Annotated in this window: 47 protein-coding genes, 5 tRNA genes and 1 pseudogene (2 of these 53 only partly in view); 37 read left to right on the top strand and 16 right to left on the bottom strand. The window is 66.8% G+C overall.

Translation table 11 applies throughout. The features are described from left to right. On the top strand, positions 1-612 hold the 3' end of the coding sequence (gene pdxR / locus ACTOWK_RS14190) for a MocR-like pyridoxine biosynthesis transcription factor PdxR (protein WP_441330772.1). The gene continues 846 nt to the left of window position 1, outside the view; the window shows 612 of its 1,458 coding nt (coding positions 847-1,458); the start codon falls outside the window, past its left edge; its stop codon occupies positions 610-612. 753 nt (positions 613-1,365) lie between these two features. Here pdxR and ACTOWK_RS14185 read toward each other — a convergent pair. Further along, a complete protein-coding gene (locus tag ACTOWK_RS14185; protein WP_441330771.1) occupies positions 1,366-1,818 on the bottom strand; it encodes a hypothetical protein in 453 nt (150 codons plus the stop codon). 101 nt (positions 1,819-1,919) lie between these two features. Between ACTOWK_RS14185 and sufT the strand changes: the two genes are divergently transcribed. The 11 genes and pseudogenes from sufT (at position 1,920) to ACTOWK_RS14130 (ending at position 24,419) form a co-directional block, all read left to right on the top strand. After that, a complete protein-coding gene (gene sufT / locus ACTOWK_RS14180) occupies positions 1,920-2,471 on the top strand; it encodes a putative Fe-S cluster assembly protein SufT (protein ID WP_441330770.1) in 552 nt (183 codons plus the stop codon). Between the two features lie 436 nt (positions 2,472-2,907). Continuing rightward, complete coding sequence (locus tag ACTOWK_RS14175; protein ID WP_441330769.1) at positions 2,908-4,686, top strand: S8 family serine peptidase; 1,779 nt, start codon at positions 2,908-2,910, stop codon at positions 4,684-4,686. 611 nt (positions 4,687-5,297) lie between these two features. Next, on the top strand, positions 5,298-7,073 hold the full coding sequence (locus tag ACTOWK_RS14170) for a S8 family peptidase (protein WP_441330768.1): 1,776 nt from the start codon (positions 5,298-5,300) through the stop codon (positions 7,071-7,073). Between the two features lie 285 nt (positions 7,074-7,358). Next, positions 7,359-7,880, top strand: coding sequence for a hypothetical protein (locus ACTOWK_RS14165; RefSeq protein ID WP_441330767.1), 522 nt, complete (start codon positions 7,359-7,361; stop codon positions 7,878-7,880). Positions 7,881-8,321: 441 nt separating this feature from the next. Next, positions 8,322-9,656 (top strand): annotated as a pseudogene (locus ACTOWK_RS14160) (M12 family metallo-peptidase); the annotation flags it as partial. Continuing rightward, on the top strand, positions 9,642-10,271 hold the full coding sequence (locus tag ACTOWK_RS14155) for a PKD domain-containing protein (protein ID WP_441330795.1): 630 nt from the start codon (positions 9,642-9,644) through the stop codon (positions 10,269-10,271). The pseudogene ACTOWK_RS14160 and the gene ACTOWK_RS14155, both read left to right, overlap by 15 nt. Positions 10,272-10,573: 302 nt before the next feature. Next, a complete protein-coding gene (locus ACTOWK_RS14150; protein ID WP_441330766.1) occupies positions 10,574-12,577 on the top strand; it encodes a proprotein convertase P-domain-containing protein in 2,004 nt (667 codons plus the stop codon). A 629-nt stretch (positions 12,578-13,206) separates the two neighbouring features. After that, positions 13,207-15,219 carry a proprotein convertase P-domain-containing protein gene (locus tag ACTOWK_RS14145; RefSeq protein WP_441330765.1) on the top strand — a complete coding sequence of 671 codons (2,013 nt, stop codon included), beginning with the start codon at positions 13,207-13,209 and terminating at the stop codon, positions 15,217-15,219. 317 nt (positions 15,220-15,536) lie between these two features. Next, complete coding sequence (locus tag ACTOWK_RS14140; RefSeq protein ID WP_441330764.1) at positions 15,537-17,819, top strand: M14 family zinc carboxypeptidase; 2,283 nt, start codon at positions 15,537-15,539, stop codon at positions 17,817-17,819. Between the two features lie 486 nt (positions 17,820-18,305). Continuing rightward, complete coding sequence (locus ACTOWK_RS14135) at positions 18,306-19,949, top strand: M20/M25/M40 family metallo-hydrolase (RefSeq protein ID WP_441330763.1); 1,644 nt, start codon at positions 18,306-18,308, stop codon at positions 19,947-19,949. A gap of 381 nt (positions 19,950-20,330) precedes the next feature. Then, complete coding sequence (locus ACTOWK_RS14130) at positions 20,331-24,419, top strand: beta strand repeat-containing protein (RefSeq protein ID WP_441330762.1); 4,089 nt, start codon at positions 20,331-20,333, stop codon at positions 24,417-24,419. A 36-nt stretch (positions 24,420-24,455) separates the two neighbouring features. Here ACTOWK_RS14130 and ACTOWK_RS14125 read toward each other — a convergent pair whose 3' ends face one another. The 6 genes from ACTOWK_RS14125 to wrbA form a co-directional block, all read right to left on the bottom strand. Then, on the bottom strand, positions 24,456-27,329 hold the full coding sequence (locus ACTOWK_RS14125; RefSeq protein WP_441330761.1) for a protein kinase domain-containing protein: 2,874 nt from the start codon (positions 27,327-27,329) through the stop codon (positions 24,456-24,458). A gap of 15 nt (positions 27,330-27,344) precedes the next feature. Then, complete coding sequence (locus ACTOWK_RS14120; RefSeq protein WP_441330760.1) at positions 27,345-27,995, bottom strand: ECF-type sigma factor; 651 nt, start codon at positions 27,993-27,995, stop codon at positions 27,345-27,347. A 202-nt stretch (positions 27,996-28,197) separates the two neighbouring features. Continuing rightward, positions 28,198-28,869 (bottom strand): hypothetical protein, encoded by a 672-nt coding sequence (locus ACTOWK_RS14115; protein WP_441330759.1) that lies wholly within the window; start codon positions 28,867-28,869, stop codon positions 28,198-28,200. Positions 28,870-28,978: 109 nt separating this feature from the next. After that, positions 28,979-29,464, bottom strand: a complete 486-nt coding sequence (locus ACTOWK_RS14110) for an asparaginase domain-containing protein (RefSeq protein WP_031373731.1) — start codon at positions 29,462-29,464, stop codon at positions 28,979-28,981. A 101-nt stretch (positions 29,465-29,565) separates the two neighbouring features. Next, a complete protein-coding gene (locus ACTOWK_RS14105; protein WP_441330758.1) occupies positions 29,566-29,916 on the bottom strand; it encodes a DUF2069 domain-containing protein in 351 nt (116 codons plus the stop codon). Continuing rightward, the gene (gene wrbA / locus ACTOWK_RS14100; RefSeq protein ID WP_441330757.1) at positions 29,913-30,506 is read right to left on the bottom strand and encodes an NAD(P)H:quinone oxidoreductase; all 594 of its coding nucleotides are present in this window, start codon (positions 30,504-30,506) and stop codon (positions 29,913-29,915) included. Before wrbA ends, ACTOWK_RS14105 begins: the two co-directional genes overlap by 4 nt. A 261-nt stretch (positions 30,507-30,767) precedes the next feature. Between wrbA and ACTOWK_RS14095 the strand changes: the two genes are divergently transcribed. Genes ACTOWK_RS14095 through yccX form a run of 3 tightly spaced genes read left to right on the top strand, consistent with a single transcriptional unit; the run spans position 30,768 to position 32,928 of the window. Continuing rightward, positions 30,768-32,039, top strand: coding sequence for a YihY family inner membrane protein (locus tag ACTOWK_RS14095; RefSeq protein WP_441330756.1), 1,272 nt, complete (start codon positions 30,768-30,770; stop codon positions 32,037-32,039). Then, positions 32,036-32,662: a TlpA family protein disulfide reductase gene (locus ACTOWK_RS14090; protein WP_441330755.1), complete on the top strand. Its 627-nt coding sequence runs from the start codon at positions 32,036-32,038 to the stop codon at positions 32,660-32,662. Before ACTOWK_RS14095 ends, ACTOWK_RS14090 begins: the two co-directional genes overlap by 4 nt. Beyond that, positions 32,659-32,928: an acylphosphatase gene (gene yccX, locus ACTOWK_RS14085; RefSeq protein ID WP_441330754.1), complete on the top strand. Its 270-nt coding sequence runs from the start codon at positions 32,659-32,661 to the stop codon at positions 32,926-32,928. The genes ACTOWK_RS14090 and yccX overlap by 4 nt, the downstream gene beginning before the upstream one ends. 31 nt (positions 32,929-32,959) lie before the next feature. Here the strand turns inward: yccX and ACTOWK_RS14080 are convergent, their stop codons facing one another. Further along, positions 32,960-33,769 carry a DUF2145 domain-containing protein gene (locus ACTOWK_RS14080; RefSeq protein WP_441330753.1) on the bottom strand — a complete coding sequence of 270 codons (810 nt, stop codon included), beginning with the start codon at positions 33,767-33,769 and terminating at the stop codon, positions 32,960-32,962. Positions 33,770-33,822: 53 nt separating this feature from the next. Beyond that, positions 33,823-34,245 (bottom strand): hypothetical protein, encoded by a 423-nt coding sequence (locus tag ACTOWK_RS14075; RefSeq protein WP_441330752.1) that lies wholly within the window; start codon positions 34,243-34,245, stop codon positions 33,823-33,825. Between the two features lie 134 nt (positions 34,246-34,379). Between ACTOWK_RS14075 and ACTOWK_RS14070 the strand changes: the two genes are divergently transcribed. Both ACTOWK_RS14070 and ACTOWK_RS14065 read left to right on the top strand, forming a co-directional pair. Further along, positions 34,380-34,676 carry a helix-turn-helix domain-containing protein gene (locus tag ACTOWK_RS14070; RefSeq protein ID WP_441330751.1) on the top strand — a complete coding sequence of 99 codons (297 nt, stop codon included), beginning with the start codon at positions 34,380-34,382 and terminating at the stop codon, positions 34,674-34,676. Further along, complete coding sequence (locus tag ACTOWK_RS14065) at positions 34,667-35,080, top strand: hypothetical protein (protein ID WP_441330750.1); 414 nt, start codon at positions 34,667-34,669, stop codon at positions 35,078-35,080. Before ACTOWK_RS14070 ends, ACTOWK_RS14065 begins: the two co-directional genes overlap by 10 nt. Before the next feature lie 2,073 nt (positions 35,081-37,153). Here the strand turns inward: ACTOWK_RS14065 and ppk2 are convergent. From ppk2 to hemA, 7 genes are all read right to left on the bottom strand, one after another. After that, complete coding sequence (ppk2, locus tag ACTOWK_RS14060) at positions 37,154-37,933, bottom strand: polyphosphate kinase 2 (RefSeq protein WP_441330749.1); 780 nt, start codon at positions 37,931-37,933, stop codon at positions 37,154-37,156. Continuing rightward, a complete protein-coding gene (locus ACTOWK_RS14055) occupies positions 37,930-38,298 on the bottom strand; it encodes a helix-turn-helix domain-containing protein (RefSeq protein ID WP_441330748.1) in 369 nt (122 codons plus the stop codon). The genes ppk2 and ACTOWK_RS14055 overlap by 4 nt, the downstream gene beginning before the upstream one ends. A gap of 5 nt (positions 38,299-38,303) precedes the next feature. Continuing rightward, positions 38,304-38,822 carry a molybdenum cofactor biosynthesis protein B gene (moaB, locus tag ACTOWK_RS14050; protein ID WP_441330747.1) on the bottom strand — a complete coding sequence of 173 codons (519 nt, stop codon included), beginning with the start codon at positions 38,820-38,822 and terminating at the stop codon, positions 38,304-38,306. Positions 38,823-38,919: 97 nt separating this feature from the next. Then, positions 38,920-40,674, bottom strand: coding sequence for an O-linked N-acetylglucosamine transferase, SPINDLY family protein (locus tag ACTOWK_RS14045; RefSeq protein WP_441330746.1), 1,755 nt, complete (start codon positions 40,672-40,674; stop codon positions 38,920-38,922). Positions 40,675-40,740: 66 nt separating this feature from the next. Continuing rightward, complete coding sequence (locus ACTOWK_RS14040) at positions 40,741-41,199, bottom strand: GNAT family N-acetyltransferase (RefSeq protein ID WP_441330745.1); 459 nt, start codon at positions 41,197-41,199, stop codon at positions 40,741-40,743. A gap of 251 nt (positions 41,200-41,450) precedes the next feature. Next, on the bottom strand, positions 41,451-42,533 hold the full coding sequence (gene prfA / locus ACTOWK_RS14035; protein WP_441330744.1) for a peptide chain release factor 1: 1,083 nt from the start codon (positions 42,531-42,533) through the stop codon (positions 41,451-41,453). Positions 42,534-42,606: 73 nt separating this feature from the next. Further along, entirely contained in the window at positions 42,607-43,920 is a 1,314-nt protein-coding gene (hemA, locus tag ACTOWK_RS14030; protein WP_441330743.1) for a glutamyl-tRNA reductase, read from the bottom strand. A gap of 320 nt (positions 43,921-44,240) precedes the next feature. Between hemA and ACTOWK_RS14025 the strand changes: the two genes are divergently transcribed. From ACTOWK_RS14025 to rpoB, 20 genes are all read left to right on the top strand, one after another. Then, on the top strand, positions 44,241-45,935 hold the full coding sequence (locus tag ACTOWK_RS14025; protein ID WP_441330794.1) for a tetratricopeptide repeat protein: 1,695 nt from the start codon (positions 44,241-44,243) through the stop codon (positions 45,933-45,935). A gap of 38 nt (positions 45,936-45,973) precedes the next feature. After that, positions 45,974-46,624 carry a lipoprotein insertase outer membrane protein LolB gene (gene lolB / locus ACTOWK_RS14020; protein ID WP_441330793.1) on the top strand — a complete coding sequence of 217 codons (651 nt, stop codon included), beginning with the start codon at positions 45,974-45,976 and terminating at the stop codon, positions 46,622-46,624. Positions 46,625-46,692: 68 nt separating this feature from the next. Continuing rightward, a complete protein-coding gene (ispE, locus tag ACTOWK_RS14015; RefSeq protein WP_441330742.1) occupies positions 46,693-47,622 on the top strand; it encodes a 4-(cytidine 5'-diphospho)-2-C-methyl-D-erythritol kinase in 930 nt (309 codons plus the stop codon). Further along, positions 47,585-47,661 (top strand) — tRNA-Gln (locus ACTOWK_RS14010). The genes ispE and ACTOWK_RS14010 overlap by 38 nt, the downstream gene beginning before the upstream one ends. Positions 47,662-47,745: 84 nt before the next feature. Then, positions 47,746-48,705: a ribose-phosphate diphosphokinase gene (locus ACTOWK_RS14005; RefSeq protein ID WP_057918906.1), complete on the top strand. Its 960-nt coding sequence runs from the start codon at positions 47,746-47,748 to the stop codon at positions 48,703-48,705. A 171-nt stretch (positions 48,706-48,876) separates the two neighbouring features. Continuing rightward, on the top strand, positions 48,877-49,536 hold the full coding sequence (locus ACTOWK_RS14000; RefSeq protein ID WP_441330741.1) for a 50S ribosomal protein L25/general stress protein Ctc: 660 nt from the start codon (positions 48,877-48,879) through the stop codon (positions 49,534-49,536). A gap of 59 nt (positions 49,537-49,595) precedes the next feature. Further along, positions 49,596-50,177 carry an aminoacyl-tRNA hydrolase gene (gene pth / locus ACTOWK_RS13995; protein WP_441330740.1) on the top strand — a complete coding sequence of 194 codons (582 nt, stop codon included), beginning with the start codon at positions 49,596-49,598 and terminating at the stop codon, positions 50,175-50,177. An 85-nt stretch (positions 50,178-50,262) separates the two neighbouring features. Then, positions 50,263-51,354 (top strand): redox-regulated ATPase YchF, encoded by a 1,092-nt coding sequence (gene ychF / locus ACTOWK_RS13990; RefSeq protein ID WP_441330739.1) that lies wholly within the window; start codon positions 50,263-50,265, stop codon positions 51,352-51,354. A 127-nt stretch (positions 51,355-51,481) separates the two neighbouring features. After that, positions 51,482-51,567, top strand: a tRNA-Tyr gene (locus ACTOWK_RS13985). 170 nt (positions 51,568-51,737) lie between these two features. Continuing rightward, positions 51,738-51,812 (top strand) — tRNA-Gly (locus ACTOWK_RS13980). 95 nt (positions 51,813-51,907) lie between these two features. Beyond that, positions 51,908-51,983, top strand: a tRNA-Thr gene (locus tag ACTOWK_RS13975). Between the two features lie 72 nt (positions 51,984-52,055). After that, positions 52,056-53,246, top strand: coding sequence for an elongation factor Tu (gene tuf / locus ACTOWK_RS13970; protein ID WP_441330732.1), 1,191 nt, complete (start codon positions 52,056-52,058; stop codon positions 53,244-53,246). 151 nt (positions 53,247-53,397) lie between these two features. Further along, positions 53,398-53,473: transfer RNA gene (locus ACTOWK_RS13965), tRNA-Trp, on the top strand. A 96-nt stretch (positions 53,474-53,569) separates the two neighbouring features. Beyond that, positions 53,570-53,947, top strand: coding sequence for a preprotein translocase subunit SecE (secE, locus tag ACTOWK_RS13960; RefSeq protein ID WP_057918904.1), 378 nt, complete (start codon positions 53,570-53,572; stop codon positions 53,945-53,947). A 13-nt stretch (positions 53,948-53,960) separates the two neighbouring features. After that, a complete protein-coding gene (gene nusG / locus ACTOWK_RS13955) occupies positions 53,961-54,536 on the top strand; it encodes a transcription termination/antitermination protein NusG (protein WP_441330738.1) in 576 nt (191 codons plus the stop codon). Between the two features lie 249 nt (positions 54,537-54,785). Continuing rightward, complete coding sequence (gene rplK, locus ACTOWK_RS13950) at positions 54,786-55,214, top strand: 50S ribosomal protein L11 (protein ID WP_031373756.1); 429 nt, start codon at positions 54,786-54,788, stop codon at positions 55,212-55,214. 2 nt (positions 55,215-55,216) lie between these two features. Continuing rightward, entirely contained in the window at positions 55,217-55,915 is a 699-nt protein-coding gene (rplA, locus tag ACTOWK_RS13945) for a 50S ribosomal protein L1 (protein WP_441330737.1), read from the top strand. A 488-nt stretch (positions 55,916-56,403) separates the two neighbouring features. Next, complete coding sequence (rplJ, locus tag ACTOWK_RS13940) at positions 56,404-56,937, top strand: 50S ribosomal protein L10 (protein ID WP_441330736.1); 534 nt, start codon at positions 56,404-56,406, stop codon at positions 56,935-56,937. A 71-nt stretch (positions 56,938-57,008) separates the two neighbouring features. Continuing rightward, complete coding sequence (rplL, locus tag ACTOWK_RS13935; RefSeq protein WP_057918903.1) at positions 57,009-57,380, top strand: 50S ribosomal protein L7/L12; 372 nt, start codon at positions 57,009-57,011, stop codon at positions 57,378-57,380. A gap of 275 nt (positions 57,381-57,655) precedes the next feature. Next, positions 57,656-57,671, top strand: the start of a protein-coding gene (gene rpoB / locus ACTOWK_RS13930; RefSeq protein WP_441330735.1) for a DNA-directed RNA polymerase subunit beta. It continues 4,148 nt past the right edge of the window; the window shows 16 of its 4,164 coding nt (coding positions 1-16); its start codon is at positions 57,656-57,658; its stop codon lies beyond the right edge, outside the window.

Genomic DNA, 57,671 nt, shown 5'->3' with positions numbered 1-57,671 from the left:
ATCTTCGAAGACGACTACGACGGCGAATTCCGCTACGACGCCCAGCCGCATGCGGCCTTGTGCGGCCTCGACGACAGCCGTCGGGTGATCTACACCGGCACCTTCTCGAAAGTGCTGTTTCCTTCGCTGCGGCTGGGCTACATCGTCGCCCCGCCGGGCTTGCGCGACGACCTGATCAGCGCCAAATGGGTCGACGACTTCGGCTCGCCGGCGATCGAACAGGCCGCACTCGCGCATTTCCTCGCCGACGGCGGCTTCGAACGCCACCTGCGCCGCACCGCGAAGACATTGAAACAACGCCGCGACGCCTTGCTGGGCTCTCTGCGCCGCCTGGCCGGCGACGCCATCGACATCGACGACTCCCACGCCGGCATGCACCTGGTGGTCTGGCTGCGCGACCGCAGCGTCGCCCAGGGCGAAGCCTTCATCGCCCATGCCCAGAGCCGGGGATTGGGTTTGTATTCCATCCTGCCGTATTACTTCCAGCCACCGGCCCGCGCCGGCCTGCTGCTGGGTTTCGGCGCGATGTCGGTAGCGGAGATCGAGGAAGCGGCGCGGGTATTCGCGCTGTGTCTGGGAGAGATGGATTGGGGGATGGGAGCTGCGGGCTGAAGCGTCGATGCTCTCGCTTCTTGCTTCTCGTTGTTGATTTTGCTGTGCGTAGCGGAGCACTAGCGAAGGCAATCGAAGACCCGGAGGGCGGCGCGCAGGGATGCGCGCCGTTTTTCATCGGGACAGGGATGTCCCGTATGAAAAATCCCCGCGTATGCACCGCTCGCGCGGGCCGGTGATTCAAAACAAAGCATTTTTCTTTGGTTACCTTTCTTTTGTTGCTTTAGACAAAAGAAAGTAACCCGCCGCTTTAGTGGCGGAAGCTTTTGGCGTTTGATCTTGATCTTGATCTTGATCTTGCCTGAGCGAGACGCCGCGAGACCGTCGCAGCGCGGTCGCGACTTGCGTCGCTCCTACCCTCATGGCTGCGGCCGGCATCGACGCGAGATTGAAGCGTCGTGGTCGCCGCTTCTAGAGTAGGAGCGGCGCAAGCCGCGACCACGCCCTGTCGGCCTCCGGCGTTTCGATCAAGTAAGTGCAAAGCTTCCGCCCGCTGACGCGGCCGGGTTACTTTCTTTTGCTGGCCCAAAAGAAAGCTAACCAAAGAAAAGGCCTTCCTTGCAAGGGCACAAGCCCGCACGATCGATGCCAACGCAGGGATGCTCCAGACAGGCCATCCATGGCCTGCTTGCGCACGGCCCGCATCCTTGCGGGCCGCCCTACGGGTCTGCTCTTGACCGGCAAGGCTAAATGCACAGGCACAGGCAAAACCGAAGCCACAGCCACAGCCGAAACCGAAACCACAGCCGAAACTCAGCGCGAAGCCAGCACCGCCACCACGGCCGCCGCGGCCAGCCAGGCCAGGTCGGTGCCGGTGTTGGCCAGTTGGATCAGGGTCCAGGCGAAATTCGGCCCCAGCTTCGTTGCAGCCTCCAAGGGGTCCAGCCCGAGCATGGCGCCGACCTGGGAGGAGGCGATGCCCCAATTGGCCACGACCACGATGACCGCGGTCGCGGCCAGGCCCAGCGCGGCCCGGCGCGGGCCCGGGCGCCAGCCGCCCAGGCGCAGCATCCAGGCGATGTCGAGCGCTCCGAACACCGCCATCCAGCTGAACTGATGGTCGTAGGCGACCGAAAACAACACCCAGAACGCCGCGAAACCGAAGGTGCCGAGCAACAGCAGCAGCCAGGAGAACGGGGTGACGCGGCGTTCGCCGCGATCGGCCCGGGCGGGGCTGCGCTGTTCGGTCGGGTGGGCGACGGTCATGGGCGGAACACTGTGGGCGGGGCAAGCCCTACAGCATAGCGGTCCCAGCCCGGTAGAATGGTGCGACTTGTGCTGCGGCACAGCATCCCCATCTTTCCGCCATGTATTCCCGCAGCAGCGAACCCGTCCGTTTCGAGCGCGATTGCGCCGTCGTCCTGGTGCCCCAGGGCGATCAGGTCACTTTGCCCGCGGGCAGCGTCGGCTACATCACCCAGGCCCTCGGCGGCAGTTACACCGTTTTCGTCGAAGGCAACCTGTTCCGCATCGCCGGTCGCGACGCCGACGCGATCGGCAAGGAACCGCCGGAACCGCTGGAACTGTCCGAAGGCGCCGACGACGAAGCCGTCGAGCAATTGGTCTGGCGGCAACTGCGCACCTGTTTCGACCCGGAGATCCCGATCAACGTGGTCGAGCTGGGCCTGGTCTACGAGGCCACCGTCAAGCACCGCGACGACGGCCAGCGCATGGTCGAAGTGCGGATGACCCTGACCGCGCCTGCCTGCGGCATGGGCGATATCCTGGTCGACGACGTGCGCGCCAAGCTCGAGATGATCCCGACCGTGGCCGAGGCCGACGTCGAACTGGTGTTCGACCCGCCGTGGAACCGCAACATGATGTCCGAGGCCGCCCGGCTCGAAACCGGCATGCTCTGAGCGACGCCGCGGCTCCGCCGCTGCCGCTGTTACCGCGTCGCCGACCTCCATCGGCACGCCATTCAACGACCTGAACACGCTGAACCGGCACGGCTCATGGTCGTCGCAGGCGCGCTTCGCCGCGCATTTCGCCGAAGCCATTCGTCGCGCCGCTCCGATGCCGGCGCCGCGGCTTCGCGCCTGCCGCCGCGAAGCCGCATGCGCCCGCGCACTGTCGGAATGCGTGACAGAAGACACGTCCGGGGCCCTGTTAATTGGCCCGTGCCGGCTTGAACACACATTTGCCCAGCGCTTAGCGTGATAACGCGGACCGGGTCATAGCGAGTCCGTACACAAACAGCGCGGACGCTGTCGCGGACAACGAAGGATCGGGTTCGGGCAGACCACCGCGCGTTGACGCCGTCATTCGGCACTTCGTTTTTGGGGGTTCCATCCAATGTCCGATCGTTCCATGCGCGCGATGCGCAAGCACGCGCTGGCCGCCGCCACCGTGACCGCCCTGTCCTGCGTCGCGATGTCCGCCTTCGCCGCCGATCGCATCAACCTCGCCGCCCTGGCCAATGAAAGCCAGGACGAATTCATCGTCAAATACCGCGACGGCAGCGCCCAGCGCAGCAACGCCGCGACCCTGGAGCGCTCGCTCAGCAGCGCCGCGACCGGCTTCGCCGGCAAGGGCAAGGCGCTCGGCCTCAAGCACCTGCGCCGCACCGCGCTCGGTTCGGACGTGGTCCGCGCCGGCCGCAAGCTCGATCGCGTCGAAGCCGAATCGCTGATGCGCCAGATCGCCGCCGACCCGAACGTCGAATACGTCGAGCCGAATGCGCGCATGTATCCGACCGCCACCCCGAACGACACCCGCTTCGGCGAACAGTGGGGCTATACCGATGCCGACGCCGGCATCAACGCCACCACCGCCTGGGACATCAGCACCGGCACCGGCGTGGTCGTGGCCGTCATCGATACCGGCATCACCAGCCACAGCGACCTCAACGCCAACATCCTGCCCGGCTACGACTTCGTCAGCGACGCCACCGCCGCGCGCGACGGCGACGGCCGCGATTCCGACCCGAGCGATCAGGGCGACTGGTTCGTCGCCGGCGAGTGCGGTCGCACCTACAACAGCAATTCGAGCTGGCACGGCACCCACGTCGCCGGCACCGTCGCGGCGGTGACCAACAACGCCAAGGGCGTCGCCGGCACCGCGTACAACGCCAAGGTCGTCCCGGTGCGCGTGCTCGCCAAGTGCGGCGGCAGCCTGGCCGACATCGCCGACGCCATCACCTGGGCCTCGGGCGGCACCGTGTCCGGCGTGCCGGCCAACGCCAACCCGGCCGAAGTCATCAACATGAGCCTCGGCGGCTCCGGCGCCTGCGGTTCGACCTATCAGGCCGCGATCACCGGCGCGGTCGGCCGCGGCACCACCGTCGTCGTCGCCGCCGGCAACGGCAACATCAACGCCGCCGATGCGCGTCCGGCCAACTGCACCGGCGTGATCACCGTCGGTGCGGTCGACAGCGCCGGTGCGCGTTCGGTGTGGAGCAGCACGCAGAAGTCGAACTATGGCTCGGTGGTCGACATCGCCGCACCGGGTTCGAACATCCTGTCGACGCTCAACGCCGGCACCACCACCCCGGGCGCGGAAAGCTATGCGTCCTACGGCGGCACCTCGATGGCGACGCCGCACGTGGCCGGCGTGGTCGCGCTGCTGCAGGCCAAGGCGACGACGCCGAAGACCCCGGCCGAGATCGAGACCCTGCTCAAGAACACCGCGCGCGCCTTCCCGCAGACGCCGGATCAGCCGATCGGCGTGGGCATCGTCGACGCCAAGGCGGCGCTGGATGCGCTCGGCGGCACCCCGAACCCCGGTACCCAGACCTACAGCAACGGCACCGACTACAACATTCCGGACAACAACACGACCGGCGTGACGAGCAGCATCGCGGTGTCGGGCCGCACCGGCAACGCGCCGAGCAATGCGTCGGTGACGGTGAACATCATTCACCCGTACAAGGGCGACCTGAAGGTCGACCTGATCGCGCCGGACGGTTCGGTCTACAACATCCACAACCGCAGCGGCGGCAGCGCCGATAACGTCAGCGGCACGTTCACCGTGAACCTGTCGAGCGAAGCGCTCAACGGCACCTGGAAGCTGCGCGCGGTCGATGCCGCGGCGGTCGACGTCGGCCGCATCGACACCTGGAGCATCACGTTCTGATCGATGGCCTGTTGATGGCCGGCCTGCGCGCTGCATAGGCCCAGGCGCAACACCGACCCCGGCTTCGGCCGGGGTTTTTTTTTGCCGCGGGCAGGGCAGTGCGGCGGCCGCGACGCGGTGCACGAGCCAGTCGCATGGCCGCAGGCCGCAGCGGACGGGCTGCTTTCGATGCGGAGGCAGGCGCGCATTCAGCGATGCGTTGGCGGCCGACGACTGCAGGCATGCAGCGACGAAAGCCGGGCCCGGCGGTGCGCCTGCAGCGCACGCGCATCGGCGGGTCGCGATGCCCACGGCGGCGTGCAAACAGTTGTGTCCGGCGTCGCTTTTTCGCGCTCGGGGTAGGGGGTTTTTCTGTTTTTACGTTGTGACGTCCGCCACACAAGTGCGTAGCAAATGCGTGATTTATTTCACTTTTACGCCACAAAACGGTGACGTCGATCTCTTGTCGTTGCGGCCGCGCAATCGTTAGCGTGGATCGACGGATCGCATCGGCTTTCGCCGGATGCGCTTCCGCTGACAAGTCCGGGCATCGCGGCGTCCTCGTCGTTGCCGTCGGTTCACCGGACGACTCCGCCGCGCTTGCGGCATTTCAGTTTAGGGGTTCTCAACAGATGTCCGTTCGTTCGAATCGCGTACACGCCCTTGCCGCCGCCACCGCCCTGGTGCTGGCTTCGACCGTCGCCGGCTCGGCTTTCGCCGCCGAGCGCGTCAACCTCAGCGGCCTGCAAACCGCCGCCAAGTTCGACCGATTCATCGTCAAGTACCGCGACGGCAGCGTCGAGCGCAGCAGCGCCGCCAGCGTGCAGAGCGCGCTCAGCACCGCCGCGACCGCCTCCGCCGGCAAGGCCAAGGGCCGCGCAGCACTGGGCCTGAAGCACCTGCGCCGCACCGCCATCGGCGCCGATGTCGTGCGCGCCGACCGCGCGCTCGACCGCGTCGAAGCCGAGTCGCTGATGCGCCAGATCGCCGCCGACCCGAACGTCGATTTCGTCGAAGTCGACGTGCGCCGTCATGCCCTGCTGACCCCGAACGACACCCACTACGGCGTGCAGTACGGCTACAACGGCGCCAACGGCGGCATGCGCGTCGACCAGGCCTGGGACGTGTCCACCGGCAGCGGTGCGGTCGTCGCCGTGCTCGATACCGGCATCACCCCGCACAGCGATCTCAACGCCAACATCCTGCCGGGCTACGACTTCATCACCGACTCGTTCGTCTCGCGCGACGGCGACGGCCGCGATTCCAACCCGAACGACGAAGGCGACTGGAACAACGCCACCGAGTGCGACCAGCCCGGCTACGACGTCGACGCCAGCGATTCCAGCTGGCACGGCACCCACGTCGCCGGCACCGTCGCCGCGGTGACCAACAACGCCAAGGGCGTCGCCGGCACCGCCTTCAATGCCAAGGTCGTGCCGGTGCGCGTGCTCGGCCGCTGCGGCGGTTACGACTCCGACATTTCCGACGCCATCGTCTGGGCTTCGGGCGGCAGCGTGTCGGGTATTCCGGCCAACGCCAATCCGGCCGAGGTGATCAACCTCAGCCTCGGCGGCGGCGGCGCCTGCCCGAGCAGCTACCAGACCGCGATCAACGGCGCGGTCGGCCGCGGCACCACCATCGTCGTGGCCGCCGGCAACGAAAGCTCGAACGTCTCCACCTCGACCCCGGCCAACTGCGCCAACGTCATCGCGGTCGCCGCGACCACTTCGACCGGCGCCAAGGCCAGCTACTCCAACTACGGCACCGGCATCGACGTGTCGGCGCCGGGCGACCAGATCGCCTCGACCCACAACGGCGGCACCACCACCCAGGGCGCCGAGCAGTACGTGTACATGAGCGGCACCTCGATGGCGTCGCCGCACGTCGCCGGCGTGGTGGCGTTGCTGCAATCGAAGGCGGCCACGCCGAAGACCCCGGCCGAAATCGAGACCCTGCTCAAGAACACCGCGCGCGCTCTGCCGGGCGCCTGCTCGGGCGGTTGCGGCGCCGGCATCGTCAATGCCAAGGCCGCGCTCGACGCACTGGGCGGCACCCCGCCGACCGGCGTGCAGACCTACACCAACGGCACCGACGTCGCGATTCCCGACAACGCCACGGTCGAAAGCAGCATCGTCGTGTCGGGCCGCACCGGCAACGCGCCGAGCACCGCCTCGATCTCGGTCAACATCGTCCACACCTACAAGGGCGACCTGAAGGTCGACCTGGTCGCACCGGACGGCACCCTCTACAACATCCACAACCGCACCGGCTCGGGCACCGACAACGTCGTCGGCACCTTCACCAAGAACCTGTCGAGCGAAACGCTCAACGGCACCTGGAAGCTGCGCGTCAACGACAACGCCTCTCAGGACACCGGCCGCATCGACACCTGGAGCATCACGTTCTAAGCCCGCCGGCAGGCCGCCCGTGCGGTCCGCCGTCGTTCAGAACCCCGGTTTCGACCGGGGTTCTTTTTTTGAGCTCGCGCGCAGTCACCGAGGTGAACGCACGCCGACTTCCGGCTATGCCGGTCGGCGCACTCACGTCCGCCGGCGAACGCCGGGAGTAAGCTTCGGACGTCGCCGGCAGCGGGTCGCGACCGGCCGCGATGCCCTTCGCATCGCATCGCGGGCCGCAACCCCGAAACCCCTGCTCGTGCGTTTCATCGACACCCGCTTACAGGAGAAGCCCGCATGCCGTTCCCGGTCCGTACGCTGTGGCTGTCGTCCACGGCCTTGTTCCTCTCCATTGCGATGACCGCCTGCATGGCCTCCAGCACCACTCCCGACAACGCTCCCGGCGCGAGATCCCAAGTGAATTCCGAGGTCAATCCGGAAGTGAATCCGAACCCGAGGCGGGCGCCGGCCCAGGTCGGCGAACCCGCGGGCGGCGGTCCGTTCGCGCAGTTCATCGTCAAGTACCGCGACGATAGCGCTCCGCTCAAGCAGCAAGGCACGGTGCAGACGCGCTTGAACCAGACTGCGCAGCGCCTGCAGGGCGTGGCCGGAAAAAGCGGCGCTGCGCCGACCCTGACCTGGAAGCACCGCATGGGCATCAATGCCGATGTGTTCAGCGTCAGCCCGGCGCTCGATCGCGCCGGCGCGCAGCGCCTGATGCAGGCCTTCGCCGCCGATCCGGACGTGCAGTTCATCGAACCCGACAACCACATCGCACTCGATCCGATCATTCGCGGGCCCGAGGTCATCGAGAAATAGGCGCTTGCGCGGCGCGCCGTTCCGGCCCTCCAGCGAGGCTGCAAGAAATTCATTGACGCAGACCACGTAATATTCGCTGCGAAGCACAAAAAACCCCGGATTTTTCCGGGGTTTTTTGTTGCGCGAACGGCGTCGGAATGCGGAGGTTTTCGCGCGCGGTAATTCGCGGATTTGGCGCGCGCGAAAGAGTTTTCCGATGCATGACCTGCATCACGAACGGTGCCGCCGAATCGGCCGCCGGACCATTGCCGCGGCCTTGCGCGAAACGTTAGCGTCGAAGTGCGGACGAGACGACGACTCGATCCGCGATCGAGATCGCAAACGCCAGACCGGACACGATGGTGAAGCAGCGCCGCCGCACAGGCCGTCGCCTTGCCACGATGTCCCGGCGACCACCTTTCGGCCGCGCCTGCGGCTTTCCTACCTTCGGGGGTTCCACCAATGACCAGCACGTCTCGCAACCGCGCGCGCGGTTTGATTACCGCTCGCGTCGCCGTACTCGCATCCGCGATCGCCGCATTGCCGGCCTTCGCCGCACAACCCTTGTTCGTTGGCGACGCCACACCGCGCGCCGGCATCGCCGGCAGCCAGGGCTCGTCCGCCTTGAACCGTGCGCAGAGCCTGGCCGCCGCGCCGGCCACCGCATCGCTGCGGCTCAAGCGCGCCAACGCCGCCGTGGTCAGCGCGCAGACCCGCGAAATCGAACTGCAACTCGGCGGCCACCTGGTCGATGCGGTGCTCGACAGCGCTCGCGAGACCGGCACCGGCAGCACCGTCTGGCTGGGCCATCTGCGCAATACCGGCAAGGCGGCTGCGCGCACCGCGCGCGAAGTGCGCCACGACGAACGCAACTCGGTCGCCCTGGTGCGCCGCGGCAACGGGGTCACCGGCAACGTCCGCGTCGACGGCCAGCTGTATCGCATCCGTCCGCTCGCCGACGGCAGCCATGCGGTGATCGAAGTCGACGAAAGCCGCATGCCGCCGGACCACGCCGCCGACTACAGCGAAGCGAATCTGCCGCAGATCGACATGCGTGCGGCCGCGATGCAGGCCACCCGTAACAGCGGCGGCCTGGTCGGCCCGGCCGCGACCGAACCGGGCGCCACCGCGACCATCCGCGTCCAGGTGGTCGCGACCAACGACGCGGTCACGGCCTATGGCGGCGACATGCAGGCGCTGGTCGAACTGGCCGTGGCCGAGAGCAACCAGGGCTACGTCAATTCCAACGTCGGCATCAACATGGTGTTGGCCAACTACCGCACTGTGCAATACACCTCGGTCGGCGACGGCCACGCCACCGACGTGGACCGCTTCGAAGGCACCGCGGACGGCTACATGGACGACGTCCACGCTACCCGCGATACCAACGCGGCCGACGTCAACGTCCTGGTCATCAACGACGACAGCAACTGCGGCCGCGCGGCGGCTATCGGTTCCAACGCCGCCACCGCGTTCGCGACCGTGCACTACGATTGCGCCACCGGCTACTACAGCTTCGCCCACGAAATCGGCCATCTGCTGTCGGCTCGCCACAACCCGCAAAACGATCCGAACACGCAGCCTTACGCCTACGGCCATGGTTACCAGTACATGCCCGCCCAGGGCGCTCGCTGGCGCACCATCATGGCCTACCAGTGCCCGGGCACGGCCTGCACCCGCCTGAACTACTGGTCCAATCCGGACATCACCTACGGCGGCGTGGCCATGGGCACGGCCGATGTGAACCATAACCAGCGCGTGCTGGTGCAGACCAAGGCGGCGATGGCGGCATTCCGCGCCGATCCGGGCGCCAACGTCGCACCGGTGGCGAACTTCAGCTCCAGCGCCAGCGGCCTGACGGTGAACTTCACCGACAGCTCCAGCGACAGCGACGGCAGCATCGCCTCGCGCAGCTGGAACTTCGGCGACGGCACCAGCTCGACCGCGACCAACCCGAGCAAGACCTACACCGCGGCCGGCACCTACAGCGTCGTGCTGACCGTCACCGACGACGACGGCGCCACTCACAGCAAGACGGCCTCGGTCACGGTCAACGCCAGCGGCGTGCAGACCTATACCAACGGCACCGACGTCAACATCCCGGACAACAACGCCACCGGCGTGAGCAGCAACATCGCCGTGTCCGGGCGCAGCGGCAACGCGCCGAGCAACGCCAGCATCTCGGTCAACATCGTCCACCCGTACAAGGGCGATCTGATCGTCGACCTGCTGGCGCCGGACGGTTCGGTCTACAACATCCACAACCGCAGCGGCGGCAGCGCCGACAACGTCACCGGCAGCTTCACCAAGGACCTGTCGAGCGAGCCGCTCAACGGCACCTGGAAGCTGCGGGTGGCCGACCGCGCCTCGCAGGACGTCGGCCGCATCGACACCTGGAGCGTCACGTTCTGAACCTCGCGCTCTGATTCGCTTCACGTTTTGAGGGACCTCCGTTCGAGGGACCTCGTGCACGGGGGAGCCCGGTTCCGAGGAGCCGGGCTCCTGAAACACCGGCGGGCTTGGGGGAGCCCGCTTTCCGCTCGACGATGGTCTGAAACGGCCGCGGCGAGGTGCGATCCGGACGCGGACCGCGCATCGCTGCGGACGCGCTCGCCCGGCATCCGGCCCTTCGCCTCGAGGGGCCGGATGCATCGGGCCGGCCGGACCGCGCTGCGGACCTCGCCACCGTCGTCCTTCTCAACATGGAGCAAGTAATGAAACGACTGACCGCTTCCCTGGCCCTGCTCGCACTATCGATCGGCAGCGCGCTCGCCGCCCCGAACCTGCGTCCGGCGGCCTTCGACCACGCCCGCCTCTCGCGCATCGACCGCGTCGCCCTGCGCAGCATGCCGGCGGTGGACGTAGCCAAGCTGCGCGCCGAAGACCTCAAGCGCGGCCGCAACGAAGCGCCGCGCTTCGCCACCGCCTTGCCGGTGGACATGAACACCCTCAACAGCGGCACCTGGGAAGATCTCGACGCCGACCACGCGGTCTGGCGCACGCGCATCGAATCCAAGAACGCGCTGACCCTGAATTTCCATTTCGATCAGTTCAAGCTGCCCGCCGGCGCGCGCATGCTGATCTATCCGGCCGACCAGGCGCCGGGCTCCAACGCCTCGCGCGTGCGCAGCTTCACCGCCGCCGACAACAACGACTTCAACGAACTGTGGACGCCGGTGGTGATCGGCGACGAAGCGGTGATCGAAGTGGTCGTGCCGCGCGCCAAGGTCGGCGAGCTCAAGCTGCACCTGGCCGCGGTCCACCACGACTACAAGGGCCTCGGCAGGCTCGCGCGCGATGCCGCGCTGGAGCAGCCGACCGGCGTGTCGGGCAGCTGCAACATCGACGTGGTCTGCCCCGAAGGCAACGGCCACCGCGACGTGATCCGCTCGGTCGCGGCGTACTCCAAGCAGGGCACCATGTGGTGCACCGGTTCGCTGGTCAACAACACCGCGAACGACAAGAAGATGTACTTCCTGACCGCGAACCACTGCGGCATGACCACCGCCGCGATCGCCTCGAGCATGGTGGTGTACTGGAACTACCAGAACTCGACCTGCCGCGCGCCGGGCTCGTCCTCCAGCGGCGCCAACGGCGACGGCTCGCTGTCGCAATCGCAGACCGGCGCGGTCGTGCGCGCGACCAACGCCGCTTCCGACTTCACCCTGCTCGAACTCAACACCGCCGCCAACCCGGCCTACAACCTGTTCTGGGCCGGCTGGGACCGCCGCGACCAGAACTTCGCCGGCGCGACCGCGATCCATCATCCCAACGTCGCCGAGAAGCGCATCAGCCACTCGACCACCGCGACCCAGATCAGCGGCTACAACGGCGCCAGCGGCAGCACCCACCTGCACGTGTTCTGGCAGGCCAACGGCGGCGTGACCGAGCCGGGCTCGTCGGGTTCGCCGGTCTACAGCCCGGAGAAGCGTGTGCTCGGCCAGCTGCACGGCGGTCCGTCGAGCTGCTCGGCGACCGGCGCCGACCGTAGCGACTACTACGGCCGCGTGTTCACCTCCTGGACCGGTGGCGGCTCCGCTGCCACGCGGCTGAGCAACTGGCTCGACGCGAGCGGCACCGGTGCGCAGTTCATCGACGGCATCGATTCCAGCGGCACCCCGACCAACACCCCGCCGGTGGCGAACTTCAGTTCCACGGCCAGCGGCCTGACCGTGAGCTTCACCGACAGCTCCAGCGACAGCGACGGCACCATCGCCTCGCGCAGCTGGAACTTCGGCGACGGCACCAGCTCGACCGCGACCAACCCGAGCAAGACCTACACCGCGGCCGGCACCTACACCGTCACCCTGACCGTCACCGACGACGACGGCGCCACCCACACCAAGACCGCCTCGGTCACGGTCGGCACCGGCGGTGCGCAGACCTATACCAACGGCACCGATGTTGCCATCGCCGACAACGCCACGGTCGAAAGCTCGATCGTCGTTTCCGGCCGCAGCGGCAACGCACCGGTCAGCACGCCGATCGCGGTCAACATCGTCCACACCTACAAGGGCGACCTGAAGGTCGACCTGGTGGCGCCGGACGGCACCCTGTACAACCTGCACAACCGCAGCGGCGGCAGCGCCGACAACATCAACCAGACCTACACCAAGAACCTGTCGAGCGAAGCGCTCAACGGTACCTGGAAGCTGCGGGTCAACGACAATGCGAGCGCCGACACGGGTCGCATCGACAGCTGGAGCATCACTTTCTGACCGACTGAACCGTCGCCACCTCGCATCGTCGCGATGTTCGCGAAAACCCCGGCTTCGGCCGGGGTTTTCGTTTGCCGGGTAGACGATGTCTCGCTAGCGCATCTGTCTGGGGCGCCGCTGCGGTTTTACCGATGGGCACTGCCGTTGCGGGTGCGACGGAAACGGCCGGAGGGGTTTCGGCGTGCGCTGGAACGACGCCGTCGGATCGATGGCGGCGATGGTCTGCGTCGTATCGAGCCGGAGTTCCCCGGGTTCGTGTCGTCCATTGCATCATGAACGCGGACAGGTTCTCAGTTTCTATTTCCGGTCGAGCACACCGATTTCAATCGAAACAAATCTTCGTTGTATGCGTGACGCCAGGCACGGATGCGATGTCGACTGGGCGGGTTTGCGTCTTGTTGTGCGCGACGCGTGTGCCTCAGAGTCGCGCCGTGGTCGCAGCGGCACGCTTGCAATGCGCACCACGCGTCGTAGAAAAAACGCACGCTCAGGGGAAGCATGCGGCCTCGCTGCATCAAACGCTGGAGCATCCAGTTCCCATCGCCTGACCCCGTCGCCATCGCCATTGTCGAACACACACCGGCCCAGCCGGCGTCGCGGTCTTGCCTCTACTACGGACGGAGAGACTCATGAAACGACTTTGTGGTTCCTTGTTGTTGCTCGGACTGTCGATCAGTGCCGCACTTGCCGCACCGGCCACGCGCCCGGCGGCCTTCGATCACGCCAACATCTCGCGAGTGGGCCAGATCGCGCTGCGCGCGATGCCGGCGGTGGACGTCGCCAAGTTGCGCGCGGAAGACCGCGTGCGCGAAGCGCGCAACGAGATTCCTCGCTTCGCCGCGCCGATGGACGTCGACATGACGCCGCTGAATTCGGGCGTGTGGGAACAACTCGACGACGAGAACGTCATCTGGCGCCAGCGCGTGCGCTCGGATAAGGCGTTGTCGTTGAACTTCGGCTTCACCCGGTACCACATGCCGGCCGGCGGCCGTCTGCTGGTCTATCCGGCGACCCAGACCGCAGGCGGCGATCGCAGCCTGATCCGCGAATACACCGACCGCGACAACAGTCCTTCCGGCCAGTTGTGGACGGCGATCGTCGACGGCGAAGAGGCGGTCATCGAAGTGGTCGTGCCCAGCGCGAAGATGGGCGAACTCAAGCTGCAGCTGACCAAGGTCAACCACGGCTACGAGGCGTTCGGACAAGTCGCGGGCCGCCTGACCGCGGCCCAGGGCGAGAAGGGCGTGTCCGGCAGCTGCAACATCGACGTGGTCTGCCCTGAAGGCGATGGCCGTCGCGATATCATCCGATCGGTCGCGGCCTACTCGAAGAACGGCTCGCTGGCCTGTACCGGCTCGCTGGTCAACAACACCGCCAACGACAAGAAGATGTACTTCCTGACCGCGCACCATTGCGGCATGGGTACGGCGTCGACCGCGGCGAGCATCGTGGTGTACTGGAACTACCAGAACTCGACCTGCCGCCCGCCGAACACGCCCGCCAGCGGCGCCAACGGCGACGGTTCGATGGCCAACACCCAGTCGGGTTCGACCTACAAGGCGACCTACGCGACCTCGGACTTCACCCTGCTCGAACTCAACACGCCGGCCAACCCTGCGTTCAATCTGTTCTGGGCCGGTTGGGACCGCCGCGACCAGAACTATCCGGGCGCCATCGGTATCCATCACCCGAACGTGGCCGAGAAGCGCATCAGCAACTCGACCAGCCCGACCTCGTTCGTGGCCTGGGGCGGCGGCGCCGGCACTACCCACTTGAACGTGCAGTGGCAGCCGACTGGCGGCGTCACCGAGCCGGGTTCCTCGGGCTCGCCGATCTACAGCCCCGAGAAGCGCGTGCTGGGCCAGTTGCACGGCGGCCCGTCGAGCTGCAGCGCCACCGGCACCAACCGCAGCGACCAATACGGACGCGTGTTCACCTCGTGGACCGGCGGCGGTGCGGCGGATTCGCGCCTGAGCAACTGGCTCGACCCGGGCAACACCGGTGCGCAGTTCATCGACGGCCTGGATTCGGGCGGCGGCACGCCGAACAATCCGCCGGTGGCGAACTTCACCTCGTCGGTCAGCGGCCTCACCGCGACCTTCACCGACAGCTCCACCGACAGCGACGGCAGCATCGCCTCGCGCAGCTGGAACTTCGGCGACGGCACCACCTCGACCGCGACCAACCCGTCCAAGACCTACAGCGCCGCCGGTACCTATACCGTCACGCTGACCGTCACCGACGACGACGGCGCGACCAACACCAAGACCGGTACGGTCACGGTGTCGGGCGGCCCGGGTGCGCAGACCTACACCAACGAGACCGACGTGGCGATCAGCGACAACGCCACGGTGGAAAGCTCGATCACCGTGGCCGGCCGCAGCGGCAACGGTTCGGCGACCACGCCGGTCCAGGTGACGATCTACCACACCTACAAGAGCGACCTGAAGGTCGATCTGGTGGCGCCGGACGGTACGGTCTACAACATCCACAACCGCACCGGCGGCAGCGCCGACAACGTCATCGGCACCTACACCAAGAACCTGTCGAGCGAACCGCTCAACGGTACCTGGAAGCTGCGCGTCAACGACAATGCGAACCTGGACACCGGCCGCATCGACAAGTGGAGCATCACGTTCTGATCCACCGACGCCGCGTGCCGTGAGGCGCGCGGCGTTTTCCATCGGCGCTTGCCCGAACGCGGGCAAGCGCTTCGGGCGAAAGCGCGCTTCGCCCGGGCGCCGGCGGCAGCGCATTGCGATCGCGTCGCTGCGCGCATCCCGATCCGACGACGTGGCATGCGTCGTTGCCGACCACAGCGCCGTTCTGCCGTACGCATCACGAAAGCGAGGCATGACCGCGACGAGCGAGGCTTGTCAGCCGTCGGGCCGCGTACCCAGCATGGTGGCCGCACCCACCGCATCGCTGTCCAACGTACCGGTACCTGGAGAGTTTCCCTATGCGCTTCCAATACGCCGCGCTGCCCCTGTTGCTGGCCTTGTCCGCCAGCGTCCAGGCAGCCGATGAGCTGCCCGTCTTCGTCACCGCCAAATACACCAACAGCGCACAGTTGCAACGCATCGCGTCGCGCTTCCAGCATCTGATCGTCGACCGCGAGGCCAAGACCGTCCGTGTCGAAGCCATGTCCGAGGATCTGCTCGCGCTGAGCCGCGCGGGCTTCAAGTACGAAATCGATCGCGATGCGACCGAGAAGCTGCAGCGCCTGCAGACCGCGCTGCAGAGCTCCGCGCTCGGCATCAAGAGCATTCCCGGCTATGCCTGCTATCGCACGGTCGAGGAAACCTATACGACCATGGACCAGTTGGCCTCGAGCAAGCCGCAGCTGGCGCGGGTGACCAACATCGGCCCGAGCTGGCAGAAGACCCAGAGCGCCGGCACCGGCTACGAGATGAAGGTGCTCAAGCTGACCAACTCGGCGACCGATGCCGCGCTGCCGAACAAGCCGACCCTGGTGTTGTTCGGTTCGATCCATGCGCGCGAGTACACGCCGGCCGAGACCGTCACCCGCTTCGCCGAGTGGCTGGCCAACGGCTACGGCAGCAACGACGAAGCGACCTGGTTGCTCGACAACTTCGCCTTCCAGTTCGTGCTGCAGGCCAACCCCGACGGGCGCAAGAAAGCCGAGGCGGGTTCGTCCTGGCGCAAGAACGTCAACAACAGCAACGGCGCCTGCAGCGCTTCGTCGATCGGCGTCGACCTCAACCGCAACTTCCCCTATCACTGGAACAGCGCCGCCGGCGGCTCCAGCGGCAATGCCTGCGCCGAAACCTACCGCGGCCCCACCGTGGCCTCGGAACCGGAGACGCAGAACCTGATGCGCCTGGTCGCCGGCGCCCGCAACAGCAGCGGCGTCTACACCGGCGGCATCTTCCCGGACCGTCGTTCCGACGACGTCAACACCGCCGCGCCCGAGGATTACCAGGGCATCTTCATGGACATCCACAGCGCCGCCCAACTGGTGCTGTGGTCGTGGGGCGACACCAGCAACCCCGCGCCGAACAGCGCTGCGCTGCGTGCGCTCGGCCGGCGCATGGCGTTCCACAACAATTACCGTCCGCAGCAGTCCGACGAGCTCTACGCCACCGACGGCACCACCGACGACACCATGTACGGCCTGCTCGGCGTGCCGGCGTACACGATCGAGCTGGGCGTGTCGTTCTTCGAGAGCTGCAGCACCTTCCAGGGCACGACCCTGCCGGACAACCTGAAGTCCCTGCGCTATGCCGCGCGCAGCCTGTGGGCGCCGTACAAATTGCCGTCCGGCCCGGACACCACCGCGCTCAGCGTGTCCACGGCGACGGTGCCGGCCGGCACCCCGGTCGCGCTGACGGCGACCGTCGACGACAGCGTGTTCAACCAGAGCAACGGCTCCGAGCCGGTGCAGAACATCGCTTCGGCGCGGGCCTATCTAGACGCGCCGCCGTGGGCCGCCGGTGCGGTGTCGTATCCGCTCAACGCGAGCGACGGCAGCTTCAACAGCAGCCGCGAGGTGGTGACCGCGAACATCCCGACCAGCGGCCTCGCCGACGGCGTGCATACCTTGTATGTGCAAGGCACCGACGCGGCCGGCAAGCCGGGCACGCCGAACGCAGTGCGCTTCACCGTCGGCGGCACCGGGCCGGGCAACACGCCGCCGGTGGCGAACTTCACCTCCAGCGTCAGCGGCCTCAGCGTGAACTTCACCGATAGCTCCAGCGACAGCGACGGCAGCATCGTCGCGCGCAGCTGGAACTTCGGCGACGGCACCACCTCGACCGCGACCAATCCGTCCAAGACCTATGCTGCGTCCGGCACCTATACGGTCACCCTGACCGTCACCGACGACGACAACGCCAGCCACAGCAAGACCGGCTCGGTCACCGTCAGCGGTGGCGGCGGCACCCAGACCTACAGCAACGGCACCGACGTACAGATCCCCGACAATGCCACGGTCGAGAGCAGCATCGTGGTGTCCGGCCGCACCGGCAACGCACCGATCGACGCGTCGGTGGCGGTCAACATCCTGCACAGCTACAAGAGCGATCTGAAGGTCGACCTGGTGGCGCCGGACGGCACCCTCTACAACATCCACAACCGCAGCGGCGGCAGCGCCGACAACGTCGTCGGCACCTTCGTCAAGAACCTGTCGAGCGAGCCGCTCAACGGCACCTGGAAGCTGCGCGTCAACGACAACGCCACCCAGGACACCGGCCGCATCGACAGCTGGAGCATCACCTTCTGATCGCCTCCAGCGCTTAGGCGAGCGATACCGCGCATCCCCGGCTTCGGCCGGGGATGCGCGTTTGTGTGCGAAGCATTCATGCGACGAGTTTCGGCGCAGCCGCATGCTGCGCTGCACGGCGACGGCATCGGGCCTGCGCGACGGCGATGTTTTCCATCGTCGAAACAGTGAAAATTCCGTGGTTTTCCTATCTGTTTCGCCATGCGGACGTGCACGGTAAGCGGTTACTGCGCGTATGCATGACCGAGGTCACGAACGCGAATGTGCGCTCGAACAGGTTGTCGCTTGTCCGTCATATCGCATCGCGCTTAGGGTCGAGTCCCGGGCGTATCGGAACGTTTCTCCCCGCACCGTTCGGCGCCGCTTTCACGCGCAGCAAACTCTCGCGACGGCCCGCACTCTGCGCGGCCGTCATCCCAGTCCATCGCGTCCCTGCGCCGATGCCGCCCGCATCCGGCCGGGCGACGCCGAACAGGAGCGCCTTCCGTGAACAAGCACTTAGCCCCGTTGCCCGCCTTGCTCGCCCTCGCATTGTCGGCCGCCATCGCACCGGCGATCGCGCAGACGCATACCCACGATCACGCACGTCCGGCCGACGCCACCGATAATCCGTTCCAGCCGGTGTTCATCGTCACCTCGCGCGAGACTTTCGACGCCGGCGTGCAGTCGCTCGCGCGCAACGCCACCGGCGTCAGCAATAAGGCCGGCGCCAAGCTGGTGGTGGCGGAACTGAAGACCTATCAGCTCGCCGACGTGACCCGTCATGTCCACGAGAAGGAAAAGCGCTGCGGCGGTTTCGTCGCCTTCGACACCCGCGAAGAGGCCGAAGCGTTCGTACGCAGCGAGCGCAGCGTCGAAGCGATGAACACCAAGTTCGCGACCTATACCATCGACAACCAGGCGACGGTCACCCCGTGGCTGAGCCAGGTCGCCGAAGCCAACATCCGCGGCACCATCAGCCACCTGTCGACGCAATATCCGAACCGTTACTACGCCTCCAGCCACGGCCGCACCTCGGCGACCTGGATCAAGGACACCTGGGCCGGCCTCGCCAACGGCCGCAGCGACGTCACCGCAGAGCTCTACACCGGCTGCACCACCTGTTCGACCCAGCCTTCGGCGATCCTGACCATCCAGGGCAGCGAGCTGCCGAACGAAGTGGTCGTGCTCGGCGCACATCTGGATTCGATCTCCAGCAGCGGCAGCGGCGATGCGATGAACGCACCGGGCGCCGACGACGACGCATCGGGCATCGCGACCCTGACCGAAGTGCTGCGGGTGGCGATGGCGAGCGGTTACAAGCCCAAGCGCACGATCAAGTTCATGGGCTATGCCGCCGAGGAAGTCGGTCTGCGCGGCTCCAAGGCGATCGCCACCGATTTCCAGAATCGCGGCGTCAACGTGGTCGGCGTGTTGCAGCTCGACATGACCAACTACCGGACCAGCGGCGCACCGGCGGTGCGTCTGGTCAGCGATTACTCCAACTCCAGCCTGCAGCAGTTCCTGCGCGATCTGTACACGACCTACCTCGGCGGCACCGTGGGCAGCTACACCTGCGGCTACGGTTGCTCCGACCACGCCTCGTGGACCTCGGCCGGCTTCCCCGCGGCGATCTACTTCGAGGGCGGCAATTCCAGCGGCGGTTACTTCGGGTCCATCCACACGCCCAACGACACCCTCGCCAACATGGGCAGCTCGGCCGCCAACAGCGTGCCCTTCGCCAAGCTCGGCCTGGCCTTCCTCGGCGAACTCGGCAAGACCGCCGGCACCGGCCCGGGCCCGGGTCCGGGCACGACGTACACCAACGGCACCGACTACGCGATCAACGACAACGCCACCGTCGACAGCCCGATCACCGTGTCCGGCCGCACCGGCAACGCACCGACCAGCGCTTCGGTCTCGGTCAACATCATCCACACCTATCGCGGCGACATGAAGGTCGACCTGGTCGCGCCGGACGGCTCGCTCTACAACATCAGCAACCGCGCCGGCGGCAGCGCCGACAACCTCAGCGGCACCTTCACCTTCAACCTGTCCAGCGAACCGCTCAACGGCACCTGGAAGCTACGGGTGAACGACAACGCCAACAACGACGTCGGCCGCATCGACACCTGGAGCATCACCTTCTGACGATAGTCGCTGCATGAAGCAAGGGAACGGGCTCCTCTGCGGAGCCCGTTTCTCTTTGGGGCGGCGATGCCCGTCGCCGATGCCCTGAAGCGGTTGGCTGGATCGAGACCAGGCTGTCCAAACCCGGTTCGGTACGGTCTGTATGCAGTGCCGTTGCACCGCAAGTCTCTGTTTTTGCGCGGTATTCGCGCTCGGCCACCACGGTTTCGTGAAGGTGAATCGCTTCTGAACCCGCTCCGACGGTTTTCGGCGGGCCTTTCTACTTTCCCTCTGAACAGCGCGCAGTCGAGGCGTGGCTTCCCGTGTCAGGGAGAGCCATCGCCTGGAGTGCGGGCCGATCGCTGCGGCGTTCGCAGCGATGCCACTCAGGGGAACAACACCATGAATTTGCGTACTTGGATCGCGGCGGCGCGCTGCCGGGCCGAGCGGGCGGCCGCATCCGGCGTCGGCGCCGAAGCGAGGCGGCTGCGCAAGTTCAGGATCGCTTGCCTGTGGCTGCTGGCGGCTTCGTCGTCGCTGTGGGCGGGCAGCGGTTTCGCTGCGACCTATACCGTCACCGGTCTGGGCGACACCGCCGGCAGTTGCTCGGGCGCCAGCCCAAATTTCAGCTGCACCACGCTGCGCGCGGCGATCACCGCGTCCAACCTGACCACCACCGTCGACGACAGCATCGTGTTCAGCGTCTCCGGCACCATCAATGTCGGTTCGATGCTGCCCGACGTCGCCGATACGCTGAACCTCAACGGCGGCGGCATCACCTTGAACGGCGGCGGAGGCGGGTTCACGGCGATCCGGTTTCTGGCGGGCGCGGGCAACAGCCAGCTGCGCAACATCGCCATTGCCAATTTCGCCCAGGTCGCGGTGAGCGCGAGCAATGTGGCCAATATGGTGATGAATGCCAATACGATCACCATGTCGGCTTCGTTCGACGCCATCCGCTGCTCGGACAGCGACAACTGCACGATTACCAATAACACCGTCACTGGCGTTGGCGCCTTCGCCATCAGCGTCTTCAATAACGCCGCCATCGTCGGCTACAACGCCACGGTCACCGGCAACGACGTCAGCGGCGTCAACATCGGTATCGCCCTGTCGGGCGTCATCAACGTGCTGGTCGATTCGAACGAGATCACCGGCACCAGCGGCGTGGGTATTCGTATGGTCGGCAGCAACGGCGATGTCACCAGCGGCAATACCCTGACCAACAACACGATCAGCGGAAACACCGGCACCGGCATCGTGCTGACCGGCGTCGCCGGCGGAACCGGCACCAACCAGACCAACGACAACCTGATCCAGGGCAACCTCATCACCGGCAACGGTGGCCCGGGCATCGCCTTGACCGGCAATGCCGACAGCAACGTCAACCAGAACACCATCACCGCCAACACCATCACCGGCAATTCGGGCGACGGCATCAGCATCAGCGGCGTCACCGCGACCAGCAACGCGATTTATGCCAATACCGACATCTCCGGCAACGGGGGGCTCGGCATCGACCTGATAGGCATCAATGGGGTCAACGCAAACGACGCCGGCGATGCCGATACCGGCGCCAATAGCTTGATGAACTTCCCGGTGGTGACGAGCATCGTCGGCACCACGGTCAAGTTCGTCCTCGACACCACCGCCAATGCCAACGGCTATCGCATCGATTTCTATCGCAACCCCAGTGGCCTGGATGCGACCGGCTTCGGCGAAGGCCAGGTGTGGCTGAGCAGTTGCCTCGTCGCCGCACCGAGCGCCAGCTTGCCGAGCAGTTGCACCGTCGCCGGCCTGGATGCGGCGTCGCTGAGCATGACCGCGACCCGCTGCCAGAACGCCGGTTGCGCGACTACAGCGACAACCTCGATCGGCTCGACCTCGGAGTTCAGCGGCCCGAGCAGCACCGACCTGCGCATCGGCAAGACCGATGGCCAGGCTCAGTACGGCACCAGCCAAACCCTGACTTACACCATCGTGGTCAGCAACGCCGGCACGACGACGGTCAGCGATGCGGTGTTCACCGATACGGCCGTGAGCGGTTTGTCGGTGACCGGCGTCAGCTGCGGCAGCGTCACCCTGAGTTCGCAGTGCCCGGTCGCCGCGAGCACCACGGTCGCCTTGATGCAGGGCGCGGGCATCGTGATTCCGCGGCTGACCGCCGGCGGCAGCGTGACCTTTACCGTGACCGCCACCGCGACCGCCAGTGGCGGCAGCCTGACCAATACTGCAGTTGTCGCTGTGCCGGTCGGTGTGAGCGAAAGCGCTGCTGCCGACAACACCGCCTCCGATACCGACGGCATGCAGCCGAGCTTCGGTACCTGCGATTCGCGCCTGTGGCTCGAGCAGTCGCCGGGTGCGCCGACGCCGACCACGCTGTATCAGATCGGCACCAACGCCAACCCACTGACCTTCAATGCCGTCGGCACGGCGGCGGCGGTGTACAACGCGGTCGGCTACAATCCGGCCGACAACTATCAGTACGGCCTGATCACCCCGACCACCAACACCTTGGTGCGGATCGGCTCGGACGGCGCCGCCGTCAGCCTGGGCACGGTCGGCGGTCTGCCGGCCGGGACTTACATCAGCGGCGCGTTCGGCACCGCCGGCAATATTCTTTACGTCAAGGACAACGTCGCCGCCGGCACCACGATGTATGCGATCAACGTGACGACGTTGACGGCGACGCCGATCGCGCTCAGTTCGGCGATCAACATCGCCGACTGGGCGTGGGTCGGTGGTTTGTTGTACGGCGTGACCAACAGCGGCCAGTTGCTGTCGGTCAATCCGACCAGCGGCGCCGTGACCAACATCGGACTGCCGAACGGTTTGCCTGTGGGCTTCTTCGGTGCGATGTACGGCGCGCCGAACGGCCTGTACGGTTCGGGCAATAGTCCGCCCAGCGGCTTCTACAAGTTCGACCTGGTCACCGGCACCGCCACCCTGATCAGCGGCGCGCCCGGTTCGACCTCCAACGACGGCTCCAATTGCCCAACCGCCAACATCACCTTCGGCGCCGACCTGCAGATCACCAAGACCAACACCCCCGGGGTCAACGGCAACGTCGACCAGACCAGCGACACCTATGCGCCGGGGCCTCGCAGTTATACGGTTACGGTGACCAATGCGGGCCCGTTCGGCGCCGCCAATGCGGTGTTCACCGACCCGGCGATCGCTGGTTTCACGGTCAGTTCGGTGACTTGCGCCAGCCCGACCGGCGGTGCGGCGTGCCCGACCGTAGCCAATACCACCGTCGCCCTGATGCAGGGCAGCGGCATCGTCATTCCGTCCTTGCCCTACAGCGGCGGAACTTCGAGCAGCGTGACCTTCACCATCGCCGGCACCATCGCCACGAGCGCGACCGGCAACCTCGCCAATACCGGCACGGTGGCCGCCGGACCCGGCACCGGCGACACCACGCCGGGCAACAACAGCGCGGTCGACAGCGACACCCTGGCGCAGGCGCAGCTGACCTTGCGCAAGGTCAGCTATGGCGGCGTGGGGACGTTCGATTTCACTATCGACCAAGGCTCGACCAGTGTGGTGGCCACACGCAGTCTGACCACAGCCACGGACGGTGCAGTCGTGACCGACAGCGTGCCGGTGCCGATGACCCCGGGGCAGACCTATCGCATCATCGAGAACACCGTGCTGTCGTCCGCACGGGCGTGGACGCTGACCGACTTCAGTTGCACCAATATCGCCGCCAACAAAGTCTTCAAGAACTCCGGCGACACTTACACCTTGCTCGGCGTGCCCGCCGGCGCCGACATCGTCTGCACGGTCACCGACCGTAAGTCGCCGACCTTCCAGATCCAGAAAACCTGGGTACGTGCCGCCCCGGGGGATCGGGTGGTGTTCGTCTGGTCGCGCACGGCCGGGCCGAACAGCGCCAGCGGCTACTCCGGCAATTTCCAGCCGGCCGCCGACGCCACCGGCAACAACACCTCGACCTCGGCGCCGACGGCGGTCTACATCGGCGATACGCTCAACCTGACCGCCGAGAGCTGGCTGACCCAGACCGGCACCTATACGACCTCCGACTACATTTGCACGCGTTCCAGCGATGGCACGACGTTCACCGTGCCGGCTTCCGGCGGAAGCTATCCGCTCACCGATGCCGACACCGGCGCCAATCTGCTGTGCAGCGTGACCAACACCCGGCGGGTGGCGGATCTGTCGATCACCAAGACCAATACACCCGCGGCCGGGGCGAACGACCAAGCCGGCGACAGCGTCGTCCGAGGCACCAACACGACGTACAGCATCGTCGCGAGCAATGCCGGCCCGGACGCGGCGGATGGGGCGGTGGTTCGCGATACGGTCGCGTCGGGGCTGATTTGCGCCACGGTGACTTGCAGCGCCAGTGGCGGCGCGGTGTGTCCGGGGACGGTGGATGTCGCGACCTTGCAGGGCAGCGGTCTGATCGTTCCCACCTTCCCGGCTAATAGCAGTCTTACTTTGCTGTTGACCTGCACCGTGCAATGAGGCACGACGGCCGACTCGATCCGCCTGGTCAGGTCGTTAGTCGGTGCGCGCGAGTTCGTCCAAGGCCTCGCGCGCCAGGCGGGCGGAGGCATGCTCCGGCCCGAGCCAGCGGGTGGCGGTATCGCGCATGCGGACCAGCAGGGCGCGGGTTCGATCGCGGTCGCCCTGTTGCGAGGCGATCTTGGCGCGCAGTTGGAAAATATTCGTCAGCGCGAAGCGGGCATGGACCTGGGGCAGGGCGGCTTCGACTTGTGGGGTCAGCGCGATCAGTTGCGCTTCGGCAGCCCGCAGATCGCCGAGGTTGTAGCTGACCGAGGCTCGCGAGAACGGAATCCGGAATCGCATGGTGTGCGATGCGCCGAAATAGCGCTTCGCATCCGTTTCGGCTTCGGCGAGCAGGCGCAGGGCCTGCGCTGCATCGTCGCCGCGGTTGCGGTCGGCCAAGGCGCGGGCGTAGTAGAGCTTGGGCGCGAACACCGGGGTCTTCTGTCGGTTCGCTTCGGCGATGACCGATGCGAGCTGTTGCATGCCTTCCGCTTTCAGCGATGTGGCCGCTTCGGCGGGCATGGACACCGGTTTGCGATGCAGCAACATCACACCGAGATCGGCTTCCGCGCGCAGCCTGAGTTCGTGCTTCGGGCCGTAAGAGGCGCGCGCGATCGATACGGCGCGCCGCATCTCGTCCAGATGCTCGGCGTAGCTGTTCTCGTCGAATAAATAAGTCTGGGTCGATACGCGCAGCGCTTCGGCGTACTCGGGATGCGATTCGCCATAGCTGGCGCGCAGGATCTCCATGCCGCGGGCGATCGATGCGCGGCAGTCCTCGGGCCGGTCGCCGATGCATTGACTGTCGGCCAGCACCACCCAGGCGCGGCCGGTGTCCGGGTGGCGTTCGCCCAGGCTGCGGCGGCGGTCGTCGAGCAGTTGCCTGGCGATGGCCTGCGCTTCGGCGTAGCGCTCTTGCACGGTCAGCACCCGCACCAGCCGTTCGCGGGCGAGATTGGCGAGCTGCGAGGGGTGGCCGGTCGACAGTGCGATCGCCCGGCGCAGATCGGCTTCGGCCGCGGACAGGTTCAATAAGCGCGTATGCCAGTGGCCACGCAGGGTCAGCAGTTCGACGTAAGGCGCGGGCTCGACGTCGAGGCGCTCGCGCGCCAGCGCCAGGGCGCGGTCGAGGCTGCGCTGGGCTTGCGCGTGTTCGACCAACTCCCATTCGCTGCGGGCGATTTCGGTCAGCAAGCGCAGACGGGTGGCGCGGTTCGCATCGTCGTCGGGCAGCGCCTGCAGGGCTTGCCGTGCCACCTCGCGCGCTTGGGGATGGCGCGCCTGCAGATTCAACAGCGAGGCCAACGTGGCCTGGGTTTCGGCCGAGGCGGCATCGTCGCGGTCGCGCACCCGCGAGGCTTCGCCGGCCAGGCGGGTGGCGTCGGAGTAATCGCCGATCACCGCGTGGCTGCGCGCCAGCGAGGTCAGGGCGCCGGCGAACACACGCGGTTGCTCGTCCAGATCGAGTGTGCGCATTTTCATCTCGACCTTGCGCAACAGTTCGGTCGACGAGAACGGCGTATCGCCAAGGCCGGACAAGGTCGCCGTGCCCAAGGTGTCTTCGAACAAACGGTTGACCGCGAGCGCGGCTTCGGTTTCGCGCTGAGCGCGCTGCGCCTGCCACAGGGTCGCGCCGATGCCCACCGCGGCCGTCGCTACGATGGCTGCGGTCAGACCCAGGGCCAGGCGATGGCGGCGCAGGAACAGGCGGGCGCGATAGAGCCGGGCGCCGTCGCGCGCATCGACCGGGCGCTGCTGCGACCAGCGTTTCAGGTCTTCGGCGAGCGCCTGCGCGCTGGCATAGCGTCGACGCGGATCGGCTTGGGTGCAACGCTCGACGATCGCATCCAGACCTCCGGCCAGGCGCCGGGCCAGGGCGCGGTTGTCGGACAAGCCGCGGCTTTCGGCCACGCCCGGCGGCGCCGCGATGGCCGCCTGCACCAGGCCATCGTCTGCAGGCGATGAGCGCATCCATCGGCTGGCCTGAGTGAGCAGCGATTGGCAGGGACTGCTGCCGGCCAACAGCCGGCGCATGACCATGCCGAAGGAATACAGATCGGAAGCGACGCTGGGCGGCGTGCCCTGGAAGACGATCTCCGGAGCGGTATAGCCGGGCGTCAGCGCGATCGGCATCGAGGCCGCTTCGCTATGCGCGCTCAGCGGCGAGGACAGGCCGAAGTCGAGCAACTGCACCCGGCCTTCGGCGGTCACCAGCAGGTTGGAAGGTTTCAGGTCCTGGTGCAGCACGCCTTCGGCATGCGCGTAAGCGAGCGCATCGCAGGCTTGTCCCAGCACGGCGACGCGTTCTTCGAGAGTCTTGCGGTAGCGGTCGCACCATTCGTCGATCGGCAGGCCTTCGACGTATTGCAGGGCGAACCAGGGATGGCCGTCGTGGTCGAGCCCGCCATCGAGCAGGGCGGTGATGTTGGGATGCTGGAGCCGCGCCAGGTGATTGCGTTCGGTCAGCACCGCTTCCACCAGACGCGGCGAGGCCAGTTCCACGCGTGCGCATTTCAGGGCGACGCGTTGCAGGTATTGCCGGTCGTCGCGCTGGGCCTCGTAGACGATGCCCATGCCGCCGGCGCCGATCTTGCGCACGATCCGCCACGGCCCCAGACGCGTGCCGATGCGTTCGTCGCCTTCGGTATCGGAGCCGGGCGCGGTGTCGTCGTGCGCGTTAGCCGGCAGGTGCAGCGGTTCGTCGAGCGGATGCGCGATCGCATCGGCCGCAATCATCGCGGACAGCAGCGTATGCGCCTGCGGATCGTCGTGGCGTATCTCGGCGAGGAAACCGGGGCGCTGGCGCGCGTCCAGATCCATGAACGCCCGAAACAGCGACAGCACGCGGGCATCGACGGAGGGCATGAGCGAGGACAGGGCTCAGGCGAGCGGCGGATCGGGCAGCGGGACCGCGCCGAGGTGGGCGATCAGATAACTGCGCGCGGTCCGCCATTCGCGCCGGATGCGTTCTTCGCTGACCTCGAACAGCGCGCCGATCTCCCGGTCGGACAAACCGCCGAAGTAGCGCAACTCGACCACCGAGACCAGGCGCTTGTCGATCTTGCCCAGGTGTTCGAGCAACTGATCCATCAGCACCAGTTCCTCCATGCGCGCGGTCTCGCCGGTCTTGAAGTCTTCGTCGATGTCGACGAATTCGACGCCGCGGCCGCGTTTGCTCGCGACCGCTTTCTTGGTTTCGTCGAGGATGGCGTAGCGCATGGCGCGGGCGATCAAGGCGATCAGATGAAAGCGGCTCTCCGCGGTGGAGGCGGCGCCGGCCATCTTCAGCCAGGCCTCGCTGATCAACGAAGTCGGCGACAGCGAGGCCGACGACGGCGAGGGCTGGCGGCCGCGCTGGCGCAGCTCGGAACGCGCGAGCCGGTGCAGGTCCTGGTAGATGCGTGCGTAGATCAGGTTCCAGGCGTCGCTGCGCCCTTGCCGCGCCTGTTGGATCAGGACGGTGACGGATTCGACCGTGGCGTCGGGCAAGACCCACGAGGCCGGGATTGGAGGCGGCGAGGCGATGAGCATGGCTCCGGACTCCATTGACCATTCAATAGTGACGAAAGTCACAAAAAATGACCATGTTCCGGGTCGCCTGCGCGACGAGTGGCGGCCCGGTACCGACCGGCGCGCCGGATGGGCGCAATTCGGCCCAGCCAGGCCCTGCTGTCCGCGCTGGACCGTCCGTGCCGGGCCGTCCGCTCTGGACGTCTGCGCTTGGAGCCGCGCCTCAGCGCGTGCAGCTCTCGCTGGTGTCGAGGGTGCCGCGTTCGCTGATGCGCCAATGGGTGACCGTGCCGAGCGCGTCGGTCTCGAAGGTCAGCTGGCTGTGCCTGGCCTGCGGTGCGGCCACCTCGATGAAGGCCGAGCCCTCGAAGTTCGGGTTGGCGACCTGTTGGGTCTGGCCGGCATAGGTCTGGTTGATCTCGGCGATGCTCATGCCGATGCGGCCGCCGCCCGGGGCGATGGCCTTGGCGTCGTAGACGTCGATGCCGGCGAGCTTGTCGCCGGCCATGAGGAAGCCGTACTGGTGGGTGACTGCGCCGCGCACCGGGTAGAGCAGGTGACAGGTCGCGTCCGGGCGCTGGTCGCGGTTGTCTTTCATCTCGCCGCCCCAGGCTTGGCGGACGCTCGCGCTGTCGGCGCCGAACTTCGCGCTGACGGTGCCGGCTCGATCGCTGCCGTTGAAGCCGTCGTAGCCGATCGCATCGCTGCGCAGCACGCGTTCCGGCGGCAATAGAGGATTGGCGGGCGATGCGGCGGGGGCCGGGCCGGTGTCGCTCTTGGCCGTCGGCATGGAATCGGCCTGGGTAGAATCGGTCTGGGTAGGATCGGCACTGCCGGCAGGTTTTTGACAAGCCGACAGTGCCAACACCGTCAAGGCCAGGACGAGTACGCGCATCGCGATCACCATTGCTATCGAGCAGCCCCCGATCCTAATACATAGATCGGGAGCGCCGCAGTGCAACAGGACCGCAGCGCAGCAAGGTTGCGTCGGCGCGGGGCTTCGCTCAGATCGCTTCGAAGCGGTTCGCGTCGACGTTCTTGCGCACCTTGCTCGGGTCCCAGATGCGGCCGTTCATGGCGATGTAGACGCCCGGCGGCAGCGACTGCACCGCGCCGACCGCGGTGCCGATGTTGAACTCGGCATCGGAGCCGCGGAAACGCGCCGGATTCAGCGCGCCGGTCATGACGATGGTCTTGTTCGGAATCGTCGCCAGCACCTTGGCCGTCTCGACCATGCTGTCGGTGCCGTGGGTGACCAGCACGTGCTGCGCGTCCTGCGCGGCGATCGCGGCGCGGATCAGTTCGCGGTCGCCGGCGTTGATGTGCAGCGAGTCCTTGCGGATGATCGGGATCACGCTGTAGCGGAAAGCCACGCCGAGCTCGTCGAGGATGCGGCCGATCTGCGGTTCGCCGATCTGGTAGTCCGACTTGTCGTCGAAGTAGATCTTGTCGATCGTGCCGCCGGTGGTGACGATGCAGAGCTGGTCCATCGTGGGTAAGGTCGCGAGGTCGGGGAGGCGGAGATTATAGGCCCAGCGCCGCGGCCGGGCCGGTTCGTACCCTGCCTGGACAGGACATCGCAGGCCTTGGCTCAGGATTTCCGGCCGAACCGCGCCTGGATGCCGGGCAGGTTGGCGGCGAACACGACGGTCACCGCCAGGGCCAGTTCGAGCCAGCCCTGCAGGCGTTCCGGCGGCCGCGACCAGGCCACCATCACCCCGTGGCTGAACCAGCCCAGCGCCAATACCCCGGCCCAGTAGGCGGCGTGGCGGTTTTGCCGCCACACGCCGATCGCGAGCAGCAGCGGCGGCAGCACGAACACGATCAAGGTCGCGGCCAGATGCCGCGGCGACAGCATCCAGGCCGCATACAGCGCGCTCAAGCCCAGCAAGGCCAGCAGCAGGACCAGATTGGAGCGAGGGCGCGGCGTGGCGGCGCTCACCGGCTCACCTTGGCGACCAGTTCGGCGACACGGCGGCCGAGCGCGCGCGCCAGCACCGCTTCGTCGTCGCTGAGCTGCGGGTCGTCCTGGGTGCCGGCGACGTGGCTCGCGCCGTAGGGACTGCCGCCGCCGCGGGTGGTGCTGAGCACCGGTTCGGTATAGGGAATGCCGACGATCACGCAGCCGTGGTGGAGCAGCGGCACCATCATCGTCAGCAGGGTCGATTCCTGGCCGCCGTGCTGGCTCGCGGTCGAGGTGAACACGCCGGCCGGCTTGCCGACCAGCGCGCCGCTGGCCCATTCGGCGCCGAGCCCGTCGAGCCAGTGCTTGACCGGTGCGGCCATGTTGCCGAACCGGGTCGGGCTGCCGAGCACGAGCCCGGCGCATTCGGCCAGGTCGCGGGCTTCGACGTAGGGCGCGCCGTCCTCGGGCACCGGCGGCGCCGCGGTCTGGGTGATCGCCGCCACCGGCGGCACGCTGCGCACGCGCGCGGCGATGCCGTCGACTTCGCCGATCCCGCGCGCGATCTGCCGCGCCAGCCGCGCCACCGATCCGCCGCGGCTGTAATAGAGCACCAGAACTTCGGTCATCGATCTCTCCTGTAGACGGCAAGGATAGAGGATGGGGGGAGGGCGGTTAGTTTTTTGGGGGGCGAGGGTGCTTAAATCGGGGGAGTGGGCGGGGCGCTTGGTTTTGCCCCCTCGCGCAAGAGGGGCTTCGCTTCGACGCGCCTGCCGCCGGCCGATCCTGATGATCCCGAGCCATGGGCTGCACAGGTTTCCTGAGCCCGGCGAACCTCAGCCGAACCCCGCCCATGCCCCCGTGACACGCCATCGGTTACCCTGCGCCGGATGGAACCTTTGGACTCGATCTATCGCTGGAGCGACCGGGTGCGCGATCGCGCTCGCGCCGGGACGTTCTTCCGTTTCCTGGCTCGCCGCTTTCTCGACGACAACCTGTTCCAGGCCGCGGGCGCGCTGTCCTACACCACCGTGTTCGCGCTGGTGCCGCTGTCGATGGTGGTGTTCGGGGTGCTGTCGGCGTTCCCGATGTTCGGCGAATGGAGCGACCGCCTCAGCGACTACATCTTCTCCAACTTCGTGCCTTCGGCGGCGCGCTCGGTGGAGAGTTATCTCAAGCAGTTCTCGGCCAACGCCGGTCAGTTGACCACCGCGGGTGTGATCGCCCTGGTGGTCTCGCTGTTGATCACCCTCAACGGCGTCGAGTCGGCGTTCAACCGGATCTGGCGCATCCATTCGCCGCGCCCGCGCCTGGGCCGCTTCCTGGTCTATTGGACGGTGCTGACGCTCGGCGCCTTGATCGCCGCGGCGAGCCTGGCGATCTCGGCGCGCTTCTTCGCCATGGACGTGTTCTCGACCCAGCCCGGACGCTGGCTCGAAAGCCTGTTGCTGCGGGTCGCGCCGATGCTGCTGGAATGGCTGGCCTTCGCCGCGATCTATCGGGTGGTGCCGCACCGCACGATCAAGTGGCGGCACGCGGTCGCCGGCGCCTTCCTGGCGATGCTGCTGTTCGAGACCATCAAGGGCGGCATCGGCCTGTACCTGGGCAATTTCGGCTCCTACTCGAAGATCTACGGCACCCTGGCGTTCGTGCCGATCTTCTTGCTGTGGATCTATCTGAGCTGGATCGCGGTATTGCTGGGCGCGTCGCTGGCGTCGTCGATCTCGGCCTTCCGCTACCAGCCCGCCTCGATGCGCCTGCCGCTCGGTTTCGAGATGTACGGCCTGCTGCGCCTGCTCGCCCGTTTCAACGAAGCGCGCAAGCGCGGCCGTGGCTTGCATATCGACGATATCCAGCAATTGGAGCCGATGCTGACCGATTCGCTGGTCCAGCAGATGCTCGAGCAACTCGGCGAGATCAGCGTGGTGCGCCGCGCCGAGAACGGCGAGTGGCTGCTCGCGCGCGATCTCGACGAACTCACGCTCGGCGAGTTGTACGAAGCCTGCAACCTGCGCATCCCGATCGCCGAGGCGATGTTGCCCTGTCGCGACGACTCGCTGGGCCAGTCCGCGGTCGCGGCGATGGACGAACTGCGTGTGCCCCTGCGCGCGCTGATGAAACGACGCGTGTCCAGCATTCACGCCGAAGAGGAAGGAACATGATCCCGAGACATCCGAAGTCCGCCCCGGCGCTCGCCGTCGCCGTGCTGTTGCTCGGCGCCTGCCAGCAGCCGCAGACGCCGGCCGCCGACGGCAAGCCGGCGGCAACGAGCGACGCCAAGCCTGCGCCGGCTCCGGTCGCGGACGCCACGCCGGCCGATGCCAAGCCCGCCGATGCGCCACTCGCCGATGCCGCCACCGACACGCCCGAACTGCGCATCGCGACCATCGACGGCAAGACCTACGACCTCGGCGAGCGCCGCGGCCGTTGGGTGGTGGTGAATTTCTGGGCGACCTGGTGCGCGCCCTGCATCAAGGAAATGCCCGAACTGTCGGCGCTGGACACCATGCGCGACCACATCGAAGTGGTCGGCCTGGCCTACGAGGACATCGAACTCGCCGACATGCAGGCCTTCCTCAAGAAGCACCCGGTGTCGTATCCGATCGCGATCGTCGACGTGGCCGATCCGCCGAAAGCCTTCGATACGCCGCGCGGCTTGCCGATGACCTATCTGATCGGGCCCGACGGCAAGGTCGCGGAGAAATTCCTCGGCCCGGTCGACGCCAAGAAGATCGAGGCCGCCATCGCCAAGGCTTCGGCCCAGGTCGCCGTGCCGAAGGCATGAGCGCGGCGCGTTTCTTCGTGGCCGGCAAGGTCCAGGGCGTGTGGTTCCGCGCCTCGACCCGCGAGCAGGCGCTCGCCCTGGAGTTGCGTGGTTACGCCAACAATCTCGCCGACGGTACGGTCGAAGTGCTGGCGGTCGGCGACGAGGCCGCTGTGGCGCGCCTGGCCGAATGGCTCGGCCACGGCCCGGCGCAGGCGCGCGTCGATCGCGTGATGCGCGAGCCGGCGCGCGAGGACGAAGCCGGCGACGGGTTCGTCTGCGGTTGAGCTGCGTCGGCCGGAGGCCGGCCGGGTGGAATTACAAGGCGCCCGGCAACGCCATCAAGCGTCCGTTGCGCCATTCGCGCTGCGCGCTGATGTGTCCGCCGCGCGCCAGGTACTCGACGATCGAACGTACCGTCACCACCGGGTAGTCGCCGGCGAGGCGGGTGCCGATCGGGTGATCACCGAAGGCGACGTTGGCCGTGAACAAACCGCCGAGCACGCGCTTGGAATAGGGGATCTGCACGCGATCCGGGCGAAAGCCGTCGCCGAGCGCGGCGCGATAGGCGTCGCGGCGATTGGCGGTCGCCGATGCGTCGGCCAGGGTCGCGGCGAACAATTCCAGCACCCATGCGGTCGAGTTCTGGTAGTCGGCGCTGCCGGGGCGTGCGATCAGGTTGTAGTGCGGCTGATGCAGGTTGCGGCTCGGCAGGCTGCGCAGGCGCATAGCGAGGCGCTCGGCCTGAGCCGGTTGCAGCCAGACGATGCGCGCGTCCTGGTTGACCAGGTCGTCGGCGAAGAAATTCACCAGGCCCTGGGTGTACAGGCCGGAGCGGTCGCTGCCGCATTCGTTGAGCAGATGCACCGCGGTCCAGCGGCCGGCGGCATGGTCGCGCACGACGAAGCCGACATGGCTGTAGACCAGGCCCTGCGCCGACAGGTCGGTGCCGACGCGGGCGACCAGCGCGGCAGGTGCGTCGCGCTGTTCGAGCGCTGCGGCGACGGTCAGCGCGGTCTGCGCCGCGGCGGCCAGTTTCTCTGGGGTGACGGTCTGGTTCTCGCAGCGAGTGCCTGCACGTCCCTGTGCAGGCAACACTCCCAGGACCACCACCGCCCACGCGACCATGAGCTTCCTGCAGGCCGCGAATAGGTATGAAGCTTGCGCCGGACCGCGGGCGCTCATGCGTCGATCCGCTCGCTGTGCATCAGCGTGCGGGCGGGTTCGTTGGGGATGAAGCAGAACGGGTTGCCGTCGGCACCGCTGAGTAACCAACCGCCGGCGACCGCCGACACCGTCAGCGCCTGGCCGACCCTGAGGCCGAGTTGCTTGACCGCCTGTGCCGACAACACCACCGCGAACGAGGTACCGAAGCCGACCGCCGAGACCGTCAGCGTCACGCCCTTGGCACTGGCCTCGACGCCGGCGACCGAGAATTTCGCTCCGGCCGAGAGAGCGTGGGTCGCGGCCACCGGCACTTCGACCGAAGCGTTGAGGCTGAGCTCGGACTGGTGGCTGAGGCCGTCGGACTGCACCGCCGCAAAGGCCGGCGTCCCTGCCAGCAGGCCAGCGGCGGCCGAAACGGACAGCGCGAGGGGAAACATGCGGTTCGCAATCCTTGGCATCTCGCACCGTCTCGTGAAGGTCCGAGGCCACCCTCGATGGGGCGCGAGGCGATTGCAATAATCATCGACAAAGTGGCTCGGAATTCGCCGTGCAGTAGCGTATTTTGATACGCATGGCGATCTCCATCGAACTGATCGACGGCCTGAAGCGTTTTCTGCGCGCCCAGGACCTGACCTACCGCGACCTGGCCGTGCGCCTCAAGCTCAGCGAGGCGGCGGTAAAGCGGATGTTTTCGCGGCGGGCGATGAGCCTGCAGCGGCTGGAGCAGATCTGCGACGTGCTCGATATCGGCCTGGTCGAACTCAGCGCCGAGGCCGGCCGCGGCTGCGCGCCGATGGACATGCTCAGCGAAGAGCAGGAACAGGCCCTGGTCGACGATCCGGCGCTGCTGCTGGCGCCTTGTTCCTGACCTTGAACCGCTGGAAACAGGCCGACGTGCAGGCGCATTTCACCTTCGACGACGTCAAGTGGACGGCGTTGCTGGTGCGGCTGGACCGGCTGGGCATCATCGAATTGATGCCCGGCAACCGCGGCCGGCCGCTGACCGCGCGCAACTTCCGCTGGCGCGCCGACGGCCCGATGGAGCGGCATTTCCGCCTGCGCATGCTCGGCGACTACTTCGCCGATCCATTCGACGGCGAGCAGGATGTGTTGCTGCTGCTCAGCGGCGCGCTCAGCGTCGCCGGCATTCGCCAGCTCAAGCAGCGGCTGGGCGAAGTCGCGCGCGAGTTCGACGCCTTGCTGGCGCGCGATGCCGCGTTGAGCGCGCAGGAGCGTGTCGGGGTGAGTCTGGTATTGGCGCAGAAGCCTTAGTTGTTGCAGTTGTTCCAGCCGTATCGGCGTTCGCAGGGCGAGTGAGTGGCGGCGTGGCCGCGCGTCGTGCATCGGTCTTGCCGCGTTGCCGGACGAGGCTCCCTGTAGGAGCGGCGTGAGCCGCGACCGCGGGATGCGTAGAGGTAACGAGGCTGTCGCCATTTGCCGAAGTGGCGTGTTATCGCCAGGGTAGGAGCGACGCAAGTCGCGACCGCGATGCATCGGTCTCGCGGCGTCCCTCTGTAGGAGCGGCGTCTCACGGGATTTCCTTCGGTCATAAGCCGCGACCGCGCTGTGTCCGGTTGCGGCGTTTGTTGCCGCAGAGCGGTGAAGCAACATCAAGATCTAAAGCTTCCGTCCGCTAACGCGGCCGGGTTACTTTCTTTTGCTGGCCCAAAAGTCCCACAGGGAGTTCCTTCGGTCAAAGCTAACCAAAGAAAAGGGCTTTCCTTGACGAAGCTCCCCTGCGAGTTTGCAGCGCACGCGGGGATTTTCCGATAAGACATCCCTGTCTTATCGGTTCATTTTGTTCAAAAGCCGGGCACACGTCCTGTGCGCCGCCCTTCGGGTTCCCAGGTGTTCTCGCGAGCTCGGCGCTACGCCAAGCTCTCACGGCAACGGCAACGGCAACGGCAACGGCAACTGCAACGGCAACGGTCGTCGCTACTCTTGGGTAGGAGCGGCGCAAGCCGCGACCACGCAACCTTGATCGCCCGCGCCGGCAGCCGCAGATTCGTGATCGCGGCTTGCGCCGCTCCTACAGGGGATAGCGTCGCAGTCCTTGGAGCTTTGGTTTTGGCTGTGCGTCGCCGCGCACTAGCGAAGGTAATCGAAGACCCGGAGGGCGGCGCGCAGGGATGCGCGCCGTTTTTCATCGGGACAGGGATGTCCCGTATGAAAAATTCCCGCGGATGCACCGCTCGTGCGGGCCTGTGATTCAAAGCAAAGTATTTTTCTTTGGTTAGCTTTCTTTTGTTGCTTTAGACAAAAGAAAGTAACCCGCCGCTTTAGTGGCGGAAGCTTTTGGCGTTTTATCTTTGTTTCTTTAGAGGCACAAGCAAGAGCAAAGCTTCCGTCCGCTGACGCGGCCGGGTTACTTTCTTTTGCTGGCCCAAAAGAAAGCTAACCAAAGAAAAGGCCTTCCTTGACGAAGCTCCCCTGCGAGTACGCAGCTGACGCCGGGATTTTTCGATAGGACATCCTTGTCCTATCGAAAAACGCCGCACGTCCTGTGCGGCGCCCTCCGGGTCTACGGTCGCATCGCGAGTTCGTGGCTACGCCAAGCTCATTACGGCAACGGCAACGGCAACGGCAACGGCAACGGCAACGGCAACGGTCGTCGCTGCTCTTGGGTAGGAGCGGCGCAAGCCGCGACCACGCAACCTTGATCGCCCGCGCCGGCAGCCGCAGATTCGTGATCGCGGCTTGCGCCGCTCCTAGGGGATGGCGGTGCCGCGTTCGGATTCCCAGTGGTGGCCCTGGCTTTGCGTCGCCGAGCACTAGCGAAGGCCATAGAAGACCCGCAGGGCAGCCCGCAGGGATGCGGGCAATTTTTCATCGGGACAAGGATGTCCCGTATGTAGATCCCTGCGTCGGCATCGGCCGTGCGGGCCTGTGATTCAAAGAAAAGCAACTTCTTTGGTTACCTCTCTTTTGTTGCTTTAGACAAAGGAAAGTAACCCGCCGCTTTAGTGGCGGAAGCTTTTGGCGTTTGATCTTGATCTTAGGTGAGCGTCACGCCACGAGACCGTCGCAACGATGTCGCGGCTTGCGCCGCTCCTACCCTGCGAGAGCACGCCGCTTCGATGAACGACGACGGCCTCGTAATCTCTGCACGTCCTGCGTCGCGACTTACGTCGCTCCTACAAAGAGCCCAAGCCGGCGAAGCGAGACCGAAGCATGGCGGTCGCGGCTCGCGCCGCTCCTACCCTGACGGGCGGCGGCCGGCATCGGCGCAAGATTGACGGCTCGCAGTCGCGACTTATGCACAAAGGAAATCCCGTGAGGCCTCGTTCCTACAGGGAAGGATTCGCACGGAGTCGGGCCGCCGCGCGCAGCGCTCCAGCCAACGACTCAACCCTTCTTGCCAGCCCGGACCGGCTTCAGCACACCGTATTTCTCTTTCGACGGTTTGCCCTTGAGTGGCGCGAATTCGAGTTCCGAATCCGGCAGGCGGGTGTCGGGCAGGCGCGCCAGCAAGTCCCGGATCAAGGTCAGCTGGCCTTGTCGCTGGTCGTTGAAATCGACCAGGGTCCACGGCGCATGTTTACTGTGGGTGGCCTTGAGCATGGCCTCGCGGGCGCGGGTGTAGTCGTCGTAGTGCCGGCGCGCCTGCAGGTCGATCGGCGAGAGCTTCCAGCGCTTGAGCGGGTCGTCGAGGCGTTCGGCGAAACGTTCTTCCTGCTGCTCCTGGTCGCAGCACAGCCAGTACTTGAACAGCAGGATGCCGTCGTCGACCAGCAGTTTCTCGAACACCGGCGCCTGTTGCAGGAAGGCCTTGACCTGTTCGGGCTTGGCGAAGCCCATGACCTGCTCGACGCCGGCGCGGTTGTACCAGCTGCGGTCGAACAGGCTGATCTCGCCCGCGGCCGGCAGGTGCGGCACGTAGCGCTGGAAATACCACTGGCCGCTTTCGCGCTCGCTCGGCTTGGACAGGGCGACGATATGGCACTGGCGCGGATTGAGGTGGTCGGAGATCGCACCGATCGCGCCGCCCTTGCCGGCGGTGTCGCGGCCTTCCAGCAGCACCACCACGCGGCGGCCGCTGTGCTGCAGCCAGCGCGCCATCGCCACCAGCTCCAACTGCAGGGCTTCCAGTTGCGCTTCGTAGTCCTTGCGCTTGAGTTTGCTCATCGCTTGCCCTTCTTGGCCGTGCCCGCACGCGGTGCGGCGCTGCGCTTGGTGCCGGCCATGCCCGTGGCGACTTCGAGCAAGGCGCCCTGTTGGCGGGTGTTGAGCGCGCGGTAGGCGGCGAGCAGGTCGTGTTCGCCCTGGGTGCGGGCCGGGTCGAACGTGCTCGCGAGTTCCGACAGCAGCGCGCCGGCCGGCACGCCGAAGGCGCGTGCGAGCGCATCGAGCTGGTCCTTGCCGGGCAGCTTGTCGCCGCGCAGCCAGGCGCTGACCGTGGCGACGCCGGCGCGCGGAATCGCGGTGGCGATGTCGGTGGCGTTGAGGCCGCGGGCCTTGGCCAACAGACGCAGGGTGGTGTCGAGCGGCATGCCGATCACTCCTTGAGGCGGGGACGCAGGGTGGCGAGGTTGCACGGCCGGGTACGCGCGTCGAGCTGCGCGCCGACGATCTTTTCCCAGGCAGTGCGGCAGGCCGAGGTCGAACCCGGCAGGCAGAACAAAAAGGTCGCGTTGGCCAGGCCGGCGAAGGCGCGCGATTGCAGGGTCGAGGTGCCGATTTCGTCGTAGCTGATCGCGCGGAACAGCTCGCCGAAGCCGGGCATTTCCTTGTCGAGCAAGGGCAGCAGGGCCTCGGGGGTGGAATCGCGGCCGGTGAAGCCGGTGCCGCCGGTGACCAGGATGCCGTCGACGGTTTCGTCGGCGATCCACTGCGACACCGCGGCGCGCAATTTATAGCGGTCGTCGGGCAGCAGCTTGCGCTCGGCGAGGCGATGGCCGGCCTGGGTGAGGGATTGGACGAGATAGTCGCCGGAACTGTCTTCGGCCAGGGTGCGCGAGTCCGAAACGGTCAGCACGCACAGCGAGAGGGGGATGAAATCGCGGTCTGCGGTCATGGGCGCAGCCTAGCGCAAACCGGGTGGAGGTGGATCAAGTCGGGGCCGGCGTTATCGCATCGGCGAGCCCGTTCGAGCGCGTCGCACTTTCGGTAGCTCAGCGCGCCGGTCCGCGCAACGGTGCCGGTGCCTCGCCCTTGCGCTGCCGTCGCGCCATCGCCATGGCCATCGCAGCGAAATCGACGGCGAAGCCGTCCATGTCGAACAGGCCGCTGTCGCTGCGGCGCGCGGCGAGTTCGGCGCGCAGGGCCTGCAGCGCGGCCGGGTCGTTGCCGAGCGCGACCGCGCGGGCGACGAAGGCCGCGTCGTCGGCGACGTTCATCGATTCCAGGCCGAGGTGGTGGTTGAGGCTGCCGGCCACCCGCGCGGCGAAGGTCGCGCCGGGGCGGGTCAACACCGGGCAGCCTGCCCAGATCGCGTCGGAGGCGGTGGTGTGGGCGTTGTAGGGATCGGTGTCGAGGAACAGGTCGGCGTGGCGCAGCCGCGCCAGGTAATCGGCGTGCGGCTGCTTGCGCATGAACACCAGGCGCTCGGGCGCGATGCCCTGGCGGTTGGCGAAATCGCGCAGGCGCTGGTCGGCGCGGCCGGGCCCGGACAACAGCCATAGCACGCTGCCGGGCACGCCGCGCAGCACCGCCAAGGCGCGCGCGACGCTGCGCGGGTTGAGTTTGTAGCTGTTGTTGAAGCAGCAGAACACCACGCCCTGGTCGGGCAGCCCGCATTCGCCGCGGCTCGGCGGCATGGCCGCCTCGCGGGTAGTGTCGGACGGCTGGAAGCAGCGCGGCAGCCAGGCCACGGTCTCGCTGAAATCGGCCTCGCTGAAATCGGTCTCGTTGAAATCGGCGCTGAGCGATTCCGGCAGCACGTAGCGGTCGGCCAGTACGTAGTCGATCCATGGCGCCGCCGAAGTGCCCGGATACGCCAGCCAGTTGACCTGCACCGGAGCCGGCCGCATCGCCAACACCTCCGGGGCACCGCCGCCGCCCCAGCCGCGCAGGTCGAACAGCACGTCGATGCCGGCGCGGCGGATCGTCGCGGCGACCTGGGCGTGCGGTTGCATGGCGACGTCGTGCAAGGCGTTCGCGGCGGCATGCAGGCGGCGGCGGATGGCGCTGTCGTCGTCGCGGTTGAGCGCGAACAGGTGCAGGTCGATGCCGCCGCGCCGCTGCAGCGATTCGAGCAGCGCGACGATCAGCAGGCCGGTCGGATGCGCGCCGAAGCCGTTGGAAAGAAAGCCGACCCGGATCGGCGCCGAGGCGTCCTTCTGCGGTGCGGGCGGCAAAGGCCGCACGCTGCCGGCGATCACGCTCGCGCGCAGCGCGGCGCAGCGGCGTTGTTCGGCGGCGCTGGCGTCTTCGCTGAGGAAGGCGAAGGGTTCGACCGAGGCTTGCGCGCGTGCGACCGCGTCGCGAACCTGGCCGGCGAGGGCATCGAGATCGCGCCAATCGCAAAGCTTGCGCCGCCACGCCAACAGATAGGCGGCCAGCTGCGGTTCGCGCGGCGCCAGGGCATAGGCATGGGTATAAGCCTCGAGCGCGCCTTCGGCATCGCCGATGTCTTCGAGCGCATGCGCCAGCCACACCGCGATGCCCGGGTGCTGCGGTGCGTTGCGTGCGGCCGCGCGCAGGCTGGTCACGGCGTCGTCGCGGCGGCCCTGCATCCATTGCGCCCGGCCCAGGCGCGCGAGCGCCTCGGGATGGCCCGGCCGCAAGTTCAACGCGCGCCGTGCCGCCGCTTCGCCGCTCTGCGCGTCGCCGGCGTCGAGTTCATGCTCGGCCAGCATGATCCAGGCCATGGCATCGCCGGGATTGCGTTGCAGCGCATGGCGCAGTTCTAGGCGCGGGTCGTTCATGGCGCCGGCGTCGCGACGGGAGCGGGCACCGCGGGTCTCAGCATGGAGCCGTTGCGCATGGCGTGGTCAGGCCGCATCGAGCGGCAGGTGATAGCGCTGGGTGCCGTCGTAACGCTGCCAGCCCACACCGTCGTACAGCGCCTGGGCGGTGAGGTTGTCGTGGTCGGTTTCCAGCTCCAGCCGCGCCGCACCATCGGCGCGGGCGAAACCGGTGGCGGCGTCGAGCAAGGCCTGGGCGACGCCGCGCCGGCGCGCGGCCGGATCGACGAACAGATCGTTGAGCACCCACACGCGCGCGACGCGGACCGAGGAGAAGGTCGGGTACAGCTGAGTGAAGCCGGCGCCGTCGACGCCGTCGAGCGTCGCAAGCAGCACCACCGAATCGCCCCGGCCGAGGCGCTCGCCGATGAAGGCGCGCGAGACGCTTTCGTCGTGGCTGTGCGTGTAGAAGTGCCGGTAGCGATCGAACAGCGGCGCCAGCAGATCGAGATCGTCGAGGGTTGCGCGGCGAACTGAGAGGCTCATGGCGGGCATCCGGCGGGAGAGGGCGGATTATGGCCGTTGAATGCGCGCGGCGTCATGACTGCGTGGCGCGACTTCGACGAATCGCGCAGCGGCGCACAAGGTGCGGTGTCTTTGGCTCAGGCGGTGGGCGCTATATGGCTCCATTGGGACGCGCTGTAGTCGGCGATGGAACAGGGCGCTTCGATTTGAATGAAGCGGCTTTGTTCCGCAAGCGGGCCCTCGGCCTGGCCCTCTCCCGCAAGCGGGCCGCCTCAACCCGCCGACAAGCGCGCCAGTTCGTCGGCCTGGTGCTCGTGGATCAGGCGCCCGATCAATCCGTCGAGATCGCCGGCGACGATGTTGGGCAGGTCGTACAGGGTCAGGCCTTCGACGCGGTGGTCGGTGATGCGGCCCTGCGGGAAGTTGTAGGTGCGGATGCGCTGGCTGCGGTCGCCGCTGCCGACCTGCAGGCGCCGGTCCTGCGCCTGCGCGGCCGCGGCCTTCGCCGCCGCGGCGTCGGCGAGCATCGCCTGCAGGCGCTTGAGGGCCTTGTCGCGGTTGGCGTGCTGGCTGCGCTCGGTCTGGTTCTCGACCACCACGCCGCTGGGGATGTGGGTGATGCGGATTGCCGACTCGGTCTTGTTGACGTGCTGGCCGCCCGCGCCCGAAGAACGGAAGGTGTCGACCTTCAAGTCGGCCGGGTTGATCTCGATCGGTTCGCCTTCCGGCTCGACCGCGATGATCGCCACCGTGGCCGCCGAGGTGTGGATGCGGCCCTGCGATTCGGTCTCGGGCACGCGTTGGACGCGGTGGGTACCGGACTCGAACTTGAGCTTCGAGTAAGCGCCGCGGCCTTCGACGCGGGCGATGATTTCCTTGTAGCCGCCGTGCTCGCCGGCATTCGACGACTCGATCTCGACCTTCCAGCCCTGGCGCTCGGCGTAGCGCGCGTACATGCGGAACAGGTCGCCGGCGAAGATCGCCGCTTCGTCGCCGCCGGTGCCGGCGCGCACTTCCAGGTACAGGTCGCCTTCGTCGCGCGCGTCCTTCGGGATCAGATGCGCCAGCAGTTCGACGTCGAGTCGTTCCAGGCGCGCCTGGGCGTCGGCGATTTCCTCGTCGGCCAACTCGCGCAGCTCAGGATCATTGCGCATCGCCTCGGCCGCAGCGAGGTCGGCCTTGGCGCGCGCTTCCTCGGCCAATGCCACCGCAACCGGTTCGAGCTGGGCGAACTCGCGCGAGAGCTTGCGGAAACGGCCGTTGTCGCCGATCACGCCGGGGTCGGCGAGCAGGCGTTCGAGTTCTTCGCGGCGTTCGGCCAGGGCTTCGAGCTTGCGGCGCAGGGTAGGGGACATTCAGGCGGGACTCGGGACTGGGGATTCGGGACTCGTAACGGCAACAGCGAAGCAGGGCGCTCGTAGCGCGTCGCTAACGGCCGTCGTTCGATTCCGTATCGCCGGCCCTGGCCTCTCCGAGTCCCGAATCCCCAGTCCCGAGTCCCGACGCAGGAAACAACTTGTCCGCGGCGCGCGCCAGCTCCGGGTTGCCGCTCAGCGCGGCTTCGCGCAGGGCCACGGTCGGGGCGTGCAGCAGGCGGTTGGTCAGCGTGTGGGCGAGGAAGTTCAGCACTTCCGCCGGGTCCTGCCCGGCGCCCAGTTGCTGACGCGCTTTCGCCAGTACTTCCTCGCGCGCGGCCTCGCCGTGGTCGCGCAGGCGCTTGATCGGTGCGGTGCGCGTGCTCGCGGCCAGGGTCTCGACGAAGCGGGCGACCTGAAGCTCGACGATGGCCTCGGCTTCGGTCGCGGCTTCGCGGCGGCTGCGGCGGTTGTCCTCGATCGCGCGTTCCAGGTCGTCGACGGTGTACAGGAACACGTCCTTCAGTTCGGCCACGTCGGCGGCGATGTCGCGCGGCACGGCGAGGTCGAGCAACAGCATCGGCCGGTGCTTGCGGGTGGCGAGCGCGGCGGCGACCTGGGCGCGGTGCAGGATCGGTTCGCGGCTCGCGGTCGCCGACAGCACGATGTCGGCCTCGCCCAGGTGGCGTTCGAGTTCGCTCAGCGGCAGGGCCACGCCGCCGTGGCGGGTGGCGAGGTCCTGGGCGTGGGCGAGGGTGCGATTGGCGATCAGCAGGCGCTTGGCCTTGGCCTGCACCAGATGTCGCGCGGCCAGTTCGACGGTTTCGCCCGCGCCGACCAGGAGCACGGTCGAGTCTTCCAAACGCGCGAACGACTCCTGCGCCAGGCGCACCGCGGCCGAGGCGACCGACACCGGGTTGGCGCCGATGCGGGTGTCGGTGCGCGCGCGCTTGGCGGTCGAGAAGGCCTGCTGGAACAAACGGTCGAGCTGGCTGCCCAGGGTGCCGGCGGCGCGCGCGGTCGCCCAGGCATCCTTGACCTGGCCGAGGATCTGCGGCTCGCCGAGCACCAGCGAGTCGAGCCCGGTGGCGACCCGGAACAGGTGGCGCACGGCATCGGCATCGCGATGACGGTAAAGGTAGGCGTGCAGATCGCCGACGTCGTCCGGGTGGGTGGCCAGCCAGTCGGCGAGGGCCCGGCCGTCGTCGTCGGCGACCGCGTACAGCTCGGTGCGGTTGCAGGTCGACAGCAAGGCCACCTCGCGTACCGGGGCGAGCGCGCGCAAGGCGTCGAGCGCGGTGGCGACGGTTTCGCCGGAAAACGCCACGCGTTCGCGCAGGCTGACCGGCGCGGTCTGATGGTTGATGCCTAGAACGAACAGACTCATCGATGGGTGCGCTTCGTTCCCGGGCGGCGGACGCGGTAAACCGCCGTCGCGGCGACGCAAAGAAGTTTCATGAGGCGGCGTGCGTCGCGGGACATCGGTTCAGGTGCTTGCGATAAGCTGCGGGCTGCTGAAGGCCGCCATTCTACCGGCCCACTGGTCCCGACGTGGTTCTCTACGATTCGATTTGCTCGATCGGTCCAATAGATAGCAACGATGACGGCCGCGACGACTCGGCCGAGGCCTCGCAGCGCGCCTGCGCCGGCTTCGGTTCGCGCCGGTCGGGCGCGCCGCGGCGGGGCCAGCGGACCGCGGTTTTGGCCCTGGCCCTGAGCGGCTGGCTCGGCAGCGCCGCCGCCGAGCCGTCGACGCCGGTGTCGGCCGCCGTTCTGGCCAGCGCCAAATCCACGATCCAGGCGCGGGCCGCCAAGGACCCGACCGGCGCCTCGCTCGAATCGCTGCTGAGCGGCGAGTTCGCGCTCCAGTCCGGCAAGCTGAACGAAGCCGCCGAGGCCTATCTCAAGGCCGCGCGTGCCGCCAACGACGTCGGCCTGGCCGAGCGCGCGACCGGCATCGCCATCGTCGCCAAGCAGGACGCGCTCGCCGCCGACGCCCTGGGGCTGTGGCGCAAGCTCGGCGGCAAGGGCAGCTCGATCGGCGCCGCCGAAGCGACCCTGTCGCTGCGCCGCGGCGACGACCGTGCCGCATTGCGCCAGCTCAACGCCCTGATGGAGAGCGACCCCGAGGCCGGCTGGCGCCAGGCCCTGATCGTGCTGACTTCCGGCTCGAAGGACCCGAAACAGGCCGCGCGCGTGCTCGAGAAGCTCGTCGACGGCGGCAAGATCCCGTCCGGCAACCTGATGGCCTGGGTCGCGTTCGGCGGCCTGTCGCAGCGCCTGGACCAGCCCAAGCTGACCGAGCGCATCGTCGCCGAAGTGGTCGACCGCTTCCCCGGTGAGCCGCGCGTGGCGTTGCTGCGGGTGAGCCAGTTGCGCGAGTCGGGCAAGAACGACGAAGCCCGGCAGATGTTGCAGAGCATCGTCGCGCTGGCCGATCGCGACAGCAATCTGCGCGCGCTGATCGCCGAACAGTACGAGGCGCTGAACGATTTCCAGGCGGTCGCCGCGACCCTGGCGCGCGGCCCGCAGGACGAGCAGACCTATTCGCTGCGCGCGTCCTACCTGGCCCGCGCCGAAGACAAGCCGACCCTGACCAAGCTCTACGACGAATTGCGCGAGAACGCGGCCAAGCCGGACCCGTCGCGGCGCCTGCTGCTGGGTCAGTTGGCCGAATTCCTCGAACGTTATGAAGAGGCCCTGGCTTGGTACCAGGGCGTTCCCGCCGGACAGCCGCGTTCGATCGCGCGCCTGCGCAGCAGCAACGTGCTGCACAAGCTCAAGCGCAACGACGAGGCCTACGCCAATCTGCGCTCGATCCAGTCCGACGCCTCGACCGGCGACGACGCCCGCCGCGATGCCTACATCGTCGAGGCCAATCTGCGTGGCGAGGACAAGAACGACGCCGGCGAAAACGATGCGTTCGCGCGCGGTTTGGCCGCGTTTCCGGACGAGCCGGAAATCCTCTATGCCCGCGCCCTGAGCTGGGAGCGCCGCGACGACATCGCCCGCGCCGAAGCCGATTTTCGCCGCATCCTGGTCGCCGAGCCGGACAACATCGCCGCGCTCAACGCGCTCGGCTACACCCTGGCCGACCGCACCACGCGCTATCAGGAAGCCTTGGAGCTGATCGAGCGCGCGCGCGCCGCCGAGCCGGACAACTACGCGATCGTCGACAGCTATGGCTGGGTGCTGTATCGGATCGGCCGCGTCAGCGAAGCCGAAACCGAGCTGCGCCGCGCCCTGACCATGCAGAAAGACGCCGAAATCGCCGCCCATCTCGGCGAAGTGCTGTGGCAGAGCGGCAAGAAGGATGAAGCCCGCAAGTATTTCGAGCAGGCCCGCAAGATCGACCCCGACAACCGCTCGCTGTCGCGCGCGCTGAAGAAGCTCGGCCTGTGAGCGCGCGCGCGCCCGGTTCGCGTCCCAAGGCGCACGCTATTTCGCGCCCGGCGAGGCCGGTCGCGGTCGCGGTGCTGGCCTTGTTGCTCGGCGCCTGCGCCGGGCAGGGCGTCAAGCGCTCGCCGCCCGAGGTGTTGCCGACGGCGGTCGCGGCCGAGCGCGAAGCCGGGCGCATCGCCCGGGTCCGCGCCGACGGCGAGTGGTCGCTGACCGGCCGCATCGCCGTGTCCAACGCAGGCAAGGGCGGCAGCGGCCGGATCGAATGGAACCAGCGCGGCGAGCGCTACGAAGTCGCCCTCAGCGCGCCGGTGACCCGGCAGAGTTGGCGCCTCGCCGGAGGCCCGGGCGAAGCGCGTCTGGAAGGTCTGGAAGGCGGCCCGCGCGAAGGCGCCGACGCCGCGGCGGTGCTGCACGAAGCGACCGGCTGGGATATTCCGGTCGAGGCCCTGGCAGACTGGCTGCGCGCCTTGCCGGCCGCCGGCGGCGCTGCACCGCGCATCGCGGCGGGCCCGGACGGGCGCCCGCTTTCGATCGAGCAGGCCGGCTGGAGCATCGCCTACGAATGGCCGCTCAGCGGCGACCTGCCGTCGCGGTTGGACGCGCGTCGCGGCGATGCGCGCGTGCGCCTGATCGTCGATCAGTGGCAGGGTGCGGAGGCTGCGCAGGCGTCCGACGGCGCCGGCCGCTGATTCCGAGCTTTCGACCCTCGAGCTTTCGCCCCAGCCCCCTTAACGCCCGACCGAGCTGCGATCCGATCATGTCCGCCCCCCTCTCCGAGCCGACCGATCCGATCGAGTCGAATTGGTCGATCTGGCCCGCGCCGGCCAAGCTGAACCTGTTCCTGCGCATCACCGGCCGCCGCGCCGATGGCTACCACCTGCTGCAGACCGTATTCCGTCTCCTAGACTGGGGCGACACGATCCGCTTGCGCCCGCGCGCGGACGGGCGGGTGGTCCGCCACGGCGCCTTGGTGGCGGGCGTGGCCGAGCACGACGATCTCACCGTCCGGGCCGCGCTATTGCTGCAAAAGGAGGCGAACAGCGGTCAAGGTGCCGATATCGTCATCGAAAAGCGCATTCCGGCTGGCGGCGGTTTCGGCGGTGGTTCATCCGATGCGGCGACCGTGCTGGTCGCCCTGGATGCCTTGTGGGGCACGCATCTGGGCGTCGACCGGCTGGCCGAGCTCGGGCTGCGCCTCGGTGCCGACGTGCCGGTCTTCGTGCGAGGTGAGAATGCCTGGGCCGAAGGCGTCGGCGAGGCCCTGCAGCCGATCGAGTTGGCGCCGGCCTGGTACGTCCTGGTCGACCCGGGCGTTCATGCGCCCACCGCGGCCTTGTTTCAATCGTCTGAATTGACGCGGGATGCTGCGCCCGCGACAATGTCGGACTTCGTTTCGGGTAAGCCGCTCGGGAATGCGTTCGAGCCGGTGTTGCGCAAGCGCGAAGCTGCCGTCGAGGCCGCCTTCGCCGCGTTGTCGCAAATCGGTTCGCCACGCCTGACCGGCTCTGGCAGCGGGTGTTTCGTCGAGTTCGCGCAGCGCGAATCCGCCGAGGCAGCGCTGGCGGAACTGCCTTCCGGCCTACGGGCCTGGACGGCGGGTGGTGCAGGGCGTTCCGCGCTGTGTGCCGCGCTCGAGGCAAATCTTCCGCAGGGGCGTCGCCAAGAGGCCCAAGGCACCAGGTTTTGATCCTGGCATTCGTAGGTTCGAATCCTACCGCCCCTGCCATCGAATGCCGGGAGTTGGGAATCGTGGATTCCCCACCTCCCAATCATCACCAGCCGCCACGGTCAGAGCGAAGCGGAGAAGACAGTGCAAAACGATCGAAACCTGCTGGTATTCAGCGGTAATGCCAACCGTCCGCTCGCCGAGGCGGTGTGCAAGGAACTCGGTATCCGGCTCGGCAAGGCCCTGGTCGGGCGTTTCTCCGACGGCGAAGTGCAGGTCGAGATCGAAGAGAACGTGCGGCGTCAGGAAGTGTTCGTCATTCAGTCGACGAACGCGCCGACCGCCGAGAACTTCATGGAGCTGCTGGTCCTGATCGACGCGCTCAAGCGCGCATCGGTGGCCAACGTGACCGCGGTGGTGCCGTACTTCGGCTACGCCCGCCAGGATCGCCGCCCGCGCTCCTCGCGCGTGCCGATCACCGCCAAGGTCGCGGCCAAGATGTTCGGCGCCGTCGGCGCCGACCGGGTGCTCACGGTCGATCTGCACGCCGACCAGATCCAGGGCTTCTTCGACATCCCGGTCGACAACGTCTACGCCTCGCCGCTGCTGCTCGCCGACATCTGGCGCGCGCACGGCACCGACAACATGGTCGTGGTGTCGCCCGACGTCGGCGGCGTGGTCCGCGCCCGTGCGATCGCCAAGCGCCTCGACGATGCCGACCTGGCGATCATCGACAAGCGCCGCCCGCGCGCCAACGTCGCCACGGTGATGAACATCATCGGCGACGTGTCGGGCAAGACCTGCGTGCTGGTCGACGACATCGTCGACACCGCCGGCACCCTGTGCGCCGCCGCGGCCGCGCTCAAGGCGCAGGGCGCGCTGAAAGTCGTCGCCTACTGCACCCACCCGGTGCTGTCGGGCGCGGCGATCGACAACGTAATGAAGTCGCAGCTGGACGAGCTGGTGGTGACCGACACCATCCCGCTGACCGCCGCGGCCCGCGCCACCGGCCGCATCCGCCAGCTCAGCGTCGCCGAGCTGCTGGCCGAAACGATCCGCCGCATCGCCTTCGGCGAGTCGGTGAGTTCGTTGTACGTGGATTGAATCCAGGGGCTCGGGGTTCGGGACTCGGGACTCGAGAGCGCTGAAGCGTCGGCTTTTGCCTTTCGAGTCCCGAGTCCCGAGTCCCGGGTCCCGATCCAGGCTCATCTGGTCGCGGATGAGTCTCCAAATCGCCGCGAGGCGATCCTAATGCTGCAAAGTGAGTAAACGACAATGTCCGAACACATCATCAAGGCCACTGGCCGCAACGTCGAGGGGAAGGGTGCGAGCCGCCGCCTGCGTCGTGCCGCCAGCATCCCGGCCATCATCTACGGCGGCAAGGCTACGCCGCAGCCGATCCAGCTCGATCACGAGAAAGTGTGGCTGGCCAGCCAGCACGAGTGGTTCTACTCCTCGATCCTGACCCTCGATGTCGACGGCAAGAGCGAGAGCGTGCTGCTGCGCGATATGCAGCGCCACCCGTACAAGCAGATCATCATGCACCTGGACTTCCAGCGCGTGGATGAGAACCAGGCCATCCGCGTCGCGGTGCCGCTGCACTTCCTCAACGAAGACAAGTCGCCGGCCGGCAAGGCTGCCGACGTCGTGGTGACCCACGAGCTCAACGAAGTCGAAATCAGCTGCCTGCCGAAGGACCTGCCGGAGTTCCTCGAGATCGACCTGTCCGCGCTCGCCGTCGGCGACATCGTCCACCTCTCGGAGCTCAAGCTGCCGAAGGGCGTCGAGATTCCCGAGCTGAAGCTGGGCAAGGAACACGACGTCGCCGTCGTGATCGCCAAGCACGGCAAGGAAGAGGCCGAAGAAGCCGTCGAGGCGCCGGTCGCCGAAGTGCCGGCTGCGAAGGTCGCCAAGAAGGACGAAGACAAGAAGTGATCGTGGACCGGCGCGCCCTGATCGGCGCGCCGGTTTGCGTACACGGATAGTCTTACGCGATGGCAGATCTGCGCCTGATCGTCGGCCTCGGCAACCCGGGGTCGGAACACACCCGGACCCGGCACAATGCCGGGTTCTGGTTTGTGGACGCCCTGAACGAAAAGTTCGGCGGCCGGTTCGGCCTGGAATCCAAATTGTTCGGCGAAACCTCGAAGATCGAGATCGCCGGGCGTCCGGTCTGGCTGCTCAAGCCGGCCACGTTCATGAACCTGTCGGGCAAGTCGGTCACCGCGGCCCTGCGCTACTGGAAGATCGAGCCCGAGGAGGCGCTGCTGGCGCACGACGAGCTCGATCTCGCGCCCGGCACCGCCCGTCTCAAGTTCGACGGCGGCCACGGCGGCCAGAACGGTTTGCGCGACACCATCCAGTTGCTCGGTCACGGCAAGTTCCACCGCCTGCGTATCGGCATCGGCCACCCCGGCCACAAGGACAAGGTCACTCCCTGGGTGCTCGGACGTCCCGGCAAGGACGACGAGGCGACGATCCTGCGCGCGATCGACGACGCCATCGAAGTCATGCCGCTGGCGGTGCAGGGCAACCTGATGGACGCCATGACCCGCCTGCACACGCCCCGTAATTAGGGATTCGGGATTGGGGGTTCGCCAGGCGCCGTCGCCTGCGAGTTCCCAATCCCAAATCTCGAATCACGAATACCGGATCAAAGCCATGGGTATCAAATGCGGCATCGTCGGCCTGCCCAACGTGGGCAAGTCGACCCTTTTCAACGCCCTGACCAAGGCTGGGATCGCCGCGGCGAACTTCCCGTTCTGCACGATCGAGCCGAACGTCGGCGCCGTGCCGGTGCCGGATCCGCGCCTGAACGCGCTGGCCGACATCGTCAAGCCGCAGAAGCTGCTGCCCACCGCGGTCGAGTTCGTCGACATCGCCGGCCTGGTCGCCGGCGCCGCGAGCGGGCAGGGCCTGGGCAACAAGTTCCTCGCCCACATCCGCGAAGTCGACGCGATCACCCACGTGGTGCGCTGCTTCGAGAATCCGGACGTCATCCACGTCAACAACAAGGTCGACCCGATCGCCGATATCGAGACCATCGATACCGAGCTGGCCCTGGCCGACCTGGAAAGCGTCGAGAAGGCCTACCAGCGCGCCGAGCGCTCGGCCAAGACCGGCGACAAGGAAGCGATCGTGCGCAAGGAGGTCCTGGGCCGCGTGCGCGAGGGCCTGGATGCCGGCAAGCCGGCGCGCGCGCTGAGCCTGTCCGAGGACGACAAGGCCGCCCTGCGCGATCTGTTCCTGCTCACCCTCAAGCCGGTGATGTACGTCGCCAACGTGCTCGAGGACGGTTTCGAGAACAACCCGCACCTGGATGCGGTGCGCGAGCGCGCCAAGCTCGAGGGCGCCCAGGTGGTGCCGGTCTCGGCCGCGATCGAGGAAGAGCTGAGCCAGCTCGACGACGCCGACCGCGACACCTTCCTGGCCGATCTGGGCCTGGCCGAGCCCGGCCTCAACCGGGTCATCCGCGCCGGCTACGAGCTGCTGGGCCTGCAGACCTATTTCACCGCCGGGGTCAAGGAAGTGCGCGCCTGGACGGTCAAGGCCGGCTCGACCGCGCCGCAGGCCGCTGCGGTGATCCACACCGACTTCGAGAAGGGCTTCATCCGCGCCGAAACCATCTCCTACGACGATTTCATCAAGTACAAGGGCGAGTCGGGAGCCCGCGATGCCGGGCGTCTGCGCCTGGAAGGCAAGGAATATCGCGTCCAAGAGGGCGATGTGCTGCACTTCCGGTTCAATGTCTGAGTACACTATGCGGCCGTTTCGGGGTCGCCCGGCGGCAGGTTCGGCCGGCGCGAGTGGATTCCGAAAAAAGTTGTGCGAAAACGCGTTGACTTCCTGAAGAACGCGCGCCAGAATTACGGGCTCTTTTGGAGGGATACCCAAGCGGCCAACGGGGGCAGACTGTAAATCTGCTGGCTTACGCCTTCGGTGGTTCGAATCCACCTCCCTCCACCAGTTTCATCGCGACAGGCAATCGTTCGTCGGGTTTCAGGGTTCGACGGATGCTGGCGCGGAGGCACGAGTGGAATCAGTTGCAACGATGTCGGCTCCAGCGATATCGGTAATGCCGGTTTCAGTTTAAAGTTGCAGATCGAAGTTCCAACGCTGTAATGGCTGTACGCGGCGCGGGAGTAGTTCAATGGTTAGAGCCTCAGCCTTCCAAGCTGATAATGCGGGTTCGAATCCCGTCTCCCGCTCCATTGAACGGCTCGGTCGACGGATACCGTTGAATTCGCCCGCATCGGTCCCATTGCAGTAAAGCCCGCGCAGGCGGATCGCAGCACCCAGGTTTCACGCTCACGTAGCTCAGTCGGTAGAGCACCTCCTTGGTAAGGAGGAGGTCGAAGGTTCGATTCCTTTCGTGAGCACCATCCAAAGCAAGACAAGGCTGCTTTACCAACAGCCGCCGCGACATACAGACCCACAAACGAGAAGCGACAGCCATGGCTAAGGGTAAATTCGAGCGCACCAAGCCGCACGTGAACGTCGGCACGATCGGCCACGTTGACCACGGCAAGACGACGCTGACGGCGGCGCTGACGAAGGTGGGCGCCGAGCGTTTCGGTGGCGAGTTCAAGGCATACGACGCGATCGACGCGGCGCCGGAAGAAAAGGCGCGCGGCATCACGATCTCGACGGCACACGTGGAATACGAATCGGCGAACCGCCATTACGCGCACGTCGACTGCCCGGGCCACGCCGACTACGTGAAGAACATGATCACCGGTGCGGCGCAGATGGACGGCGCGATCCTGGTGTGCTCGGCCGCTGACGGCCCGATGCCGCAGACCCGCGAGCACATCCTGTTGTCGCGTCAGGTCGGCGTGCCGTACATCGTCGTGTTCCTGAACAAGGCCGACATGGTGGACGACGCCGAGCTGCTCGAACTGGTCGAGATGGAAGTGCGCGAGCTGCTGACCAAGTACGACTTCCCGGGCGACGACACCCCGATCATCCACGGTTCGGCGCGTCTGGCGCTGGAAGGCGACCAGAGCGAAATCGGCGTGCCGTCGATCCTGCGTCTGGTGGAAGCGCTGGACAGCTTCATCCCGCAGCCGGAGCGCGACGTCGACAAGCCGTTCCTGATGCCGGTGGAAGACGTGTTCTCGATCTCGGGCCGCGGCACCGTGGTGACCGGCCGTATCGAGCGCGGCATCGTGAAGGTCGGTGACGAAATCGAAATCGTCGGTATCCGTCCGACCCAGAAGACGACGGTCACGGGCGTGGAAATGTTCCGCAAGCTGCTCGACCAGGGTCAGGCGGGCGACAACGCCGGTCTGCTGCTGCGCGGCACCAAGCGCGACGACGTCGAGCGCGGCCAGGTGCTGTGCAAGCCGGGTTCGATCAAGCCGCACACCGACTTCGAAGCCGAAGTCTATGTGCTGTCGAAGGACGAAGGCGGCCGTCACACCCCGTTCTTCAAGGGCTACCGTCCGCAGTTCTACTTCCGCACCACCGACATCACCGGCGCTTGCGAGCTGCCGGAGGGCGTCGAGATGGTGATGCCGGGCGACAACGTGAAGATGGTGGTCACGCTGATCAACCCGGTGGCGATGGACGAAGGCCTGCGTTTCGCGATCCGCGAAGGCGGCCGTACCGTCGGCGCCGGCGTCGTGGCCAAGATCATCAAGTAATCGCACCATCGCGGCGGTCGCAAGGCCGCCGCAAGCCGCGAACGGCGGGCCGGCAACCCGGTCCGCCTTCGTTGTTTAGTACACCTTGGAATATCCGCTCGATCCCGGGCCCGATTCGGGCGCCGAGTCGGGTTGAAGACTTCAAAGACGTACGCCAGTAGCTCAATTGGCAGAGCAGCGGTCTCCAAAACCGCAGGTTGGGGGTTCGAGTCCCTCCTGGCGTGCCACTCGATACCGAGCCGGCTCGGACGATCCGGCGACTGGAATGCATTGAAAGGGCCGCGCAGGGATGGGCGGGCTTTCGCGAGGGAATCGCCCCGAGAATGAACAGCAAGGCCGAACAACATAAATCCGGCGGTGCCGGTGATATCGCCAAGTACGCGCTGGCGCTGCTGCTTGCGCTGGGCGGTGTGTTCGCCTACCTCTGGTTCGAGAACTGGAGCGGCCCGCTGCGTAGCGGCGTGGTCGTCGCCGGCCTGCTCGCCGGCGCGGTGGTGTTCATGTTTTCCACCAAGGGTGCACAGACCCGCGAATTCCTCTCGGAATCGCGTTTCGAGTTGCGCAAGGTGGTCTGGCCGACCCGCGAAGAAGCGCTCAAGACCACCTGGGTGGTCATGATCGCGGTCGCGATTCTCAGCCTCATCCTGTCCGGCTTCGATTATGTGATCCAGGCTGCGGTCAAGTTCCTGCTGTCGCGTTGAGGAGACGACCGACGTGAATTCGCAAGATAACAAGCGCTGGTACGTGGTACATGCGTATTCCGGCTTCGAAAAGTCCGTAGCGCAAGCGCTGCGCGACCGTATCGTCCGTTTCGAGATGCAGGAGCGCTTCGGCGACGTCCTGGTGCCGACCGAAGAGGTCGTCGAAATGCGTTCCGGCCAGAAGCGCCGGTCCGAGCGTAAATTTTTCCCGGGCTACGTCCTGGTCCAGATCGCCACGCACGACGAAGCCGGCATTCCGCGCATCGACAGCGAAAGCTGGCATCTGATCAAGGAAACCCCGAAGGTCATGGGCTTCATCGGCGGCACCGCCGATCGTCCCCTGCCGATCCAGGACCGCGAAGCGGACCGGATCCTTCAGCGCGTTCAGGAAGGCGTCGAGAAGCCGCGTCCGAAGGTGCTGTTCGAGCCGGGCGAGATGGTCCGCGTGGTCGATGGCCCGTTCGTCGATTTCAACGGCGTGGTCGAGGAAATCAACTACGAGAAGAGCCGCCTGCGCGTCGCGGTGCTGATCTTCGGCCGCTCGACCCCGGTCGAGCTGGAATTCGGGCAGGTCGAAAAGGCCACCTGAGCCCGGCCCCGGCCTGGCTGACCGCATCGTACGAGGCCCGGCTTGCCGGGCCTCGTCGTGTTGTTTTCCGCAAAACCTGATATAGTGCGCGGCTCACTGCCTAGATGCGGTGGCCCTACTCATGCAGCTGCCCCCTCTCGAAAGGTCCGGGGCGGCTGTCTGCGCAAGCAAAACGCGATGCCGGAACGCGCGATTTCCGGCCCGATGGGGAGCCTGAGGTCCAGGCGCTAGCACCCGGAGAGCAGAGCAATGGCAAAGAAAGTAGTCGGTTACATCAAGCTGCAGGTGAAGGCCGGTCAGGCCAACCCCTCGCCGCCGGTCGGTCCTGCGCTGGGTCAGCGCGGCCTGAACATCATGGAGTTCTGCAAGGCGTTCAACGCTGCGACCTCCAAGCTCGAGCCGGGTCTGCCGACCCCGGTCATCATCACGGCCTACTCGGACCGTACCTTCACCTTCGTCACCAAGAGCACCCCGGCTTCGGTCCTGCTCAAGAAGGCCGCCGGCATCTCGTCGGGCTCCAAGCGCCCGAACACCGAGAAGGTGGGCAAGGTCACCCGTAAGCAGCTCGAAGACATCGCCAAGGCGAAGGAAGCGGATCTGACCGCGGCCGACCTGGAAGCGGCAGTGAAGACGATTGCGGGTTCGGCCCGCAGCATGGGTCTGGTGGTGGAGGGCTGATCATGGCAATCACGAAGCGCGAAAAAGCAATCAAGGCAGCTGTGGTCCCGGGCAAGGCCTATCCGTTCGAAGAAGCGGTCAAGATCGTCAAGACCGCGACCAAGGCCAAGTTCGTCGAGTCCGTCGACGTCGCCGTGCGCCTGGGCGTGGACGCGAAGAAGTCCGACCAGCAGGTCCGCGGCTCGACCGTGCTCCCGGCCGGCACCGGCAAGACCGTGCGCGTGGCGGTGTTCGCCCCGGCCGGCGCGAAGGCCGACGAGGCCCTGGCCGCCGGCGCCGAAGCCGTCGGTATGGACGACCTGGCCGAGAAGATGCAGGCCGGCGATCTGAACTACGACGTCGTCATCGCCACCCCGGACGCCATGCGCGTCGTCGGTAAGCTGGGCCAGGTGCTCGGCCCGCGCGGCCTGATGCCGAACCCGAAGGTCGGCACCGTCTCGCCGAACCCGGCCGAAGCGGTCAAGAACGCCAAGGGCGGCCAGGTGCGTTACCGCACCGACAAGGCCGGCATCATCCACTGCACCCTGGGCAAGGCTTCGTTCGAAGACGCCTCGCTGAAGGACAACCTGCAGGCGCTGCTGCTCGACCTGATCAAGGCCAAGCCGGCGACCGCCAAGGGTCAGTACCTGCAGAAGATCTCGATCAGCTCGACCATGGGTCCGGGCGTGACCGTCGATCTGACCTCGCTGACGCTGAAGTAATCGAACAACAGGAATGAGTGAAGAGGAATGAGGAGTGAGCGGCAAGCCTAGTCGTTCTAACTCGTTTCCCACTCCTCTCAACTCGTTCCTAGCATTTGAGGGCATCGCAAGGGAGTCCGCTCCCGACCGATAGCCGTCAAAGACCGCAGGCGCGGTCAGCGCATACCGACGACGGGCACGGAAGCTCGACACGGCAAGGAGTCGCCGTCGGTACAGCGGGATCGCTTAATTCGGACTCTTCGGAGCCGGGCCGGCGTAGATGGTGCCGCCCCTGAAACTATTTTCAGGAAAGGCCACCACCCGGGATGCCTTCGGCGTCCCCGGCGCCAAGGACGGTCGCCGCCCAGGACCGCAAGCGGCAGGAGCCGTAAGCGGAGTTAATAGTGCCGGGATGGGTAGTACGGGATCGGGGATCGGTCGAAGCCAGGCGCAAGCCGCTTTGCCGCTCTCCTCTCACGAATCCCGAATCCCGGCCTTGGAGGAGTGCAATGGCTCTTAATCTGTCTCAGAAGCAAGAAGTAGTCGCCGAACTGGCAGAAGTCGCCGCCAAGGCTCACTCCTTGATTGCTGCCGAGTACGCAGGCATCACGGTTGCTCAACTGACCGCGATGCGCAAGAAGGCTCGTGAAACCGGTGTGTACTTGCGTGTCGTCAAGAACACCCTGGCTTCGCGTGCCGTTGCCGGTACCGAATACGAGTGCGTCCAAGACAAGCTCGTCGGTCCGTTGCTGTATGCGTTCTCGACGGAAGAACCCGGCGCTGCCGGTCGTCTGATCAAGGAATTCGCCAAGGGCAACGACAAGCTGCAGGCCAAGGTCGTCGCGTTGGGAGGCCAGGTGTACCCGGCCAGCCACGTCGACGTGCTCGCCTCGTTGCCGACCCTCGAACAGGCTCTGGCCATGCTGGCCCGCGTCCTGTCCGAACCCGCCAGCATGTTCGCCCGCGCCGTCAAGGCCGTGGCCGACCAGCAGGGCGGCGGCGAAGTCGCTGTCGAAGCTCCGGCCGAAGCGGAACCGGCGTAATCGCCGCCCCGCATTCGCGACCGCTTCACTGAATCCGATTCGTAAGATCAATATTTCCTGAGGTTATTCAAATGTCCCTTTCCAACGAACAAATCGTCGAAGCCATCGCCGAAAAGAGCCTGATGGAAGTCATGGAACTCGTCCGCGCGATCGAAGAGAAGTTCGGCGTTTCCGCCGCTGCTCCGGTCGTCGCCGGCGTCGCCGCTGAAGCCGCTGCTCCGGTCGAAGAGCAGACCGAGTTCAACGTCATCCTGAAGGCTGCCGGCGAGAAGAAGGTCGAAGTCATCAAGGCCGTCCGCGCCATCACCGGCCTGGGCCTGAAGGAAGCGAAGGACCTGGTCGAAGGCGCTCCGCAGACCGTGAAGGAAGCCGTCTCGAAGGCCGACGCCGAGAAGTTCAAGAAGGACCTCGAAGCCGCTGGTGCAGCTGTCGAAGTCAAGTAAGTCGTACTTGCGTCGCCGAGTCACTTTGGCGACCACTGAAGGCTGGGGACGAAAGTCCCCGGCCTTTGGCCGTTCCACGGGAATCGATGTTCCCGGCGTCATCCGAGTTACCAGTCGGAAGTAGCGGGAGAAGGCGTGCTGGTGCCGGCAATACCAGCGACTTCCCACTGGCAATTTTCCCTTGTTCCCCCGGACCGCGGACGCGCGGTCTGCCCGGAAGGACGCCACGGCGGCTTTCCCGGCCCATTTAAAGTTAATCGAGGCGGTAGCTCACCATGACCACAGCTTCCA

The organism is Lysobacter sp. CA196 (assembly GCF_052078695.1).
Lineage (GTDB): Bacteria > Pseudomonadota > Gammaproteobacteria > Xanthomonadales > Xanthomonadaceae > Lysobacter.
Note: the sequence above shows the minus strand (reverse complement) of the source record. Positions and strands in the feature narration are given on the sequence as shown.

What these genes read in the sequence shown, in the direction of transcription:
- ACTOWK_RS14185 (WP_441330771.1), bottom strand. Translation starts at nt 1,818, where the DNA reads ATGACCGTCGCCCACCCGACCGAACAGCGCAGCCCCGCCCGGGCCGAT.
- sufT (WP_441330770.1), top strand. Translation starts at nt 1,920, where the DNA reads ATGTATTCCCGCAGCAGCGAACCCGTCCGTTTCGAGCGCGATTGCGCC.
- ACTOWK_RS14175 (WP_441330769.1), top strand. Translation starts at nt 2,908, where the DNA reads ATGTCCGATCGTTCCATGCGCGCGATGCGCAAGCACGCGCTGGCCGCC.
- ACTOWK_RS14170 (WP_441330768.1), top strand. Translation starts at nt 5,298, where the DNA reads ATGTCCGTTCGTTCGAATCGCGTACACGCCCTTGCCGCCGCCACCGCC.
- ACTOWK_RS14165 (WP_441330767.1), top strand. Translation starts at nt 7,359, where the DNA reads ATGCCGTTCCCGGTCCGTACGCTGTGGCTGTCGTCCACGGCCTTGTTC.
- ACTOWK_RS14155 (WP_441330795.1), top strand. Translation starts at nt 9,642, where the DNA reads ATGGCGGCATTCCGCGCCGATCCGGGCGCCAACGTCGCACCGGTGGCG.
- ACTOWK_RS14150 (WP_441330766.1), top strand. Translation starts at nt 10,574, where the DNA reads ATGAAACGACTGACCGCTTCCCTGGCCCTGCTCGCACTATCGATCGGC.
- ACTOWK_RS14145 (WP_441330765.1), top strand. Translation starts at nt 13,207, where the DNA reads ATGAAACGACTTTGTGGTTCCTTGTTGTTGCTCGGACTGTCGATCAGT.
- ACTOWK_RS14140 (WP_441330764.1), top strand. Translation starts at nt 15,537, where the DNA reads ATGCGCTTCCAATACGCCGCGCTGCCCCTGTTGCTGGCCTTGTCCGCC.
- ACTOWK_RS14130 (WP_441330762.1), top strand. Translation starts at nt 20,331, where the DNA reads ATGAATTTGCGTACTTGGATCGCGGCGGCGCGCTGCCGGGCCGAGCGG.
- ACTOWK_RS14125 (WP_441330761.1), bottom strand. Translation starts at nt 27,329, where the DNA reads ATGCCCTCCGTCGATGCCCGCGTGCTGTCGCTGTTTCGGGCGTTCATG.
- ACTOWK_RS14120 (WP_441330760.1), bottom strand. Translation starts at nt 27,995, where the DNA reads ATGCTCATCGCCTCGCCGCCTCCAATCCCGGCCTCGTGGGTCTTGCCC.
- ACTOWK_RS14115 (WP_441330759.1), bottom strand. Translation starts at nt 28,869, where the DNA reads ATGCGCGTACTCGTCCTGGCCTTGACGGTGTTGGCACTGTCGGCTTGT.
- ACTOWK_RS14110 (WP_031373731.1), bottom strand. Translation starts at nt 29,464, where the DNA reads ATGGACCAGCTCTGCATCGTCACCACCGGCGGCACGATCGACAAGATC.
- wrbA (WP_441330757.1), bottom strand. Translation starts at nt 30,506, where the DNA reads ATGACCGAAGTTCTGGTGCTCTATTACAGCCGCGGCGGATCGGTGGCG.
- ACTOWK_RS14095 (WP_441330756.1), top strand. Translation starts at nt 30,768, where the DNA reads ATGGAACCTTTGGACTCGATCTATCGCTGGAGCGACCGGGTGCGCGAT.
- ACTOWK_RS14090 (WP_441330755.1), top strand. Translation starts at nt 32,036, where the DNA reads ATGATCCCGAGACATCCGAAGTCCGCCCCGGCGCTCGCCGTCGCCGTG.
- yccX (WP_441330754.1), top strand. Translation starts at nt 32,659, where the DNA reads ATGAGCGCGGCGCGTTTCTTCGTGGCCGGCAAGGTCCAGGGCGTGTGG.
- ACTOWK_RS14080 (WP_441330753.1), bottom strand. Translation starts at nt 33,769, where the DNA reads ATGGTCGCGTGGGCGGTGGTGGTCCTGGGAGTGTTGCCTGCACAGGGA.
- ACTOWK_RS14075 (WP_441330752.1), bottom strand. Translation starts at nt 34,245, where the DNA reads ATGTTTCCCCTCGCGCTGTCCGTTTCGGCCGCCGCTGGCCTGCTGGCA.
- ACTOWK_RS14070 (WP_441330751.1), top strand. Translation starts at nt 34,380, where the DNA reads ATGGCGATCTCCATCGAACTGATCGACGGCCTGAAGCGTTTTCTGCGC.
- ppk2 (WP_441330749.1), bottom strand. Translation starts at nt 37,933, where the DNA reads ATGAGCAAACTCAAGCGCAAGGACTACGAAGCGCAACTGGAAGCCCTG.
- ACTOWK_RS14055 (WP_441330748.1), bottom strand. Translation starts at nt 38,298, where the DNA reads ATGCCGCTCGACACCACCCTGCGTCTGTTGGCCAAGGCCCGCGGCCTC.
- moaB (WP_441330747.1), bottom strand. Translation starts at nt 38,822, where the DNA reads ATGACCGCAGACCGCGATTTCATCCCCCTCTCGCTGTGCGTGCTGACC.
- ACTOWK_RS14045 (WP_441330746.1), bottom strand. Translation starts at nt 40,674, where the DNA reads ATGAACGACCCGCGCCTAGAACTGCGCCATGCGCTGCAACGCAATCCC.
- ACTOWK_RS14040 (WP_441330745.1), bottom strand. Translation starts at nt 41,199, where the DNA reads ATGAGCCTCTCAGTTCGCCGCGCAACCCTCGACGATCTCGATCTGCTG.
- prfA (WP_441330744.1), bottom strand. Translation starts at nt 42,533, where the DNA reads ATGTCCCCTACCCTGCGCCGCAAGCTCGAAGCCCTGGCCGAACGCCGC.
- hemA (WP_441330743.1), bottom strand. Translation starts at nt 43,920, where the DNA reads ATGAGTCTGTTCGTTCTAGGCATCAACCATCAGACCGCGCCGGTCAGC.
- ispE (WP_441330742.1), top strand. Translation starts at nt 46,693, where the DNA reads ATGTCCGCCCCCCTCTCCGAGCCGACCGATCCGATCGAGTCGAATTGG.
- ACTOWK_RS14000 (WP_441330741.1), top strand. Translation starts at nt 48,877, where the DNA reads ATGTCCGAACACATCATCAAGGCCACTGGCCGCAACGTCGAGGGGAAG.
- pth (WP_441330740.1), top strand. Translation starts at nt 49,596, where the DNA reads ATGGCAGATCTGCGCCTGATCGTCGGCCTCGGCAACCCGGGGTCGGAA.
- ychF (WP_441330739.1), top strand. Translation starts at nt 50,263, where the DNA reads ATGGGTATCAAATGCGGCATCGTCGGCCTGCCCAACGTGGGCAAGTCG.
- tuf (WP_441330732.1), top strand. Translation starts at nt 52,056, where the DNA reads ATGGCTAAGGGTAAATTCGAGCGCACCAAGCCGCACGTGAACGTCGGC.
- secE (WP_057918904.1), top strand. Translation starts at nt 53,570, where the DNA reads ATGAACAGCAAGGCCGAACAACATAAATCCGGCGGTGCCGGTGATATC.
- rplK (WP_031373756.1), top strand. Translation starts at nt 54,786, where the DNA reads ATGGCAAAGAAAGTAGTCGGTTACATCAAGCTGCAGGTGAAGGCCGGT.
- rplA (WP_441330737.1), top strand. Translation starts at nt 55,217, where the DNA reads ATGGCAATCACGAAGCGCGAAAAAGCAATCAAGGCAGCTGTGGTCCCG.
- rplJ (WP_441330736.1), top strand. Translation starts at nt 56,404, where the DNA reads ATGGCTCTTAATCTGTCTCAGAAGCAAGAAGTAGTCGCCGAACTGGCA.
- rplL (WP_057918903.1), top strand. Translation starts at nt 57,009, where the DNA reads ATGTCCCTTTCCAACGAACAAATCGTCGAAGCCATCGCCGAAAAGAGC.